The organism is Jingyaoa shaoxingensis, from assembly GCF_014385005.1.
GTDB classification, from domain to species: domain Bacteria; phylum Bacillota; class Clostridia; order Lachnospirales; family Lachnospiraceae; genus Marvinbryantia; species Marvinbryantia shaoxingensis.
The window spans coordinates 115343-173013 of sequence record NZ_JACRSZ010000007.1; the positions used below are offsets into that span (position 1 = coordinate 115343).

Below are 57671 nucleotides of genomic sequence, written 5' to 3' on the forward strand. Positions count from 1 at the left end.
CTCTGGGATGCTCACCAAAGAACGATATTCCGAAGATGGTTCGCAAATACTCTGCAATGGGCAGAATCGGGTTTATGCATATCCGTAATGTAAAGATCCTTCCGGACACTTCTTTTGAAGAGTCAGGTCATCTGACACAGGACGGATCCCTGGATATGAATGCAATCGTAAAAGCACTAGTAGATACCGGATTTACCGGATATTTCAGACCGGATCACGGAAGAATGATCTGGGATGAAGTGGGATCTGATGCCAAGCCTGGATACGGATTATATGACCGTGCTCTTGGAACAGCTTACATTAACGGACTGATTGAAGCGAACGGCGGCAATCTGGATTAAGAGAAAGAAGGATACGAAGATGATGGATTTACCTTTAAATGTAGATTTTACAGGAAAAGTAGTCGTAATTACCGGAGCAGGCGGAGTCATCTGCAGCACAATGGCACGTGCATTTGCACAGGCCGGAGCAAAAGTTGCAGCCATTAACCGTACCGGAATCAAAGTAGAAAAACTGGCAGAGGAACTGAGAGCAGAAGGATTTATCTGCAACGGATACGAAGGAAATGTGCTGGATGAAGAAGGAATGAAAAAGATCCACGAACAGATTTTGGCAGACTTTGGACCATGCGATATTCTGATCAACGGAGCGGGCGGGAATAATCCTCGTGCAACTACAGATAATGAATACCAGCACGAAGCAAAACCGGGTCAGAAGACATTCTTTGATCTTGACATGGAAGGGGTCAATGACCTGTTCAGCCTGAATTTCCAGGGAACACTGCTTCCGACACAGATTTTTGCAAAAGATATGGTAGAGAGAAAATCCGGTTGCATCCTGAATATCTCTTCTATGAATGCCTATATTCCACTGACCAAGATTCCTGCATACTCAGGAGCAAAAGCTGCTGTCAGCAACCTGACACAGTGGCTGGCTACCCATTTCGCAGGAACCGGAATCCGTTGCAATGCGATCGCACCGGGATTCCTGGTAACCAACCAGAACCGTGCCCTGTTATTTAATGAAGACGGAACACCGACAGCACGTTCCGCAAAGATCTTAAATGGAACACCGACACATCGTTTTGTAGACAGCGAAGAACTGATCGGAGGAACTTTCTTCCTCTGCGATGACAAGGCAGCAAGCGCCGTAACAGGAGTAGTACTTCCAATTGATGCTGGATTTGCAGCATATTCTGGAGTATAAATATTGAAAAATGCAGAATCTGTATAATATTACATCCAGACACGCTCTCGCTCTTATCGCAGCGTAGTGGATGCATAAGAGACCAGAATACGGTCTCTAAGCACCGACGCTGCTTTACGGTCTGGAGTGTAATATATGACAGATTCTGCTTTTGCAATATAAGTATGTGAATACGAGGAGAAAAATCGATGAATAAATTAAGAGAAATGGCAAATAAAGGCGAAAACGCTCTTGGAACATTTGTGGAACTGGGCGGAGCGAACGTAGTGGAAGCTCTTGGACAGACCGGACTGGATTTTATCATTGTGGATAACGAACATGGTCCATTTGATGTGGAATCTTCTCTGGAATGCATCCGTGCAGCAGAGAGTTCAGGCCTGGTACCTCTGTGCCGTGTGCGTGAAATCGCAAGACCGGCCATCTTAAAGCTTCTGGATCAGGGAGCAGCAGGACTGATTGTACCTTATATCGAGACAGTAGAACAGGTTCAGAAACTGATCGAATTTGGAAAATACGCACCTGTAGGAAAACGTGGTTACAGCGGAAGCCGTAAAGACCGCTGGTGCTTCGGCAAACCGGGAGAATTGCCACTGGATCAGCAGATGAAATACTGGAACGAAGAGACTCTTCTGATTCCACAGTGTGAAACAGTAGGCTGTCTGGAGCATATCGAAGAGATCACTGCACTGGAAGGTGTGGATGGCATCTTTGTAGGCCCGTTTGATTTATCTATCTCTATGGGTATGCCTGGAGATTTTCAGAATCCAAAGATGATAGCTGCATTTGAACGTATCATTAAAGCCTGCAAGGCAGCAGGAAAGCTGTCTATCATCTTCACAGCAAGAGAGGACTGGATTCAGGACTATTACAAGATGGGATTTGATATGGTTACCTTTGGCATGGATGCCAGTGTTATGGTAAACGGATTTAAGAAACTGGTTGCAGACAATAAATAATATCAGATGTGAGATGACTCCCACCTCTTTAGGTGGCGAGGAGCAAATTAGTATCAGTGGTGGGAGTCAATCCCCCATCTGATATAGCCTCCGGCAGGATTGCAGAGATGCGCAAAAGAAATATGTCATGCTTTGCATGACGCGCATCTCGCAGCAAGAATGCCGAGGCATTCTTGAATGATGTCGAACGGTAAAAAGTAAAAGAAAAGGCGGGGACTATGCAGAACATATTGATTCTGTATGATTCCCGCCTTTTATAGCTGTAATGAAATATCATTTTTGTCTGTTTAGCCTGCCTTCGGATAAAATACATATTTATCTGTTTCGCTTAAGGTTGACTGGGAAACTGTAATTTCCGTCCTTCCCGAAAGATCTGCACTGGCAACTACCAGGGTATTCGGATCCAGATACAGGGTATCATAAGAAGAACCGTTAATATGAATCTGACTGTAACGGGTAAAATTTTCGCCACGGACAATCAGAACATGATCTTTTGTATAAGACACATTGCTGATTGTGACTGGGAAGAAGCCCATCTGCATATCAGTTGGCGTATATGGGGTTTCGCCGCCATAAGTAATTTTATCACCATAGAGTATGTCATATTCCAGTTCTTTTAAACCACTTAAATACTCTTCTTCTGTAATCTCTCCATCTTTCAACTGACGTCCGGAATTCTGATGGTAAGCATTGATGGCACCATCAGGGATCTCAAGGGCACTTAAGAGAGTAGAACCCATCTCATAGGCCTGCATATCCTGCCAGTTGAATTTCAGACCGGCATTGTTCCAGATAAAGTATTCTGTGTCATAGATCGTGCCGCTGCTAAGCATATCATCTGTCAGATCCAGGCTTGGACAGTGATCACCATACATCACCAGAATGGTCGGCTCGTGGCGGTTGCGCAGCATATCCACCAGATCACCGATGAACTGATCCATCTCGTAGAGCTGATTTACATAATAACTCAACTGGTTCAGATACTCTTCATCAGTAATGGTATCACTGGATATGGTAACGTGATGGGTATATTTTACACTGGAGTCTGTCGGATAACTGCCATGTCCCTGTACAGAGACCGTAAATACAAAGTCCTGGCTGTTGGTGCTGTCAAGAGCGGTTGCAATCTCATCTGTCAGAACGGAATCCTTTACCCAGTCCATAGGGGTGTAGTTGTCAGGCCACATATATTCTACGGAAGTAAAGGTATCAAATCCCAGATTCGGATAAACCAGATTCCGGTCATAAAAATCACCGGTGTTATTGTGGATGGCAAAAGCCTGATAACCATAGGGTTTTAGGTCATAAGCCAGAGACTCACAAGCAGTCTCCTTCACAATGGTCTTATATGGATATTCGCCGATTCCAAAATCATCGATATTCATGCCGGTGAGCACTTCAAATTCAGAATTTACCGTACCGGCACCCACAACAGGCATACTGAATGCACCGGAAGGATATTCTTCCATCATCCTGGTCAGATTAGGCAGGGGATTGCTGGAAAATTTGATATCCTTTAAACGGTTCACATTGAAGAATGTTTCCAGTTGGACAATCACTACGTTTGGTTTATGGGAATAATAGGTAACTCCTTCTTCACTTTCTTCCTGTGTTTCATAATTTTCTGTCAGCTGTTCCATCATTTCTTCCGAGTAGTCACTTGGCTTGCTGATACCGGTATTCAGCAGGCTGGCTCCAAAACAGTAGATAAATCCGTTTTTCAGGTAAGACTGGGAAAGTTCACGGAAGGCAGTCTCCAGAAGTCCTGTGGACTGACCAAGGAGAATTCCACCCCAGGTCAGTAAAAGAGAACCCAGAATGATCGGAATAGAATGAATATATTTCGGTTTATGCTCTGCCTTTGAAGTTTTCACGAAGAAGAAAACAAAAAGAATCAGAATTGCGATTACCAAAATAGCAATGCCGATATACTGTGCCGTATTCAGATATTTGGCTGCAACGTCAACCCCGTCTTTGATAAGAAGCAGATCACTGTTGGTAAAGGGCGTTACACGGTAAAACAGCAGAACAAAGTTCACGATGCCGCCTGCCAGCCAGAACAAGCTGATCAGAATGATAACGCCGATTCGCTTACGGAAGATCAGAGCAAAAGTGAAAGAGGCTGCCACAATCATCACATTGACCAGATAGGAATATGGATGAAAAATAATAAACTGAAATCCGCCAATCAGGGAATGATAAGCCATACATTCAATCAGAAATACCAATACTAACGGCAGCACAAGATAGCAGAGAAGATAGCCGTCGGATGCAGATTCATTCTGGTATTTGTAAAAAAGCGCAGTCAGTTTACCGGCGTGGGATGTATGAGTTCTCTTATGTAAAAATCCTGATTTCTGTTTTTTAAAATGTTGTTTTTTGTCTGTTTTTTTCATAGTAATGTTAATTTAAAAAGTCCTTTGTAAAATGCAGGTACCGGTCCGGAATCACATGTATAAAAATGGACGGATACAAGTTATATGTATTTTTTACGATAGAAATGCAGGTTTGTCAACACATGAAGTGATTTTTCTGATATACTGTTCTTTAAGAAAAGTATACGGAAAGTCAGAAAGAGGAAAAATAAAAATGACACAGTCAGCATGTGATACCTGTGCCTATTACAGCTATGATGAAAACTATGAGTGTTATATCTGTGATATGGATCTGGATGAGGATGAACTGGTTCGCTTCCTGTCAGATACTCATTACCAGTGTCCATATTATCGTAACGGTGATGAGTATGCAGTTGTGCGTAAACAGATATAGGGTTCCATTTTTAATAGGAAGTAATAGTGCATAATTTACAAAAGTCCCCAAAAAATTTGTGACTTATTCATAAAATGTTTGAAATTTAACAAAGCATGTGATAGACTCAGTTTATGCGAAGAAGGTGGTGAGAACATGGTAGCGGAGACAATCAAAAAAGTGCAGGAAGCAGAAGGCAAAGCAGACACAATCGCAAAAGAATGCCGACAGCAGTGCACAGACATGGTAGACCAGGCTAAGAAAGACGCAGCAGCCCTGAAGGAAGCCAGACTTCAGGAAGCGAAAGACAAGGCCGGAGCAGCCATGGAAGCTTCTAAGAAAGAAGCGGAAAAATTTATGGAATCTGTGGAAGCAGATATCCAGAAAGAAATTGCTGCATTAAAGACCCTTGCAGCAGGCAAAGAAGCACAGGCGACAGAGGCGGTTATTCAGGCTCTGTTTTAGAGTGCTCATTTTTTTATTTGTTATGAAAATTTAAAGAAAAGGAGGGATGCGGATATGGCAGTTATGCAGATGCAGAGATTTAGTATCTGCGCACTGAAAAAAGATCGGAAAGCCATTCTGGAAGAACTTCAGTTACTGGGCGTTGTGGAAATTGACAACTCAGTGATTGAAGATACCGAGATGGAAAAGATGAATACGGCAGAACGTCGTCAGATCTATGAAAAGCATGCTTCACTTGCAGAACATGCACTTTCAGTACTGCAAAAGTATGTTCCGGAAAAGACTTCCATGTTCAGTTCTCTGGAAGGAAAACCGCTTATGAACAAGACGGATTTTGAAAAGATCCGTGCAGACCGCAAGAGACTGTTGACAACAGCAGATGATCTGATGGATCTGAGCAAGCGGATCTCAGAGAACGCTGCCAATGTGGCAAAACTGGAAAATCAGATCGAATCACTGGTTCCATGGATGAATCTGGATATTCCGATGAATTACCGTGGAACAGCAGAGACAGCAATGATTCTGGGAACTATGCCAAAGCCAATGACGGTAGAGGAAATCCGTACAGAAGTGGCGAAGAGCCAGCCGGATCTGGAAGCATACGATCTGGAAGTTCTGTCAGCAGATAAGGATCTAACTTATCTCACTGCGGTATGTCTGAAATCAGATGCTGCAAAGTTGGAGGATGCGCTCCGGGCAGCCGGGTTTGCAAGACCGTCGCAGATATCCGGCAAGATTCCGTCCCAGTGGAAAACAGAACTGGAGGCGGAGATTGAAAAACTGAAGGCGGACAGTGTGGAAGCCGAGAACAGAATCAAGTCTTATGAAGGAAGCAGGGAGGAACTGAAAGCAGTTTCCGATTATTACCGGCTTCGTGCAGACAAGTATCAGGTACTGGGACAGATACCGCAGACAAAACAGACTTTTGTCATCAGCGGATATATCCCGGAAGTTTCTTCCTCTATACTGGAGGAGAAGATCGCCAGAATATATGACTGTTCTGTAGAATTTGAGGAGATCGGTGAAGAAGAAGAACCACCGGTACTGCTGAAAAACAACAAGATTTCCAGATCCGTGGAAGGAGTACTGGAATCTTATGGTCTGCCGCATAAGGGTGAAGTAGACCCGACAACGGTAATGTCCGTATTTTATATTGTATTATTTGGAATGATGTTGTCAGATGCAGCTTATGGATTATTGATTTCTGTAGCATGCTTCATCGCATTGAAGAAGTTTCCGCGCATGTCAGACAGCATGAATAAGTCATTGCACCTGTTTGGTTACTGTGGTATTTCCACATTTGTATGGGGTGTTCTCTTTGGAGGATACTTTGGTGACGTCATCGATGTAGTTGCAAGAACTTTCTTTGGAAGAACCGCAACCACATCTGTGATCCCGGCACTGTGGTTCGTACCGCTGAATAATCCGATGAAGCTTCTGGTATTTTCACTGGGAGTTGGTGTGGTTCATCTGTTCTTTGGTCTGGGACTGAAAGGATACAGTTACCTGAAGAGCAAAGATGTGGCAGGATTTATCTGCGATGTTGTGTTCTGGTACATGCTTCTGATCGGACTGATCCTGATGCTGATTCCGTCCAGTCTGTTTGCATCCATCGCACAGACACAGGTGACATTCTCTCCGTTTATGAACACGCTGGCAAAAGCACTGGCGATCATCGGAGCACTTGGACTTCTGTTCTTTGCAGCAAGAGACAAGAAGAATATCGGTCTTCGTCTGGCACTTGGTGCATACGAACTGTATAACATCACCGGATGGCTCAGTGATGTACTTTCTTACTCCAGACTTCTGGCACTGGGACTGGCAACCGGTGTTATCGCATCTGTAGTCAATCAGATGGGAAGTATGTTCGGCGGCGGTGTACTGGGAGCAATCCTGTTCATTCTGGTATTCATCGTTGGACATACACTGAATCTGGGTATCAACCTTTTAGGTGCCTATGTGCACACAAATCGTCTTCAGTTTGTAGAATTCTTCGGAAAATTCTATGAAGGCGGCGGAAAACCTTTTGAACCATTTAAAGAAAATACAAAATATGTAGAAATCAAGGAGGATTAATCTAATGAGTTTAGGAGTTGTTTTTGCATTATTAGGAGCAGCATTAGCTGTTATTCTTGCAGGTATGGGTTCTGCTTATGGTGTAGGTGTTGCAGGTCAGGCAGCATCCGGAGTAGTTGCTGAAGATCCTTCACAGTTTGCAAAAGTTCTGATTTTGCAGCTTCTTCCTGGTACACAGGGTATTTACGGTCTGTTGGTAGCATTCATCACTTTATCTCAGATCGGTCTGCTTGGCGGATCTATCCCGGCTATTGATATCCCTACAGGTCTTATGATTCTGGCAGCCTGCTTACCAATCGGTATCGTAGGTCTGGTATCCGGAAGACATCAGGGAAAAACAGCAGTAGCAGCGATCGGTATTGTAGCAAAGAAACCGGATCAGTTCGGTAAAGCAATGCTGTTCCCTGCAATGGTAGAAACATACGCCATCCTGGCACTGCTGATCTCTATTCTGGCAGTAACAAACATCCCAGTATAATGAGCGCACGTTCGGAGCGAACGTAAACGTCCGAGAGCTGCTTGCAGACAGGACATAGAGTGTGCGTTCGGAACGCACAAAATCAGAAAATAGAGAGAAGGAGAGCACAAGGAATGACTGGATTAGAAAAAATGATGAACCAGATTCTGGAAGAAGCAAATGCCTCCGCTAATAGTAAGAGAGCCGAAGCCGCAGCAGAAGCTGACCGCATTAAGGCGGCAGCCGAAGCAGAAGCAGAAGAAAAAGCTGCAGAGATTGCGCAGAAATCAGCCACAGATCTTGCAGGATATCAGGAAAGAGTAAAATCCTCCGCGGATCTGAAACGCAGAACAGCACTTCTGGCTGCGAAACAGGAACTGATTACTGAGACCATTCAGAAAGCATACGAAGCATTCTGTGCCAAGGATGACGCAGAGTATTTCGAGACACTGAAAAAGATGGTGGAAAAATTTGCCGCTCCTCAAAAAGGAGAGATTGCACTGAATGCACAGGATCTTGCGAAATTACCTGCAGGATTTGAGAAAGAAGTAAATGCGCTGGCTCAGAAAAAGGGCGGCGAACTGGTTCTTTCCAAGGCTCCTGCATCAGTAGAAAAAGGCTTCATCCTATCCTATGGCGGAATTGAAGAAAACTGCTCATTCAAAGCTATGTTTGATGCAAAGAAAGATGAATGCCAGGATCTTGTACAGAAAATATTATTTTCATAATCGTAACCAGTAAAGGAGGACTTACATGTCAGATATAGATTTTACCTTTGCGGTTGCGAGAATACGATCACTGGAAAATTCACTGCTGAATGCCACAGCCATTGAACAGCTGATTGCCTGCCCGACAGAAGAAAACTGTCTGCAGCTTCTGGCTGAAAAAGGCTGGGGAGACAGTGATACCCCTCTGGAAGCAGATGCGATGCTGAACCGTGAGACAGAGAAGACATGGAACACCATGCGGGAGATGGGCATTGATATGTCAGTATTTGATGTACTGTCCTATCCGAATGAATTCCATAATCTGAAGGCCGCCATCCGCGAGACCTGCCGGAAGGGAAAACATCCCGGTATTTATTATGAAGACTGTGAGCCATCAGGTGAGGAGATTGAAAAAATCATAGCAGAAAAAGATTTTTCCAAACTTCCTGAGTACATGGCAGCAGCGGCACAGGAAGCTTATGAGACTCTGATGCATACCAGGGACGGACAGCTGTGTGATGTCATTATCGACAAAGCCACACTGGAAGCCATCTATGCAGCAGGAAAGAAAGCAAAAGCAGGTATCCTGAAAAGCTATGCAGAAGATACCGTTGCAGTTGCTGATATCAAGATTGCTGTGCGTTCACAGAAGACCGCAAAGTCATTAGAATTTATGAAAAAGGCTATGGTGGAATGCGACAGCCTGAACATTGATTTGCTGGCAAGAGCTGCGCTGAACAGCGTGGACGCCATCTGCGAATATCTGTCAGGTACCGCATATGCAGGCGGCGCAGAAGCTCTGGCGGAATCACCATCCGCATTTGAGCGCTGGTGCGACAATAAGATCATCCAGACCATCAAGCCACAGAAATATAACCCATTTTCCGTAGAACCGCTGGTTGCCTATGTGCTGGCAAGGGAAAATGAGATCAAAACGGTAAGAATCATATTATCCGCAAAGGCCAACAACCTGCCGGAAGATTCCATCCGGGAAAGGGTAAGGGAAATGTATGTATAAAATTGCAGTTATGGGTGATTACGACAGCATCTACGGTTTTGCGGCTGTAGGGCTGGACACATATCCGTTATCCGATGAAAAAGAAGCAGAAAAGCAGCTGCATCAGCTTGTGCTGGCGCAATACGCAGTGATCTATATTACCGAAGAGTGGGCGGCAAAGATCCCTCACGCTATTGATAAATATAAAGATCAGATCCTGCCGGCCATTATCCAGATTCCGGGCGTATCAGGCAATACTGGCAAGGGCGTGGAAAATGTCAAGAAGTTTGTAGAGACAGCTGTAGGATCCGATATTCTGTTTTCAAACAATAAGTAATCTTCAGAAAGGTGATTTGTCCAATGAGTAAAGGAACGATTAAAAAAGTGGCAGGCCCACTGGTTATCGCTGAAGGCATGAGAGATGCGAACATGTTCGACGTGGTACGTGTCAGCAACCAGCGACTGATCGGTGAAATCATCGAAATGCACGGTGACGAGGCTTCCATTCAGGTATACGAAGAAACATCAGGACTGAAGCCGGGAGAACCGGTAGAATCTACAGAAGAACCACTTTCCGTAGAACTGGGACCTGGTCTGATTGCCAGCATCTATGATGGTATTCAGAGACCTCTGGATGACATCATGAAAGTAACAGGCGGCAACAACCTGATCCGTGGTGTAGAAGTACCTGCATTAAAGCGTGACAAGAAATGGAATTTTGTTCCGACAGCCAAAGTCGGAGATGAAGTATCCGGTGGTGATGTACTGGGTACCGTAAAGGAGACCATCATCGTAGAACAGAAGATCATGGTTCCTCCTACTATGAAAGGTAAAGTAAAAGAAATCAAAGCAGGCGAATTTACAGTAGATGAAGTTATCTGCGTATTAGAGACTGCAGACGGCGACAAAGAACTGACCATGATGCAGAAATGGCCGGTACGTAAGGGTCGTCCTTATAAGAAAAAACTGCATCCGAAGATGCCTCTGGTAACAGGACAGCGTGTCGTTGACTGTATGTTCCCGATTGCCAAAGGTGGTGTGGCAGCAGTACCTGGACCATTCGGAAGTGGTAAAACAGTTATCCAGCATCAGCTGGCAAAATGGGCAGAAGCAGATATCGTAGTTTACATCGGATGTGGCGAACGTGGAAATGAGATGACCGACGTTCTGAATGAGTTCCCGGAACTGAAAGACCCGAAGACTGGGGAATCTCTGATGGAAAGAACTGTGCTGATCGCCAACACCTCCGATATGCCGGTTGCTGCACGAGAAGCATCTATTTATACAGGTATTACCATTGCAGAATACTTCCGTGATATGGGTTACTCCGTAGCACTGATGGCAGACTCCACATCCCGTTGGGCTGAGGCTCTTCGAGAAATGTCAGGACGTCTGGAAGAAATGCCTGGTGAAGAAGGTTACCCGGCTTACCTGGGAAGCCGTCTGGCTCAGTTCTATGAAAGAGCCGGCCATGTCATTACCCTTGGAAGCGAAGGCAGAGAAGGTGCATTAAGTGCCATCGGTGCCGTGTCTCCTCCTGGTGGAGATATTTCCGAACCGGTATCTCAGGCAACCCTGCGTATCGTAAAGGTATTCTGGGGACTGGATTCCGCACTGGCTTACAAACGTCATTTCCCGGCTATCAACTGGCTGACCAGCTACTCTCTGTATCTGGATGACATGGGACCATGGTTCAACGAGCATGTTGCTCCGGATTGGATGAGTCTTCGTCAGGATATGATGAGCCTTCTGCAGGATGAAGCAGAATTAGATGAAATCGTAAAAATGGTAGGTATGGATGCGCTGTCACCGACAGATCGTCTGAAGATGGAGGCAGCAAGATCTATCCGTGAGGACTTCCTGCATCAGAACTCCTTCCATGAAGTAGATACCTATACATCTCTGAACAAACAGCATAATATGATGAAACTGGTTATGGCTTTCTACAATGAGAGTCTGGAGGCACTGAATGGCGGTGCATCCATCAATGATATCCTGAAAATGGATGTTCGTGAAAGAATCGGTCGTTACAAATATACGCTGGAAGCAGATGTAGATACAGAATACGACAAGATCTACAAGGAACTGGCAGTAGAGATTGCGAACATTCTTGGAAAGGAGGACCAGTAAAATGCCAAAAGAGTATAGAACCATACAGGAAGTAGCAGGTCCTTTGATGCTGGTACAGGGTGTAGAAGATGTAGCATACGATGAACTGGGTGAGATCGAGCTTGCCAATGGAGAAACCAGACGTTGTAAAGTTCTGGAGATCAACGGCAGTGATGCACTGGTTCAGTTATACGAAAGTTCAACAGGTATTAACTTATCAAACAGTAAAGTACGTTTCCTGGGACGAAGCATGGAACTGGGTGTATCCGGTGATATGCTGGGACGTGTATTTGACGGTGTAGGTCGCCCGATCGATGACGGTCCGGAGATCCTTCCGGAAGAACGCCGTGATATCAATGGTCTGGCTATGAACCCGGCAGCCAGAAGCTATCCTCAGGAATTTATCCAGACCGGTATTTCAGCTATCGATGGTCTGAACACACTGGTTCGTGGACAGAAGCTGCCAATCTTCTCTGCATCCGGTCTTCCGCATGCACAGCTGGCAGCACAGATTGCAAGACAGGCAAAGGTTCGTGGAAAAGATGAACAGTTCGCCGTTGTATTTGCAGCTATGGGTATTACCTTCGAAGAGTCCAACTTCTTCGTAGAGAGCTTTAAAGAAACAGGCGCCATCGACCGTACCGTTATGTTTGTCAACCTGGCAAACGACCCGGCGGTAGAACGTATCGCAACACCGCGTATGGCACTGACAGCAGCAGAATTCCTTGCTTTCGAAAAAGGCATGCACGTACTGGTTATCCTGACGGATATTACCAATTACGCAGATGCACTTCGTGAAGTATCTGCCGCACGTAAGGAAGTTCCTGGACGTCGTGGATATCCTGGATATATGTACACTGACCTCGCAACACTGTATGAAAGAGCAGGACGTCAGGTAGGTAAGGACGGAAGTATCACCATGATCCCGATCCTGACCATGCCGGAAGATGATAAGACTCATCCGATCCCTGACCTTACCGGATACATCACAGAAGGACAGGTTATCTTAAGCCGTGATCTTTACAGAAGAGGTGTTACACCTCCAATCGATGTACTGCCGTCTCTGTCCCGTCTGAAAGATAAAGGTATTGGAGAAGGAAAGACACGTGCTGACCATGCCAATACCATGAACCAGCTGTTTGCAGCTTACTCCCGTGGTAAAGATGCAAAAGAACTGATGGTTATCCTTGGTGAAGCTGCCCTTTCAGACATCGACCTGATTTATGCAAAATTTGCAGATGCATTTGAAAAAGAATATGTATCTCAGGGTTACGATACCAACCGTGATATCGAAGAGACTCTGGAGATTGGATGGAAGCTGCTCTCCATTCTTCCAAGAAGCGAACTGAAACGTATCGATGACAAGTTCCTCGATATGTACTATGGAAAACAGTAAATCGCAGTAAAAAACTTGGAAGGAAGGTGAATGCAAAGTGGCATCTACACAGGTGAATCCTACCCGTATGGAGCTGACCCGCCAGAAGAATAAGCTGAAAACAGCGGTTCGCGGCCACAAGCTCCTAAAGGATAAGCGAGACGAGCTGATGAGACAGTTCCTGGATCTCGTTCGCGAGAACATGGAACTGCGTCTGAAGGTAGAAGCTGGTATCCGTTCTGCAAACACCAACTTTGTCATTGCAAAAGCAGGAATGTCCGAACCGACATTAAAGACTGCTCTGATGACACCGAAACAGGAAGTTTATCTGGAAGTTGACAAGAAAAATGTTATGAGCGTGGATATTCCGGTTCTGGAATACAAAACCAGAACTGCGGATGCCAACGACATCTATTCTTATGGTTTTGCCTTTACTTCCAGTGACCTGGATGGTGCAGTAAAATCTCTGGCAGATGTACTGCCGGATATGCTGAAGCTTGCAGAGAGCGAGAAAGCATGCCAGCTGATGTCAGCGGAGATCGAAAAGACCAGGAGACGTGTAAACGCGCTGGAGCATGTTATTATCCCGGAAGCGCAGGAAAATATCAAGTATATTTCCATGAAGCTGGGTGAAAATGAACGTTCTTCTCAGATCCGACTGATGAAAGTAAAAGATATGATGCTGGAAGAAACCCATCATTACAAAGAAAAAGCTCACGAAAGAGCAATGGAGAATTCCTAAAAAAGAGAACGAAAAGAGACAGTTCCTGTGCAAAGTGCAGAAACTGTCTTTTTTTGGTATTTTGGATACTTGTATTTGTGAAGATTTCAAGCTATAATACATCAGAAAAGCAGGAAAAAGCGAGAAAAATAGAGAGATACGAGGGATGAGAATGATGAAGAAAAAAGGACATCTGGCACTGAAGATCCTGCTCGTTCTGGTGTTGATCTGTGCGGTGGCAGCAGGAGCCGGTTACTGGTTATTTAAGACACAGTTTTACGATCAGACGAACTATGTGGAAAAAGGTACCTATGGAACCAGTGGTTTTTATGCAGAAGATATGATTTCGGCAGGACAGCTGGCAGGTCAGACAGCAAGAAAGGTCAAGGATGGGGAGGCAGTCGAAGAGGTTTCAGAGACTACATCAGAAGCTGTACTTTCTTCCGAAGATGAGGAAAAACTGATTGCAGAGCAGCAGGAAGCACTTTTGAATACTGCAGATCAGATGTTCAGTACCAAGAATACCTATAACATTCTTCTGCTTGGTGTAGACAGAAGAGATGAATCCTGGAACGGTAATTCTGATGTGGTGATGCTGGTGACAGTGAATATGGACAAACAGAAGATCTATATGACATCATTTCTGAGGGACTTATATGTGAATATTCCTGAGATTGGTGTGCGAAAGTTAAATGCGGCCTGCGCCAACGGCGGACCGGAACTGGCAGAGGAGACTTTGAAGGAAAATTATCAGGTTCAGATCGATAATTATGCTATGGTAGATTTTAATGCCATGATTGATGTGATTGATGCACTGGGCGGCATAGAGCTGGAGATTGATGAAGATGAGCGTGTGACAGCCAATGACTACATTACCTGTATGTGCCAGGATAATGAAGTGGACCCGGAACCATACTATATTAAAGAAGCCGGACTGGTACATCTGAGTGGTTATCAGGCAGTGGGATATGCAAGAAATCGTTATACCGGAAAAGGCAGTGATTTTGGAAGAACCCAGAGACAGCGAAATGTCATGACTGCGATCCTGAAAAAGGTACAGAGCGGAAGTTATGATTCTCTGACGGATGTAGTGAAGAGTATTATGCCGTATATCACTCACGATATTACAGAGATGGAGATGATCGGAATTCTTCTGAAGCTGAATACCTGGATTGGATATGATACCGTGGAACAGCACATTCCTTATAATGACGAATACTACACAGACAATGAGATTCTGATTCCGAATGACATGTCGGATACGATTACGAAGCTGAATGGTCTACTTTATGGAGATCTGGAGATCAGTGAGACTGAAGGACAGAGTGAAACAGAGACAGGCAGCGAAGCAGAAGCGTAAGGCAATGATTCCGGTACAATACAGAGTGTTCCGGAATCATTTTTAGAAAGAATATGGTTTGTGAGGTCTGAAATGAAAAAAAAGAACGGAAAAGGGAACAAGAGAAAAATTGCAGGTATCATATGTCTGGTACTGGTTGTACTGTTTGCCGGAACACTGGTTTCTGCGTACAGTATATTCAAAGTAAGATTCTATGATAGATCTAATTATGTAAAACGTGGTACCTATATGGCATCCAGGCTTACAGAACGAAAAGGTGTCGAGGGCGAGAAGAACCGCAGTGAAGCAGCAACGCAGGCAGTATCAGCTAAAACAGATGTATCTGAAGCCACAGCCACAGACAAGAATAGCATATCAGTAAATTCAGCCACAAAAAATGCGGATGTAGATTCGGCAGAAAAAACAGATATTTTTGATACAGCAACGCTGACAATACATCAGCGCCATCAGGTAGAGACAGGAATACCCGAGACAGAATCCGAAAGGAAAACACTGGCGGCAAGATCCGGCAGTACGGTGCAGAAAACGACAGAGAGCGAAAAAAGCAACATGCTGGTGAAGATGGCTCAGCAGTTTTTTTCTAAGAAGGATACCTACAATATTCTGCTTCTTGGTGTAGACAGAAGAGACGAGTCCTGGGAAGGCAATTCTGATGTGATTCTTCTGGTGACAGTGAACAAAGAAAAGAAGACCGTATATCTTACATCTTTTCTGCGTGATCTCTACGCGGATATTCCGGGGGTGGGAGTGCGCAAGCTGAATGCAGCCTGTGCCAATGGCGGACCGGAACTGACGGTACAGACTCTGGAAGATAATTATCAGGTTGAGATTGATAACTACGCTATGGTAGACTTTAATGCCATGATTGATGTGGTGGATGCCCTGGGCGGTGTGGATCTGGAGATCGACGAAGATGAGCGGGTAACAGCCAATGATTACATTACCTGTATGTGTGAAGACAATGGAGATGACCCGGAGGATTATTATATTGAAAAGGCCGGACTGGTACATCTGAATGGTTATCAGGCTGTTGGTTATGCACGTAACCGTTATACCGGAAAGGGCAGTGATTTCGGACGTACCCAGCGCCAGAGGAATGTACTGACAGCCATAGCAGAAAAAGCACAGGATGGGGATTATGCATCGTTGTCAGATACCATGGAAGATGTAATGCCTTATATAACCCATGATATTACAGAAATGCAGATGATTGGTCTGATGATGCAGCTTGGAAGCTGGCTGGATTATGATATTCAGCAGCAGCACATTCCGTATGACGGAGAATATACTTCACAGGATGAGATACTGGTACCGACTGATATGAATGCAACTGTGGAAAAACTCACATCCATTCTCTATGGAGACGGAGAGATTGAGACCGAAACCGAGTCAGAATCCGAGACAGAGACCGAAGCAGTACAGTAAAAAACAGACAAAAACAAACCAATCAAAGCTTCTTTTAGAAAGGCAAGACGCCGGACTGAAGGAAGCTTTTTTGAACTTTTTTGTGTCTTAAAAATCATTCTTATTGACGTAAAAATAGAACTTTATGTAATATATACTTGACAAAATGCTATTGCAAGAATAGAATGAGAATATCAAAGGAAAGAATAGGAGGAATTTGATGATGAACGAACATTCGATTGGGTTTGCAGCAGGTTTTATATTGGCAGTAATCGCAGTGATAGCGATCAAACGTATCATGTACGGTAAGTCAGACAGAAAGCCAGAGTATGACGAAATGCAGAGAGCAGCGCAGGGAATGGCTTATAAATATGGATTTTTTACAGCAATTATAACAGGAGTAGTATGTGCCATATTGGATATACTGGATATTCATCTATTTGCAGACGGAGCCACACCAATGTTTCTGATATTATTCTTAAGTGCAGGAGCATTCGCAGGATACAGCATCTGGAAGGAAGCATATTTTGGATTACATGCCAATACAGGGCGGTATATCCGGTTCTTATTTGTGGTGACGGTCATCAACCTGATTTCGGCAGTTCAGAGCTTCAGAAACGGAACGATGCTTACGAATGGGAAGCTGAATTATACCTGCGTGAATCTGTGGTGTGCCATACTGCTGGCTGTTATGTTGGTGATTATGCTGATTAAGAAAAATCAGAAGCAGGAAGAAGAATAGGACGGTGCATAGATGAAGAACCTGAGAATGAAAGCTGCCAGGGCAGCAAAAGACATGTCCCAGCAGGAACTGGCAGATGCGGTCAATGTTTCCAGACAGACCATCAATGCCATAGAAAAGGGAGATTACAATCCCACCATCAAGCTATGCCGTGCCATATGCCGGACACTGGATAAGACACTGGATGACCTGTTCTGGGAAGAGGAGTAGAGGGCAGGACTGTTAAAAAATGATAAGGCAGTGATTTCCTGAAATCATGGAAATCACTGCCGTTTTTCTATTTGTTTCTTTTATTTTCTTTGATATTACTTATGTGGACAAGGATTATCTGTATGGGAACTCATTTTAACAAGATTCTTTTTGTACTGACATTTGGTACAGACTTGTGCACGCCAGGTAGTGACAATACATCCCTTTCCTTGTTTTTGATGTCTTTTAAAAGTACTCATTTTAAACGTGTGCTGGCAAGTTTTATAAGGAGTGGCAGAAGAATCGTTTGTGACAGGAAGGATTGTGCCGTCTTCCAGAATAAAATATTCATCGCAGTTTAGAAAAGCATGTTCATCTTCTGGAAGATCATCCCATGGAGAACAAGAATTATCATAATATATGGCAAACCAGTCCGTGTCTTGCAGGGAATCCGGTGTTTCATCTGAACCACGCCAATCTATGGTGGAAGGGGAATATGCGCAGACCGGTACCGAGGCTGTGAAACATATACAGGTAAGCAAAAACAAAACAAAAGATTTTTTTCTCTGAACAGGAGATATGATCTTCCGAATGCGTTTTTTTAAAGCAGATTTGCCGGTTTTAGAAAAATATATGACAGGTGCGATATCAGAGCCAGATCGTGAGGCTATATCAATAAGAATGTTACCATATGCTTTTTTCTCGGCAGGTGTAAAATTGACAGTCAGTTTTTCGTCACAGTTCATTTCCTGGACCTCCTTTAATTCTTTGAAAAACAAATAAATAATTGGGTTGAAACAGTGGAGCAGAACAGCCAGCAGAGCAATGACCCGATATAGAAAATCGTGATTCTTGATATGCTGTAACTCATGGTGCAGAATCATATCTGCGGAGGCATCATCTACAAGTGATGTGAGAATAATCAGGGGATGAAACAGACCGCAGGTAAAGGGTGACAGATTGGTATCGCTCCGTAATATTCTTACATCAGAAGAGATATGCATTGTATTTTTTAAAGAATACAAAGAATCAAGATAACATTCATCTGGTGTCATATTGTTGGATATATTCTTTCGAAAAATCAGAAAACTGATGATCTGTGAGAGGATAATGACAGTCAGGATTGCAATCCATCCGATTAAAAGAATGCGATAGAATAAACTGATATACGGCAGAAGCAAACCAGAGTCTGTCAGATTCACAGAATGGGCAACATCCAAAAAAACAACCGATTCTGAATAACTGGAATATGGCTGTGCAAAATACGATACCGCTACGTATTTCAGAAGAGGAAACGGTATCAGAAAAAAAGCCAGACAGATTTTTAGAATCAGGTACCGAAGATGTGCGCTGATCTGTTCATGTGTCAGAAAAACAGCAAGCAGATAGACCAGAAATGCCAGTGTACCGGATGCACTCATGGTGAGAAGGAGTGTCAGTATCATCTTCATAGAGATAACCTCTTTTCATAAAATTGGGGATTCAGGAATGTTCATCAGAAGGATCGGACAGACTGTCATCCAGTATCTGTTTCAGTTCTGCAACATCATCTTTCGTCAGCTTTGTTCCACCGGTAAGGGATGCAAGCAGATTCTTGATAGAGCCGCCGAAGGATTCATCAACTACCTGTTTCGCATATTTTTGGGACAGATCCTGTTCGGAGAGTCTGGCTTTATAGGACTTGCGGTAACGTTTGCCATCAGTTTCCAGAACACCTTTCATAATCAGACGGCCAAGATAAGTCTGTGCAGTAGTAGCCGCCCAGTTCAGATGAAGTTCATCATTACAATAGCTGAGAATTTCATGAAACTGAAGAGCGGTATTCTTTTCCCAGAAAAGCTTCATAAGCTGATATTCCGCCTCAGATAAACCATAGTATGGATACATAGTAAAACCTCATTTCGTAAATATAATATAGTCTGTTAAATTGATCATACATGAAAAGAACGGGATAGTCAATAAAAAACTAAGAATTCTAATAATTTGTAGAATATGTATTGACAGAAGATAAAAACAGTGATATTTTCAAATTACGACATGCATGTAGAAAAAGGCGGAAAAGAAAAATGAAAAGAATGGTAACAATTGTATTAAGTGTATTGACAATTATGACAAGTGCGACTCCTGTGGGGGCAGCAGAATTTGCAACAAAGACAACGGAAAGAATATCAACAGAGATCACCCAAAATCTGGAAATTGGACAAGATTGTAACATCAATGGTGAAAAAGCAGGAAAGATTACAAAAATTTATCAAGATGGAACATTTGAGGTAAAGGAGATAAAAGAGACATACGCTGCAAAAAAACACACACATCGTGTTAAAGGAACACATACAGAGTCAACTATAAAAAAAGTAAATACTAAAGATGTGTGTTGTAAGTTATCTGTAACAATTTATGGAACTTGTACAATATGCGGTGATAAAGTGATTGTATCGGTAAAAGATACGCCACAACCGCATAAATATAATTCATTAGGCAAATGTATGAATTGTGGGAGAAGAAAATAGATAATAAGATAATAAGAGGATCAGAAAATGTGTTCAATGAAAATAAAGACTTTAGTATTTGCATCTGCTTTTTTGTTTATGACAACATCTCAAAATGGAGTTTATGCAGAGAACAGATCAGATGATAATGCAGGTATTTACAAGGAAGCAGAGGTGCTTAGGAACAAAGAAGGTGATATCATAGGTATTGATGTAACAGATGAACCGGATATGACAGATTATGATACCGTTGATTTTGACATGTTGATAGAACATCCTTTATGGAAAGAATATGAGAAGTTTGATCTTACATATAATAAAGAAAAAAAACAAATCTTTTTCGCAGGGATGTTAGTGGATTCAATAGCGGATCAGTATTCTGACGAAACCATATTATATTATGACAGAGACGAATTCTTTCGTAATATGCTGAGTGATAAGAACAGTGAAGATCTGGAATCATTAGAAGAATCTGATGAGAGTGAAACTGTAACAGAGGACAATGAGGGAGTGCAGGAAGTTTCACTGGTTGCTCAACGAGATCAGGAATATAAGTTGCAGTATTTTACATTTATCAGAAATAATTAAAAAAGGCAGATGCTTGAAAATCCGGAGGAAAACATATGGAAAAGAGATCATCAGGGAATAAGATAAGAATAATACTACTGATGATTTTATGTGCAACAGTTGTATCTGTTCTGATCATAAGATGGGGAGAGATGCCGCGATATAAAGGAGATCTCACCGTTGAACAGGCAACGGCGAATTTTAATGATTATAACCGGTACTATAAAAAATATCCGAACATAGAACTTTTGTCAGATGGCACATTTCAGAAAAAAAACGGTTATAAGAAGAAGGCGGGTACTGAAGACGATTATGTATTTCAGGATGACAGTAGCTGGCCTGAGATTCATTGGATAACAGAAGGAAACATGGTAACCGGCGCTGAGGTGCATATACAGAACGAAGCAGAGCCGGGGGCAGAGTGTCCTGCGTATTCCGATGTACTATATCTGGTGACAAAAGCACTGGCTGAAAAAGACGCAGGCTGGATACGGGAAAAGGAATATCAGGCACTGTTAAAGGAATTCAAAACAAAAAACTCAGGATATGAGTACCGTTCCTTTAAACATGAATGGAGTTCAGGAGAAGCAGAATGCATCCGTAAGGTAGAAAATGGATCTTACAATACCTGGCACGATGCAGTAATCGGAAGTGCAGAGACAGGAAAGATGACTCTGGATGTGACATATTCCATTCATCTGAAATAATGGACTTGAGCTGTTTGGCAGAGGTTGCAAAAAGTCTGAAATAATGTTACAACTATATACATGTGATATTTTACAGAGGACAGGAGGAACACCGATTATGCCAATACGTATCCCGGATGCACTTCCGGCTCATGATATATTAGAGTCAGAAAATATATTTGTTATGACAGAGTACCGTGCCATGCATCAGAATATCAGACCGTTGAATCTGCTGATTCTGAATCTGATGCCGACCAAGATTGTGACAGAGACACAGCTTCTTCGTATGCTGTCTAATACTCCGCTGCAGATTCAGGTAGAATTCCTGCAGACAGCAAGTTATAGATCCACCCACACAGATGCCAATCATCTGAAGCAGTTTTACCATACCTTTGACCAGATCAAGGATCGCCGTTATGATGGTATGATCATTACAGGAGCACCGCTGGACTATGTGCCGTGTGAAGAGACTCTTTACTGGGATGAGGTCTGCAAGATCATGGAATGGACCAAGACTCATGTACATTGCACCTTCCATCTTTGCTGGGGAGCTTATGCAGGTCTTTACTATCATTATGGAATCGAGAAGCTGGATATGCCAAAGAAACTGTTTGGTATCTATTCTCATGAGATTCGCAAAGAGACATCCCCGTTGTTCCGTGGATTCAATGACCATTTCCTGGCACCACATTCCAGAGCGACAGATGTACGTCTTTCTGATGTAGAAGCCATTCCGAATCTGGAAGTGATGGCAGTGACAGAGACAGGCAGCCTTGCCATTGCCAAAACCACAGACAGCCGTCAGTTCTTCGTAACCTGCCATGCAGAGTACGACAGAGAAACGTTGGCACTGGAATATGAGCGTGACATGAAGAAGGGACTGACCAGTGTGGATCTGCCGGTCAACTATTATCCGGATGATGATCCGACCAAGATCCCATCCATGACATGGAGAGCAACCGGTCAGCTTCTGTATTCCAACTGGCTGAACTTCTATGTATACCAGAGCACACCATATGATCTGAAAGAAATTAAATAAAATACAGATGTACGAAAGAAAAAGCTGGATTTCACAGATGTGGAGTCTGGCTTTTTGCGCATAAATATCTCCTTATGTACATATAATAATAATAAAAACGTACGTTATGTACAATGTTGACATAGTGTGCAGAATGTGATATTCTGGAGGTGGAAAAGGAGATGATAGATATGCTGGCAACAAGTGCAACTGAAGTACGAAAAGAGTGGAGCAGTGTTCTTGACAGTGTAGTGCGTGACAAACCCCAGTTTATTAAAAGAACACGAGATAAAATGTGGCTGTCCAATTTGGATATTATGAATGATATATTGGAAGCTTACAAGTTTACGGCAGATAAATATATAGAAGATGATGGAACTGTGACATTGTCTCTGAATGAGATAGATTTGATTGAAAATGCAGATACAGAAGCAAATGCAAGAATGGCACTTGCTAATGCAATTATGGAATACGCAGAAGAATATTATAATAATTTTTCTTATTACAATACTGCGCCGAACAGGAAAAAGCATGTTCCGTATATCTTTAAGGCTTTAATCATGGATGATATTGCAAAGATTGGAGAGAGTATTGAATGCCGCGATGGAAAGAACTAAAGCGATTTTGTGAAAAAGATGGCTGGGAATTATACAAAGATACGGATCATTATTTCTATCGAAAAAGGATGGATGATGGACAAGTAAAAATGACAAAAGTATCAAAGGGATCAGGCAAAATACATACAAGAATGTGGCAACAGATATTAAAAAAACAGTTACAGGTTACACAGGAATATTTTAACAAGTTCATATAGAGAAAAACTCCCAAAATCCATTGCGATGCGGGAGTTTTTTGTATATACTGAATCACAGAAAATGAAGGAAGAGAGGCAGGAAGCCGATTATGAATGAAGAAACAAGAATCCGCCATGCCAGACCGGAGGAACTGGCAGAGATCATGGAGATCTATGGTGCTGCCAGGGCTTTCATGGCGGCAAATGGCAATGCAGAGCAATGGAGTGACGGATACCCTCAGAAGGAAGTGCTTCAGGAGGATCTGAAGAAAGAACGTCTGTATGTATACGAAGAAGATGGGGAGATCGGGGCAGCATTTGTATTTTTTATTGGAGAAGAACCGGATTATGAAACATCTGTCAGTGGAGCATGGACAAGTCCAAAGCCATATGGAGTCCTGCACCGGATCGCAGTTGTAAAATATGGAAAAGGAATTGCTTCCAAGTGTTTACAGTGGTGCTATGAACAATGTCATTGTATGCGTGGAGACACCGGACAGAAAAACAGAAGCATGCAGCGTCTGTTTGAGAAAAATGGATTTACCCAGTGTGCCATGATTCATCCATGGTATGGAGAAATGCTGGGATATGAGAAATATGAAAAGAAGGAGAGTACAACATGTTAACCTGTGATTACATTGTGGAAATGATTGACGGAGATTATGCTCATTTGAGAAGAGTAGACGAAGAAAACGGAGAATTAAAACTGGTTGCAAGAGCACTGCTTCCGGCTGAGATTATGGAAGGCAGCAGACTGCATTATGAAATGCTGGAGTATACTCTTGTGTAAAAAAATATGTGGGCATGTGGATGATGTGGGTGATGCAAAGTAATGGCACCAGCCGGATTGTTTCGTGCGTTGCACTCTCACAATCCGGACGGATATTCGGATATCGTGGGAATACTTCCCACTTTTATCCTCATATCCTTGCGAGTCATGAATCCAAGCTGTTACATGCATGCAAGCATGCGTAACAGTTTGGATTATGACTCTGGTGCCATAAAAAGGTGGCGGTCAGTTATCTGACCGCCGGAGAGAGAAATTATGAATGTATGTAAACTTCCAGGTTTATGATAAAGTTAAAAACAAAGGGATCATAAAACCTCAGGTATTTGTCCTGCTATGGAAGATCATTTTTAGTCGGAGCCGTCACAACACATGCTAGCTTTGTACCGCAACGGCTTCATTTGATGTTTTCAGTATAAAAAAAAGTTGTGTCTAAAGTTTGTTTGAATTCGAAAATAAATCTTAACAAAAAAGAAAAGAATTGGAAAAAGCTGTATCGAAAAAGATACATATTTTCCTGATCGTCAAATAGACAAAACACGAAAAATGTGCTAATATAAACCCATATGAGGAATTTTAGGAATTGCTCTCCAAAGATAGGACCTGAAGTTCCGCACATATGATACTCATATGGTAAAATGATCCCAACCGGATCAATAAAATAAGGAGGAACAAACCAATGGCAAGAAAAATGAAAACCATGGATGGTAACCATGCAGCAGCTCATGCTTCTTATGCATACAGCGATGTAGCGGCTATCTTCCCTATCACACCTTCATCCGTTATGGCAGAAGCCACAGATGAATGGGCAACCCAAGGTAGAAAGAACATTTTCGGACAGGAAGTTCAGGTTACAGAAATGCAGTCTGAAGCAGGTGCAGCAGGTGCTGTACACGGATCTCTGTCAGCAGGTGCCCTGACAACTACTTATACAGCTTCACAGGGTCTGCTTCTTATGATCCCTAACCTTTACAAGATCGCTGGTGAACAGCTTCCGGGTGTATTCAACGTATCCGCTCGTGCACTTGCAAGCCACGCACTTTCTATCTTCGGAGATCACTCCGACGTATATGCCTGTCGTCAGACTGGTGCAGCTATGCTGTGCGAATCTTCCGTACAGGAAGTTATGGACTTAACACCGGTTGCACACTGTGCAGCAATCAAAGGACGTATTCCATTCATCAACTTCTTCGATGGATTCCGTACATCTCACGAGATCCAGAAGATCGAGACATGGGATTACGAAGATCTGAAAGATATGGTAGATATGGATGCAGTTGAAGCATTCAGAAACCATGCTCTGAATCCAAATCATCCATGCCAGAGAGGTTCAGCTCAGAACCCGGATATCTTCTTCCAGGCAAGAGAAGCATGTAACCCATACTACGATGCAATGCCTGCAATCGTACAGGAATACATGGACAAAGTAAACGCTAAGATCGGAACAAACTACAAGCTGTTCAACTACTACGGAGCTGAAGATGCTGAGAACGTCATCATCGCTATGGGTTCTGTATGTGATACTATCGAAGAGACAATTGACTACTTAATGACTAAGGGAGAAAAAGTCGGTGTTGTTAAAGTTCGTCTTTACAGACCATTCTCTGCAGAAGCACTGGTAGCAGCTATCCCTGAGACAGTAAAACGTATCTCTGTTCTTGACAGAACAAAAGAGCCAGGTGCTATGGGCGAACCTCTGTACCTTGATGTTGTTGCAGCTCTGAAAGGAACAAAATTCGAATCTACTCCAGTATTTACAGGACGTTACGGACTTGGTTCCAAAGATACAACACCGGCTCAGATCGTAGCTGTATACGAAAACACAACAAAAGAAAAATTCACAATCGGTATCAACGATGATGTTACAAATCTGTCTCTGGAACTGGGTGCTCCACTGGTTACTACACCAGAAGGAACTATCAACTGCAAGTTCTGGGGTCTGGGAGCTGACGGTACTGTAGGTGCTAACAAGAACTCCATCAAGATCATCGGTGATAACACAGATATGTACGCTCAGGCTTACTTTGATTATGATTCAAAGAAATCCGGTGGTGTTACAATGTCTCACCTGCGTTTCGGTAAGACACCAATCAAATCCACATACCTGATTCACCGTGCAAACTTTGTGGCTTGCCACAATCCATCTTATGTACGTAAGTACAACATGGTACAGGAGCTGGTTGACGGTGGTACATTCCTTCTGAACTGCCCATGGGATATGGAAGGTATCGAACATCATCTGCCAGGACAGGTTAAGAGCTACATCGCTAACCACAACATTAAGTTCTACGTAATCGATGGTATCAAGATCGGTAAAGAAATCGGACTTGGACAGCGTATCAACACTGTACTTCAGTCTGCATTCTTCAAACTGGCTAACATCATTCCGGAAGAACAGGCAATTGACCTTATGAAAGCTGCTGCAAAAGCAACATACGGACGTAAGGGTGACGCTATCGTTCAGATGAACTACGATGCAATCGATGCCGGTGCAAAACAGGTTGTTGAAATCCAGGTTCCAGAAAGCTGGAAAGACGCAGCAGAAGAAGACATCATTGCAAAAGCAGCTACAGAAGGAAAGAAAGAAGTTCTTGACTTCGTTAACAATATCCAGCATGCAGTAAGTGCTCAGGAAGGTAACAGCCTGCCAGTATCTGCATTCAAGGATTATGTAGATGGTTCTACACCATCCGGTACAGCCGCATACGAAAAACGTGGTATCGCAGTAGATATCCCAGTATGGAATCAGGAAAATTGTATCCAGTGTAACAGATGTGCATATGTCTGCCCACACGCAGTTATCCGTCCGGTAGCTATGACAGAAGCAGAAGTTGCTGCAGCTCCAGAAGGAATGAAGACACTTCCAATGACTGGTATGGCTGATTACAAGTTCGCTATCGTTACATCCGCACTTGACTGTACAGGATGTGGCTCCTGTGTAAATGTCTGCCCAGGTAAGAAAGGCAACAAAGCCCTTACAATGGCTAACATGGAAGCAAACGAAGGAGAACAGAAATACTTCGATTACGCTGTAACTCTTCCAGTCAAAGAAGATGTTGTTGCTAAATTCAAAGAAAATACAGTAAAAGGTTCTCAGTTCAAACAGCCACTGCTTGAGTTCTCAGGTGCTTGTGCTGGTTGTGGTGAAACACCTTATGCAAAACTGATCACACAGCTGTTCGGTGACAGAATGTATGTTGCTAACGCAACAGGATGCTCCTCTATCTGGGGTAACTCTTCACCATCTACACCTTACACTGTAAACGCTAAGGGACAGGGTCCTGCATGGTCCAACTCTCTGTTCGAAGACAATGCTGAGTTCGGTTACGGTATGTTACTTGCTCAGAAAGCACTTCGTGACGGTCTGAAGACTAAAGTAGAAGCTCTGATCGCTGATACAGACAAAGAAGACATTAAGGCTGCCGGTCAGGAATGGCTGGATACATTCGCAGTTGGTGCTACCAACGGTGCTGCTACAGATAAGCTGATTGCTGCTCTGGAAGCTTGCGGATGTGAAAAAGCTCAGGATATCCTGAAGAGCAAAGACTTCCTTGCTAAGAAATCCCAGTGGATCTTCGGTGGTGACGGATGGGCATACGATATCGGATTCGGTGGAGTTGACCACGTACTGGCAAGCGGACAGGATATCAACGTAATGGTATTCGATACAGAAGTTTACTCTAATACAGGTGGACAGGCTTCCAAGTCTACACAGCCAGGTGCTATCGCACAGTTCGCTGCTGCAGGTAAAGAAGTAAAGAAGAAAGATATGGCTTCCATCGCTATGTCTTACGGATATGTATATGTAGCTCAGATCGCTATGGGTGCTGATTACAACCAGTGCGTAAAAGCAATTGCAGAAGCTGAAGCTTATCCGGGACCATCACTGATTATTGCATACGCTCCATGTATCAACCATGGTATCAAGAAAGGTATGAGCAAAGCTCAGACAGAAGAAGAACTTGCAGTTAAGACAGGTTACTGGCATCTGTTCCGCTTCAACCCAGAAGCAGAGAACAAGTTCAGCCTGGATTCCAAGGCTCCTGATTACACAGGATATGATGAATTCCTGAACGGAGAAGTTCGTTACAATTCTCTGAAACGTGCTAATCCAGACAGAGCTGCAAAACTCTTCGCTAAGAACCAGAAGTGCAACGAAGAAAGATATGAATATCTGAACAAACTGATTGCACTTCACGGAGCAAAAGCAGAGTAATTAAGCATAAAAGCTATATAAGACGGGCATCACCATTATGGTGGTGCCTGTTTTGTCGTCTGTGGCGTTGACACTGCTTCAGGAAATATTTATAATAGACTGCAAGGGCTTTTAGCCTACAGTTTAAGATCGGAGGCACAGGCATGTTTCGTAGTTTGCCACAATATGATGTAATCAAAACAGAAGAGATCCCGGATATCAAATCCACCGGAACCCTGCTGGTTCATAAAAAGAGCGGGGCGCGGGTAATGATTCTGGAAAATGAAGATGAAAATAAAGTATTTAATATTGCATTCCGCACACCACCTGCAGACAGTACCGGTGTAGCCCATATTCTGGAGCACAGTGTATTATGCGGAAGCAAGAAGTTCCCGTCCAAGGATCCGTTTGTGGAACTGGCAAAAGGTTCCCTGAATACCTTTTTAAACGCCATGACTTATCCAGATAAGACCATGTATCCAATTGCCAGCTGCAATATGCAGGATTTCTGTAATCTTATGGAAGTCTATGTGGATGCCGTTTTCTATCCGAATATTTATCAAAAAGAAGAGATCTTCCGACAGGAAGGATGGAGCTACGTTCTGGAAAAACCGGAAGATGAGATCGTCTATAACGGTGTTGTATATAATGAGATGAAGGGTGCATTTTCTTCACCGGATGATGTGCTGGATCGCGAGATCCTGAACTCGCTTTACCCGGATACTCCATATGGTATTGAGTCTGGCGGTGATCCGAAGAACATCCCGGATCTGACTTATGAGGAATTTCTGGCATTTCATAAGAAATACTACCATCCATCTAACAGCTATGTTTACCTGTATGGTGATATGGATATGGAAGAACGACTGGCCTGGCTGGACAGCGAATATTTAAGTAAATTCGATGCGGACCATGTGGATTCTGAGATCCGTCAGCAGCCGGCATTCGCAGAAGTAAAAGAACTGGAAAAGACCTATTCCATTTCCAATATGGAGGAGGAAGCAGATAATACATTTCTGGCATATAACTGGTCTGTGGGAGATGTGTTGGACGCAGACCTTTCAGCAGCCATGTCTATTGTAGAATATGTATTGCTGGAAGCACCGGGAGCACCACTGAAGCAGGCACTTCTGGATGCAGAGATTGGCAAAGACGTAGAAGGCAGCTATGACAGCGGTGTACGCCAGCCATATTTTTCTGTGATTGCCAAGAACAGCAATCCGGACCAGAAAGAACAGTTTGTCCACATTATACGCACGGTATTACAGGAGCAGGTGGAAAAAGGTCTGGAAGAGCGATCCCTTCTGGCTGGTATTAACAATCTGGAATTCAAGCTACGTGAGGCAGACTTTGGACATTTCCCAAAGGGGCTGATGTACGGCATCGATGCTTTTGACAGCTGGCTGTATGATGAGAATGAGCCATTCCTCTATCTGAAGCAGATCCAGAGCTGTGATTTCTTAAAGAGCAAACTGGGTACAGGCTATTATGAAGAACTGATTCGGAAGTATCTTCTGGACAACAGTCACGCATCCTTAATTGTCATGAAGCCGGAAAAAGGGCTGACAGTCAAAGAAGAAGAACGTGTCAGAGAAAAACTGGCGGCTTATAAGGCATCTCTGTCAGAAGAAGAGATTCAGAAGATGATCGAGAAGACCGGAAAGCTGCGCATTTTCCAGGAGACTCCGTCAACCAAAGAAGAACTGGAGAAGATACCGCTTCTGCAGCTTTCTGATATACGCAAAGAGATCGCACCACTGTATAATCAGCCGATTGATGTGGATGGCACATTGCTTTTGTATCACGAACTGGATACCAACGGCATTGCTTACCTGAATGTGATGTTTGATGCGAAGGGCTTAACACCGCAGCAGTTATCTTATCTTGGAATTTTAAAATGCGTTTTGGGTATGGTGGACACAGAACATTATGACTTCCATGAATTGAGCAATGAGATCAATATTCAGTCCGGTGGAATTTATCCGGTATCCGATGTATTTGCAGACTTTGCAAAGCCGGGAGAATATGCGGCGGCTTTTGAAATGAAGGCAAAAGTATTATATGACAAGATTGATTTTGCCTTTGATATGATCGAAGAGATTCTCTTTACCTCCAGTATGGAGAAAGAAAAACGGCTCTACGAGATCCTGGCACGGTTAAAATCCCGTCTTCAGGTAAGACTCACAAGCGCAGGACACTCCACGGCAGCCACCAGAGCCATGGCACATTTTTCACCGGTTTCTGCATTCAATGAACGTACCGGTGGAGTGGCACTGTACGGACTGGTAGAATCCATCGAGACACATTTTGAGGATAAAAAAGGCGAACTTGTGGACAATCTGAAAAATCTGCTTTCCACCCTGATGGTACAGGAAGGACTGATGGTCAGTCTGACCTCTGAAAAAGAAATAGTGGAAAAAGTAAAGAGCCGGATGCGAAGCTTAAAAGCCAGACTGCCACATCGTGCCGAAAAAGAACAGACACAGGAAAGTATTCTGATCCCACAGTCTAACGAAGGTCTGATGACTGCATCTCAGGTGCAGTATGTAGCACTGGCTGGTAACTTCCGTCAATATGGCTGCGAATACAATGGAGCACTGCGCATTCTGCGCACCATTATGGGATATGAATACCTGTGGACCAATATCCGTGTACAGGGCGGTGCCTACGGATGTATGAGTGGATTTGGCAAGACTGGAGATACCTATCTGGTATCTTACCGGGATCCGAATCTGGGACGTACTCTGGATATATACAAAGGAATCAGAGAATATCTGAAGAACTTTACTGTAGATGACAGAGATATGTGCAAATATATCATCGGAACCATCAGCGAATGTGATACGCCGATGAATCCGGCGGCAAAGGGCAGCCGGTCCTTAAATGCATGGATGAGCCATGTGACAGAAGAAGAATTGCAAAAAGAGCGTGACCAGATCCTTTCTGCAGACCAGAACAGTATCCGTGCGCTGGAGCCACTGCTTCAGGCAGTGCTGGATCACGGTAACATCTGTGTCATTGGAGGAGAAGAAAAGATACAGTCTGAAAAGGAACTTTTTGAACAGGTAAGACCTTTGATTCGTGGATAAAAGGAGCATACATGAATATAAATTTAGATGAATTAAGAAACACACCTCAGAAAAAATCAGGTTTTGTGACACTGATTGGCCGTCCGAATGTGGGAAAATCCACACTGATGAATCATCTGATCGGACAGAAGATCGCGATCACATCCAACAAGCCACAGACCACACGTAACAGGATACAGACCGTATACACGGATGAACGCGGGCAGATTGTATTTCTGGATACACCGGGTATCCACAAGGCGAAAAATAAGCTGGGTGAATACATGGTGAATGTGGCAGAGCGTACCCTGAATGAGGTAGATGTAATTCTCTGGCTGGTAGAACCAAGTACCTTTATCGGGGCAGGGGAGCGTCATATTGTAGAGCAGTTAAAGAAAACGAAGACACCGGTGATCCTGATTATCAATAAGGTGGATACGGTAGATAAAAAAGAAATCATCAAATACATGGATACTTACCGGAAGGTTTATAATTTTGCAGAGATTATTCCGGTATCTGCGCTGCGGGCACAGAATCTGGATTCTGTTCTGGATATGATTTTCAAATATCTGCCATACGGACCGATGTTCTATGATGAAGATACCATTACCGATCAGCCACAGAGACAGATTGTGGCTGAGATGATCCGCGAAAAGGCATTGCGCTGCCTGGATGAGGAGATCCCCCATGGAATTGCAGTGGCCATTGATCAGATGAAGGAACGAAAAGACAGCGGAATGTTTGATATTGACGCCACCATCATCTGTGAGCGGGATTCGCACAAAGGCATTATCATTGGCAAGGGCGGTTCTATGTTAAAGAGAATCGGTTCTGAAGCAAGAAGAGATATTGAAAACATGCTGGAAGCCAAGGTTAATCTGCAGATCTGGGTAAAGGTGAAGAAAGACTGGCGTGACAGCGATTTCCTGATGAAGAACTTTGGTTATGACAAGAAGGACATTCAGTAAGCATGAGTGACAGAATCACACTGACCGGAATGGTATTATCCGCATTACCGATAGGGGAATATGACAAACGAATTGTTTTGCTGACGAAGGAACGAGGCAAGATCAGTGGTTTTGCCAAAGGCGCACGCAGACAGAACAGTCCCATGATGGCGGCTGCCAATCCATTTTGTTATGGGACTTTTGAATGCTTTGAAGGAAGAACATCTTACAATATCTATCAGGCGCAGATCGACCAGTATTTTGAGAAGCTTTCACTGGATTTTGAAAGTGCCTATTATGGCATGTATTTTCTGGAATTCGCAGATTATTATGCGAGAGAAAATAACGATGAAAAAGAGCTACTAAAGCTGCTGTATGTGACCCTGCGTGCACTGGAGCATGGACGGGTGGACCGGAAGCTAATCCGTTACATTTACGAGCTGCGTGCCATGGTGATCAACGGAGAATACCCGGAGAGCTTTTTCTGCGTCAGTTGTGGATCAGGGGAGCACCTGTGCGGATACTCAGATGAGAAAAACGGGGTAATCTGTCAGAACTGTCTGCCACACACGAGGGGAAAAAGACTGCTGGAGTCAACCATATACGCGATGCAGTATGTGACGGCAGCACCACTGGAGAAACTGTATACATTCACACTATCCCCGGAGGTAGAGCGTGAATTTACATCCATGCAGGAAAGATTTCGCCGGAAGATGATTGACAGAGACTTTAAAACACTGGAAATTTTAAACACTTTACGGATTTAGCAGTTGAAAACAGGGCATGTTCTTAGTATAATTGAAATTGTATGATTTTGACTCGTAACTGTGAGGGTACTGAACAGTTATGATTTTGATTTGTAATGCAGGAAGGGGAAGTCCTGCATTTTGGAGGGCAGTCAATGAAAAGGGGTTACTTATTAGCCACGTTACTGGGATTTTGCTGTTTCCTGACAGGGTGCAGCATACTGGAAGGTTTTTCGCCGGAAGTGACAGGAGTATCCGTCAGCAGGAACGGCACGGTTACAGAAGTTGTAAGGGAAAGTTTTGACGCTTCTTATTACAGTGAAGAAGAACTGAAAAGTGCTGTTGAAAATGAGATCACAGATTATAACAGCAGCCATGGCGACAAGGCTGTGAAAAAGAAGAGTCTGGAAGTCAAAGACGGAGAGGCACAGATGCGTCTGGTGTATGATTCTTATCAGGATTATGCCGGCTTCAATCATGTGGACTTCTATGTAGGAGACATTAACGGGGCCATTCAGGCAGGATATGCCTTTGAGGGAAGCTTTCTTCCGGTCAGTGACGGGAAGGCAGCAGAAGGCAGCAATGTGTGGGGATCCAGTCTGATGAGCGGTACGAATTATAAGACCGTAGTAGTAAGTGAAGCATTGCTGGTGGATGTACCGGGCAAGATCTGCTATGTTAGTGACGGAGTGAAGGTGACTGGCAAGTCAGAGGCGGTAACAGAAGACAGCAATGTTGCTTATATTCTTTATGAATAATAAAAAAGTGAGGAGAAATGATATGGAAAAGACAATGGACAAAATTGTTGCGCTGGCAAAATCAAGAGGATTCGTGTATCCGGGATCTGAAATCTACGGAGGACTGGCAAATACATGGGATTATGGCAATCTTGGTGTGGAATTAAAAAATAACGTGAAACGTGCATGGTGGCAGAAGTTTGTTCAGGAGAACCCATATAATGTCGGTGTAGACTGTGCAATCCTGATGAACCCACAGACATGGGTAGCATCTGGACATCTTGGTGGATTTGCAGATCCTCTGATGGATTGTAAAGAGTGTCACGAACGTTTCCGTGCAGACAAGCTGATCGAAGATTATAGTGAAGAACATGATATTACACTGGAAAAGCCAATCGATGCATACTCTCAGGAAGAGATGAAGAATTTTATTGATGAACATAATGTATGCTGTCCAAGCTGTGGCAAGCATAATTTTACTGACATCCGTCAGTTCAATCTGATGTTCAAGACTTTTCAGGGTGTAACAGAAGATGCCAAGAATACCGTATACTTAAGACCTGAGACAGCACAGGGTATTTTCGTAAACTTTAAGAATGTACAGAGAACATCCAGAAAGAAGATTCCATTTGGTATCGGACAGATTGGTAAGTCTTTCCGTAATGAAATCACACCTGGTAACTTTACATTCCGTACACGTGAGTTTGAACAGATGGAACTGGAATTCTTCTGTGAACCGGGTACAGACCTTGACTGGTTCCACTACTGGAGATCTTTCTGTATCAACTGGCTGCAGACTCTTGGTATCAAAGAAGATGAGATGAGAGCAAGAGATCATGCACCGGAAGAACTTTGCTTCTACAGCAAGGGTACTACAGATATTGAATTCCTCTTCCCATTCGGATGGGGCGAACTGTGGGGTATCGCAGACAGAACAGATTATGACCTTACTCAGCATCAGAATGTATCTGGTCAGGATATGACATATTTTGACGATGAAAAGCATGAAAAATATATTCCATACGTTGTTGAACCATCTCTTGGTGCTGACCGTGTGGTTCTGGCATTCCTTTGCAGCGCATACGATGAAGAAAATATTGGTACAGAAGAGAAACCAGACATGAGAACGGTATTACATTTCCATCCGGCACTGGCTCCTGTTAAGATCGGTGTTCTTCCACTGTCCAAGAAGCTGAATGAAGGCGCAGAAAAGGTATTTGCTCAGTTATCCAAGAAATACAACTGCGAATTCGATGACCGTGGAAACATCGGAAAACGTTACCGCCGTCAGGATGAGATCGGTACACCATTCTGTGTAACATACGATTTCGAATCCGAGACAGACGGTGCAGTCACCATCCGTGATCGTGATACCATGGAACAGGTTCGTGTGAAGATCGACGAACTGGATGCATACTTTGCAGACAAATTTACATTTTAATGATACAGACCGGCATTCTCTTCTGGAGTGTCGGTCTTTTTCAGTTCAGGTGAAATAGCCTTTTGAATATTTTTCGATTATTTGTGATACATTTGTCTGATTGTGCAATATATAATACAAAACAGTGTTAAAAATATAACGATATATACAAAAACACGGTAAACAGATCGAAAAACAGGAAAAATAATCAAAAATATGACTAAAAAATAAAAGTAATACTTGACTAATTTGTTTAATATGTTATTCTAATTATGTGCAGCTACAACAGGGTAGTCAATCACACCGGGAAAATGACCGGTGTTTTTTGCGCTTAAAAGTTTCTATTTTTATGAAGACCTGTTATAGCAAGGAAATATGGCTGTGTGGGAGCAGCCCTATTTTAGCAATTCAGATTAGGAGGAATTTGAGTATGACAAAATGGGTTTATTTGTTCAAAGAAGGTAATGCGGATATGAGAAACCTTCTTGGAGGAAAGGGTGCGAATCTGGCCGAGATGACCAACTTGGGACTTCCTGTGCCGCAGGGATTCACGATCACAACTGAGGCATGTACCCAGTATTACGAAGATGGTCAGAAAATTAACGATGAGATTCAGGGTCAGATTATGGAATACATCGAGAAGATGGAAGAGATCACAGGAAAGAAGTTTGGGGATAAGGAGAATCCATTGCTGGTATCTGTCAGATCCGGAGCAAGAGCATCTATGCCGGGTATGATGGATACCATTTTGAATCTTGGACTGAATGAAGAAGTAGTAGAAGTACTGGCTGATAAGTCAGGTAATCCAAGATGGGCCTGGGACTGCTACCGCAGATTTATCCAGATGTTCTCTGACGTTGTTATGGAAGTAGGAAAGAAGTACTTTGAAGAGCTGATTGATAAGATGAAGCTGGCCAAAGGTGTGACACAGGACGTAGAACTGACAGCAGAAGACCTAAAAGAGCTGGCTAATCAGTTCAAGGCAGAGTACAAAGAGAAGATCGGCGCAGACTTCCCGACAGACCCGAAGGTTCAGCTCATGGAAGCCATCAAAGCCGTATTCCGTTCCTGGGACAATCCTCGTGCCAATGTATACCGTCGTGACAACGATATTCCATATTCCTGGGGAACCGCTGTAAATGTACAGATGATGGCATTTGGAAACATGGGTGAGACATCCGGAACAGGTGTAGCATTTACCCGTGACCCTGCTACAGGAGAAAAGCACCTGATGGGTGAATTCCTGATGAACGCTCAGGGTGAAGACGTAGTTGCAGGTGTGAGAACACCTCAGAGAATTGACCAGTTAAAAGAAGTAATGCCGGAAGTATACGATCAGTTTACCAAGATCTGTGCGACACTGGAAGATCATTACCGTGATATGCAGGATATGGAGTTTACTATTGAAGACAGAAAGCTGTACATGCTGCAGACACGTAACGGCAAGAGGACAGCCCAGGCAGCTCTGAAGATTGCCTGCGATCTGGTAGATGAAGGCATGATCACAGAACAGAAGGCAGTAGCCATGATCGATCCAAGAAACCTGGATACACTACTTCATCCACAGTTTGACAAGACAGCCCTGGTTAAGGCTGTTCCGGTTGCAAAAGCACTGGGAGCATCACCGGGAGCAGCATGCGGACAGATTGTATTTACAGCAGATGATGCAAAAGAATGGCATGCAATGGGCAAAAAAGTGGTTCTGGTTCGTCTTGAGACGTCACCGGAAGATATCGAAGGTATGAAGGCTTCCCAGGGTATTCTGACCGTTCGTGGCGGTATGACCAGCCATGCAGCAGTAGTAGCACGTGGCATGGGAACCTGCTGCGTATCCGGATGTGGTGACATCCATATGGACGAAGCTAACAAGAAGTTCACACTGGCAGGAAAAGAATACCATGAAGGAGACTGGATCTCCATCGACGGTTCCACCGGTAATATCTATGATGGTGTCATCAAGACCGTAGACGCTACCATTGCCGGAGAATTCGGACGTATCATGGGATGGGCTGATAAGTATAGAAAACTGAAAGTAAGAACCAATGCAGATACACCTGCAGATGCTAAGAAAGCAAGAGAACTGGGAGCAGAAGGAATCGGACTTTGCCGTACCGAGCATATGTTCTTTGAAGGAGACAGAATCGATGCATTCCGTGAGATGATCTGCTCCGATACCGTAGAAGAAAGAGAAGCAGCACTGGAAAAGATCCTTCCGGTTCAGCAGAGTGACTTTGAGAAGCTTTACGAAGCACTGGAAGGCAACCCGGTAACCATCCGTTTCCTGGATCCGCCTCTGCATGAATTCGTACCACAGACAGACGAAGATATCCAGAAGCTGGCTGAGTCACAGGGCAAGAGCGTGGATCAGATCAAGGGCATCATTGATTCCCTGCATGAATTCAACCCAATGATGGGACATCGTGGAGTTCGTCTGGCAGTTACTTATCCGGAGATCGCCAAGATGCAGACAAGAGCTGTCATCCGTGCAGCTATCAATGTGAAGAAGAAACATCCAGACTGGAAGATCTGTCCGGAAATCATGATTCCACTGATTGGTGATGACAAAGAGCTTCGTTTTGTAAAGAAGACTGTTGTAGATACTGCCAATGAGGAGATCGCAGCAGCAGGCGCAGATCTGAAGTATCAGGTAGGTACCATGATCGAGATTCCTCGTGCAGCTCTGACAGCAGATGAGATCGCAAAAGATGCGGACTTCTTCTGTTTCGGAACCAACGACCTGACACAGATGACCTTTGGATTCTCCCGTGATGATGCAGGTAAGTTCCTGGAAGCATATTACGAGAGAAAGATCTTCGAAAACGACCCATTTGCAAAACTTGACCAGAATGGTGTTGGCAAGCTGATGGAGATGGCGATTCAGCTTGGTAAGGGAGAGAACCCGAACCTGCATATCGGCATCTGCGGCGAACACGGCGGCGATCCGTCATCCGTAGAATTCTGCCACAAGATCGGACTGGATTATGTATCCTGCTCACCGTTCAGAGTGCCAATCGCAAGACTTGCAGCAGCACAGGCTGCTATTGCGGAGATGTAAAAATAAGCCCCGGGAAAATTATCCCGGGGCTAAAATTATGTCTAAATATTTATTTCTGATGTTCCAACGCCAGTGTGATGGTTGTAATATCGCACACTTCTGTTGGTCCGTAGTACTGAATAGCACCTGGATATACGAAGCAGGTATTCTTAGCCCATTCTTCGCGGTGAGCTTCGAAGTACTTGAATGGTGCGCCGTCCAGTTCAACAAGAGCTTTTTTGATAACCGGTTTGTCTTCGCCATGTCTTCTTTCGATGTTCATCATCTTGGTGATTGGCATACCACCTGCAACCCATTCGCTTGCCGGTGCAGACAGGTTCGATACTTTGGAAAGGTATCCGTTGTAACCATACTGAATCAGCATGAATGCATTGTATCCAAGGGAGTAGCAGTAGTCTGCATCGAAGTTAGATGGGAATGCACATCTTCCTTCGTATCCAAGGAAATGATGAAGGGCACTGAACTTGCCGTTGTATGTACCTGCAGCTCTTCTTGCATCCAGTTTATCTTTTACCAGAGCGGAGAACAGCTTTTCTGATTCGATCAGAGATACCTGTACGTTTCCGTGTGGGTCTCTTTCCAGGAACAGCTGCTGCTGAATAGCCTGTGGGAGAATAGCAAATACAGCCATGGATTCCTTTGTCAGACCTTTTTCGATAAATGCATATTTGTCAGCCCATGTAGGCAGTGCATTGAATTCATCAGCCTTGCTTCCTGCAAGCAGTTCGTTGATTTCCTGAATCAGTACGGAGAATTCCGGAACGAATTCTACAACCCCTTCCGGGATGATAGCAACACCGAAGTTCATGCCGTTAGCGGATCTTTCTGCAACAGAATCAGCAATGTAATCAGCGATCTGGGACAGAGACATCTTCTTTTCTGCAACTTCTTCAGAAATCAGGCAGATATTTGGCTGAGTCTTCAGAGCACATTCCAGAGCAACGTGGGAAGCAGAACGTCCCATTACTTTAATGAAGTGCCAGTACTTCTTAGCAGAGTTACAGTCTCTCTCGATATTACCGATCAGTTCGCTGTAAGTTTTGGTAGCGGTATCGAAACCGAAAGAGCATTCGATATCTTCATTCTTTAAGTCACCGTCGATGGTCTTCGGGCATCCGATAACCTGAACACCGGTATTGTGAGCTGCAAAATATTCAGCCAGAACAGCAGCGTTTGTATTGGAATCGTCACCACCGATGATTACGATAGCAGTGATACCATGCTTCTTGCATACTTCAGAAGCAATTGCAAACTGTTCTTCTGTTTCCAGTTTGGTTCTTCCGGAACCGATGATATCAAAACCACCTGTATTACGGAATTCATTAATATATTCGTCATCAAAGATCAGATATTTGTCTTCGATCAGTCCGCTTGGGCCGCCCTTGAAACCGTACAGTACGTTTTCTGGATTGGTAGCCTTTAATGCATCATACAGACCACATACAACGTTGTGTCCGCCTGGTGCCTGTCCACCGGAAAGGATGACACCAACAACCTGCTTTTTAGAAGCAGAAGTGTTCTGGCCTTTTTCAAAAGTGATCTCTGGTTTTCCATAGGTATTTGGGAAAAGAGCCTTGATCTTATCCTGATCAGCTACGCTCTGAGTCGCTTCTCCCTCTTTTACACAGATATCTGCAATGCCGTGTCTCAGCATTCCAGGAAGCTTTGGAGAATACTCATATCTTGCTTTCTGAAGCGGTGAAATATTCATTTTTTCAATCTCCTTTTTATGTATATTTTTACATACATTCAAATTCTAATACATTTCTGTAAAAAAGTAAACTATTTATATCAAACAAAGAATAAGAATATGCAAAATGTGTCACAAATTTTCTTCTGTCTGATAGTCTGGGATCAGAATAGACAAACGAAAAAATCGCATTGACAGAAAAATAGACATATGATATATGAGAATGATTAGCATTCACTAACCAATGAATTTAAAAATGATTGTGGCAGATTGATCTAAGAAACATATTGTTCAAATGAAGGAAAAAAACTATAATAATTATGAAGGTTAATTCAATATCAATGACAGCAATTAGAGGATAGATTATGCAGCGTTTGATTTTTCATGTGGATGTAAACAGTGCTTTCCTTTCCTGGGAAGCAACAAAAAGAGTAAAACAAGGACTGCCGGACCTGCGGGAGATTCCATCCTGCATCGGCGGTGACCCGAAGAAGAGAACAGGGATTGTAGTGGCAAAGTCCATCCCTGCAAAAAAATATGGGGTTCAGACCGGGGAACCGGTGGGGCTTGCTTTGCAGAAGTGCCCGAATCTGGTGTGTGTACCGTCTGATTTTGCACTGTATGATCGTTGTTCTAAGGCTTTTAAAAGTATCTGTGCATGCTATGCACCGGTAATGGAGTCTTTTTCCATTGATGAGGTATTTCTGGATATGACCGGAACCGGGCAGATTTATCCGGATCCAATCGCAACGGCATGTGAGATCAAAGACCGGATTTACCGGGAACTGGGATTTACAGTAAATGTAGGAATATCCACGAACAAGCTTCTGGCAAAGATGGCATCCGATTTTGAAAAGCCCAATAAGGTACATACGCTATATCCAGAAGAAGTGCCACAAAAGATGTGGCCGTTGCCGGTGCGTGACTTGCTGTTTCTGGGAAAGGCATCGGAGAAAAAGTTGATACAGAATGGGATCCATACCATCGGTGATCTGGCACAGGCAAATGAAAAAGAAATTCAGATGCTACTGGGAGAAAAGTCCGGACATCAGTTGTATCTGTCAGCCAATGGTATGGATGATTCCCCGGTAAAAGCACAGCGGGAGGAGGCAAAGGGCATCAGCGTGGAGACTACTTTTGACGAGGATATTGTATCTTATGAACAGATTTTTCCGATTCTGCTCAGTCAGTGTGATATTGTGGCGGCAAGAATGCGAAGAGAAGGCAAGAAGTGTAACTGCGTGGCAGTGTCCTTCCGCACACTGGAATTTAAGAACAAGTCTCATCAGCGTAAGCTGGATAATCCTACTGATGTAACAGATGAGATCTACCAGAATGTAAAACGATTGTTTCAGGAATCCTGGAGTGGTCAGCCGCTGCGCCTTATAGGAGTGGCACTGACCGGACTGACAGAAGACGGTTTCGTACAGATGTCACTGTTTGAAGATCCGAAAAAGCGGGAACAGCAGAAAAAGCTGGATGAAGCCATGGATAATATTCGAAAGAAGTTTGGCAATGATAAGATCAGCCGCGCCAGTACCATGAATGTATCAGAAAGGATTGCAAGAAAGGCAAAGGCACAGATGGAGAACGGCAGAGAGAAAAAGTGATGAAATGCCGTGAAACCGTCGGTTGCAACCATCAGTTGACAGATTTCCAGCCTGAAATGGTGGTCTGCAACCGGGAAAATGGGTAGTATATATGCATAAAAAAGTGCATGGAGGATATGTGTATGATCTTATCAGAGAAGATTACAGAAGAACGAAAAAAGAATGGCTGGTCGCAGGAAGAACTGGCAGAGAAATTATCGGTATCCAGACAGGCGGTATCTAAATGGGAAAGTGCACAGTCGACCCCGGATCTGCAGAAGATCATCCGTCTGGCAGAATTGTTTGAAGTCAGTACAGATTATCTGCTTCGTGACGAAATCATATCGGAGCAGTATATGGTTAAACCGGAATATAAGGAAGAAAAGGCATCGATTCACAGTGTGTCTATGGAAGAAGCCAATGCGTTCCTGAATTGGAAAAGGAAGCGGGCACCGATGATGGCAGGGGCAGTGGCGCTTTGTATCCTGAGTCCTGTGTTGTTGATTTTCCTGGCGGGTCTTTCAGATTCTCATATCTGGGGACTGAGTGAAAATATGGCATGCGGAGTGGGACTTACCGTACTGATGCTGATGGTGGCGGGTGCAGTCTTTATTTTCATCTCAGGAGGTCTTCAGGGAAAAACATATGAATATCTGGAGACGGAGCAGATCGAGACGGCCTATGGAGTGTCCGGGCTGGTGAAGGAAAAGAAAAAAGAATATGAAAGTGTTTATTTAAAAGGAATTGCCATAGGAGTAGTGTTGTGTATACTGGCAGTGATTCCGCTGTTTATGGTAATGGCTATGGAAGCCCCGGATTATATCGTGACAGCCAGTGTGTCAGTTTTACTGATGCTGGTTGCAGCCGGAGTCTATTTGATCATCCATGTCAGCACAGTCAGAGGCGGCTATGATATGCTGCTGCAGGAAGGGGACTATTCTTTGAAAGAAAAGAAATACAAAGAAAAAATCAATATCTTTTCAACCGTATATTGGTGCACGGCAACTGCCATCTATCTTGGATGGAGTTTCTGGACACAGAGATGGGATTTTACCTGGCTGGTATGGCCAGTGGCAGGGGTAATGTTTGGTGCAGTGTCAGCAGTAGCCAAAATACTGGTAAAAGATGAAAGATAGAAGAGGAAAACGAGATGTACAGTGATATTTTCAGCAGGGTATATGACGCCTTCGGATGGAATTACTACCCGGAGAGTTTTGCACAATTATTGTTGCGTTGGATAGAAGAGATGGAGATAAAGGTAAAAAGTATGCTGGATCTTGGCTGTGGCACCGGCGTGCTTTGCGGTATTATGCAGGAGCATAGTATCAGTACCCACGGAATGGATCTTTCTACTGGCATGATTGCCATGGCGAAGGAGAAGTATCCTAATATTCCATTTGATGTAGGGAATATGGTGACCTGGAAGCCGGAAAATACCTATGATCTGGTAACCAGTACCTGCGATGCCCTGAATCACATTTTAGACCAGGAGGATGTGAAGAAGGTGTTCCGGAATGTGTATTCTTATGTGAATGCAGGCGGATCTTTCCTGTTTGACTTGCTTCGGGAAGGAGAAGCAGAAGAGTGCGAGCCGGTAGATCTTGGAGAACTGGATGGAAAACGGCTGCAGTTCCAGATATATCATCCGGGAGAAAATCTGGTGACACTGCAGACAGATCTGTTTGATGGTGAGACCCTGGTGAATACCGAGAAGATTCAGGAACGGCTCTATGATCCAGAGTGGATTATGACGGAACTGAAAAAAGCAGGTTTTTCAGAAGTACAGTGTACCGACCAGTTATTGAAAGAACATGACAGTCATGCGGCTACGTGGTTCATGATTGCGAGAAAATAGAATGGCGCCTGTCCGGGTGAAAAGTCTTTCATCAGGGCAGGCGCGTTTTACATAGGTGAATTAAGGTAACAGGATCTCCACCGCTTCCAGGAGAGTAGTGCGTTCACCTACATTTCCTGGAAAAATGACGTAAGGAATCTGCGGGAACTTGCTGTCATTACCGGTCTGCCATACCGGGATGCCTGGACGGATCTGTCCCAGGACTCTGGCTTTTTTTACACCCAGTGCCTTGGTACCCACATCACTGGAGGTGATGCCGCCTTTGGCAATGACGAAGGAAGGAGTGACGGTCAGACGTCCAACCAGAGACTGTACTGCATCAGAGATATGTACAGACAGACGCAGTTCGTCTTCTTTATTTCCGGTATCTGCGGTGATGAGGGCACGGGAGGTATAGCAGCAGACCGTTTTGCCTTTCTTCAGATATTGTTCTTCCAGAGAAAGGCATCTTTTTACCTCTTTTTCAAATTTTTCAGTATCTCTCACCAGAGCAGCGTTCAATTCCAGAAATATAATATCCGGAAGTTTTTTCAGTTCTTCCAGCTGTTGGGTAGTTTTGTCGGTGTGGGAACCGATGACAATAACGCCTCCGGCAGAGGAATCTTTCGTGACCATTTTTTCGCGGGAAAGCAGAGGCTGATCCGTGATACCACCGAGCACTTTTACAATCGAGGCAGCACTGCGCAGCAGGAATAATTTGCCCTTTCCCATGGCACGGTAAAGTGCAATACAGAAAACTTTCAGGTCTACATAGTCCACTGCATTTACAATGACCTTTTGAAAACGATCCACAGACAGAAGCTGCTTTTCGATGGCATCCAGATTCAGGCTGCGCAGATCATCCAGCGAGATGCAGACAACATCGGATGCGGCAAAGGTCCCTTTTGTTTTTTCTTCAATATAATCTGGTAAAGTGGCAGCAGTGTATCCAAAAGTAGAGTCTTTGGCAAATTCGGTCTCATTAGCAGGAACCAGCTCATTTCCGTATTTGACATAATGGACATTGCCGATGGTAAAACGTCCGCCCTCTTTAAAGAACGGGCAGAGAATTTCGCCGTGTATGGTTTTACCGGTATAATGTTCATAGCTTTCACGCAGCAGTTCCGGTTCCAGAGGATAGTGTCCACGCAGGGTAGAATCACTGCGGCTGATAAAGAGATAATCCTTATGCAGCTCTTTTGCCACAGAATCCACAGTCTCAGCGATCTGTTTGTGGACAAGTGTAGTTTCTTCCTGAGTCAGACCACGGGAGTTGGTCAGAATATAAAACAGTGGTTCTGGTTCCTGAAATCCCTGTAAAATGGAATCTCTGTCCCAGTTGGTAAAAACAGAGATATCATGTACGGTCTGGACACCTGTGGGATCGTCATCCAGTACTACAAACTTCCGGTGATTTTTCGCAATCTCTTTATGAAGCAGAAGGTCGATGGCTGTTTCATCTACAACGGGTAATGTCTGAAAAAAATCGGTTGATAATGTCATGGCGGTATTCCTCCTATTCCTTGTATTTCTCTGGGCTGCATACAGTGACATCTGCCAGATCCTCGAAATACTGGACAATACCACTGTGATCATCACGGATGTGACCGTGTACCTTTAAGTACTGCATAATCTCATATAACTGTGCGGAGTATGGAACCGGAACATCCAATTCATGGGCTGCATTCAGTACATTTTTCATATCTTTTTGGTTAATGACCAGTGTCCCGCCCGGAGTGAAATCACGGCTGAGGATCTTCGGTGCTTTCATATCCAGAACGGTACTTCCTGCCAGACCGCCCCGGATGGCCTGATAGACCTTTTCCGGATCCGCCCCGGCTTTAGCTGCAAGAACAAAGGCTTCTGAGATAGCAGCTATTGTGTTGTTTACGATGATCTGGTTGGCAAGCTTGGTAACGCTGCCGCTTCCCGGACCGCCGATGAGAAGGGCAGAAGATCCCAGTATGGAAAAATAAGGCTGCATTTTTTCAAACACTTCAGGTTCACCGCCGGCCATAATGGCCAGTGTTGCGTTGACTGCACCTGGTTCCCCTCCGGATACCGGTGCATCCAGAAAATCTACGCCGATGGATTTTAACTGTTCATAGCATTCTCTGGATTCGCCTGGTGTAACAGAACTCATATCGCACACAATGGAACCTTTCTGAATGGTGGAAGCAACACCATCCTGACCAAATAAAATAGATTTGGAAATAGCGCCGCTTGGCACCATCAGAATGATACGTTCGCATTGTGCACCGATTTCTGCATAAGTGCCTTCCGTGGCACCGTAGGCTGTGACTTCTGCAACTGCGTCTTTATTCAGGTCTGCAACCATCAGATCCATTCCTGCTTTTAATAAGTTCTTTGCCATTGGGCGTCCCATAATACCCAGTCCGATAAATCCTGTTTTCATTTGAAAAACACCTTCCTTTTTGTGTATGTGCGGTTGATCATGTTTCTTACCTTTATCATACAGTATACCGGTATACCGGTCAAGAGGGAAAATGAATTTTTGACAGAAAAAATAGGATATTGTATGATAGTAATCAGGATGAAGAAAAAGGAGAAGTGCGATGAAACCGTTAAATGAACAGGCGTATGATCACTTACAGAAGCTGATTACCGACGGGCAGCTCTCTTATCATGAGATATATTCTGAAACAAAGCTGGCAAAGGAACTGGGAATCTCCCGGACTCCCTTCCGGGATGCCATTCACCGTCTGGCACAGGAAGGCTATATTGATATTATTCCTAGCAAGGGATTTCGGCTACACCAGATTACAGAGCGGGATGTAATTGAGACGTTTCAGATTCGTACCGCACTGGAGACTTACTGTACCATGCAGATTGCCAGGGATGTGAAAGAAAAAAACAATGCGAATCTGAGACCTTTTTTTAAAGAACTGGACTGGCTGATGGAGAATATGAAGGAAGTCATGGAGAATGACCAGGGAATCGATGAGTTCTGTGAATATGATTTCCGGTTCCACAGAAAGATTATCGACTATCTGGAAAATGAACAGTTTTCCTCTGTATTTGCATCTTTTCTGTACCGGATGAAGCGCCTGGCGAAACTGTCCCTTCAGCATGAGGGGAGAATGGCACAGACGGTGGAAGAACATCAGGCAATTCTGGATGCCATGAAGAACGGAGATACAGAGCATATCTATGAGATCACCATGGTTCACATGGATCGGCCAAGAGGAATTAATCTGGAAGATCTGTGAGTAAGCCAGTGGGGATGGAGTTAATGGCTCATTCTCATTGATTTTTTTACAAAATAGCATACTTATATTTTCGCTTTGCATACACTGTAAAAACAACATCTCTGGAGGCTTATCCGTGAAAGATTATATCGAGGAACGGGCAGTGGAGATCGGAACTTACATTGTAGAGACGAATGCGACAGTACGCCAGACAGCAAAAAAATTCGGAGTCAGTAAGTCAACCGTACATAAAGATATCACAGAACGACTTCCGCAAGTCAATCATGCACTGGCATTGTGTGCGAGGAAGGTGCTGGATGTGAATAAGTCGGAGCGACATATTCGAGGGGGACTGGCTACTCGCGAGAAGTACCTGCACAGGCATATCTGAAATAAGAGGAAGATACTGAACAGATACGAAGGAATGTACAGATCTGGGAAAGTATGATAAAATGACTCCATTCGTGAAGAAACGTGGAGGAAGAAAGATGTACCAGATTGTACTGTTTGATTTAGATGGAACACTGACAGATTCAGGCCTTGGGATTACCAATGCAGTGGCATATGCATTGGAGAAGTTTGGAATTCATGAGGAAGATCATTCCAAACTGAATGTATTTGTGGGTCCGCCGCTGAAGGATTCTTTTGCCAGGTATTACGGATTATCTTCGGAGGAATGTGAACGGGGGATTACCTACTATCGGGAATATTATCAGGACAAGGGACTTCTTGAAAATGAAGTCTATCCGGGAATTCCAGGGCTTTTAAAGTATTTAAAGGAGACAGGCAGAAAGGTGATACTGGCTACATCGAAGCCAGAATTTTTTACCAGCCAGATCATGGAGCATTTTCATCTGGATCAATATTTTGACCTGATTACCGGTGCAAGTATGGATGAGAAGCGGGTGGAGAAAGCAGATGTGATCCGTTATGCACTGGAAAAGGCTGGTATTACAGATGTGACCAATACTGTGATGGTTGGTGACAGGGAATATGACATTCTGGGAGCTAAAGAAAATGGGCTGGATTCCATTGGTGTTCTGTATGGTTATGGCAGCAGGGAAGAACTGGAGGCAGCCGGCGCAGGACAGATTGCAGAGACAGTAGAGGAATTGTGGAAGATATTACGTCAAAATTCCGTCACTAAAGGCAATTTCACTTGAATTTTGGTTTGGTATCGGTGAAGGAATTGAATAGATACGAAATACAAATAATTGCAGGAGATGGAAGATGAAAACAGTTATTATACATGGACAAAATCACAAGGGCTCCACTTATCATATTGCCCGTATGCTGGCAGATAAAGTGGGCGGAGAGGTGACGGAATTCTTTCTGCCAAGAGATTTCTCAGACTTCTGCATAGGATGTGCACAGTGCTTTGAAAAAGCAGCAGAAAAATGTCCTCATTATGAAGTACAGCAGAAAATTCTACATGTGATGGATGAGGCAGACCTGATCATACTTGCAAGTCCGGTCTATGTCTATCATGTGTCTGCACCAATGAAAAATTTTCTGGATCATCAGGGACATAGATGGATGGTGCACAGACCTAAGCCTGAGATGTTCAGAAAGCAGGCGGTATGCGTATCCACAGCAGCCGGTGCAGGAATGAAAAGCACGAACAAGGACATGGCAGACAGCCTGTTTTTCTGGGGTGTGGCAAAGACATATAAGATGGGATATGCAGTCAGAGCTATTGATTGGAAACATGTGCCAGAGAAAACGAAACAGGCAATTGAGAAAGAAACTACAAAAGCAGCAAATCAGATTCGAAAAAAGAATGGAAAAGTAACACCGGGACTGAAGACAAAAGCATTCTTTTACGCAATGCGGTTTGTCCAGAAAAAGATTGGCTGGAACAAGGCGGATGCAGACTATTGGAACGAATGTGGATGGACAGGAAAAAAACGTCCATGGAAATCATAAACAGGAAGAAGGAGCGAAACAGTTCGAAATAGTTCGCTCCTTTTTTTGAACCAGAAGGGAGAGGAAAAAAGCCACTTTTCCACATCCCCATTGGCTTAGTTTTGCATATGAATCTGCTCCCCGTTGATCAGCGGATACCGTGTCAGTGTATCCCCATCCAGGTTTTCCCGATACATGTTTACGCCGGAAAGCTGGTGATTTTCATAAGTGGTATAGTAGTAGATTCCGGTGTCTGCACTGCAGCAGGAGGTGTAGAGTGTGATTTCATATTTGCCGTTAGCTACTTCGCAGCAGCCCCGCTGCTGATCTACAGATCCCAGGATATGGAAGAACTGGCTGACGCTCTCGTTCTCAGAATTTCCGGATCGGGAGTTCAACTTTGTAAATGCCACACGGACGAAGCGGGATGCAGAGGATAGATCGCCCGGAAGTCCCAGAGCGCCCATGCCACGGCTGTAGGACTGCAGATTCAGATCCTGTGAAAATGTATTTTCCGGCTGCTTTGGTGACAAATGCATAAAATCATTTAAGTGGAATAGCTGTTTGTCAAAAGGAGGATTGTTGGTCAATACGCCTACCGGATTGTCATAAATATGCAGACCATCTGCCATACATTCTACGGTGAGAGAGCCGGTTTTGTCGGCAATCAGCCAGTGAAGCTGAGCGGTAGGAAGCTGTGGGCTGAACGGTGTTCCTACCAGATTCATACGGCTCAGAAGTTTTTTCGCTTCTTCAAGTGTAGCACACTGGCACAGAATCCATGGAATGAATTCAAACTGGGCTACGTTGTTACGGGTATCATCCACTTCCTGAAAAACGGCATTCCCCACAAAATTCAGTCCAGCCATCCCCAGTCCTTTTTCATTCATAGCATCATAATAAAGCGGATAATCTCCTGCCACATGTGCCATACCGATCATGGCATAGTGGGAAGAAACAGATCCCATGTGACGGAACTGAAATTCATAATTCCTTGGTGTTACGGTAATCTCATCCCCGTAAGAAAATTCATAATCCAGAGTTCGCCCCATATAGAATCCCTTTGTCTGATAAGTTGCTGCTGTACACATAATCATCATCTCCTGTAAATATTGTCAGATAAAACGATATTCTGAACCAGAAGGGACAGGAAAAAAGCCACTTTTCTCCGTCCCCAATGGCTGTTTTTTATTGTTTCACAATATAGCCATTTTAAACCAGAAAAAGATGATAGTAAAATGAAATATTTATAAAATCAGAAGAGTTTCTTACTTAATAATACGAAAACTTACTTCTATTTCTATCACAGATGGAGAAAATGTGTTATACTTTTATAACGATATGAATGCGAAGCACGGAACAATCCGTAAGGCATTAAAAAAGAGAAGGGGGAGAGAAGGCAGGATGAACAGAAAATGGAGAAAAACAGCATTGGCAGGACTGACAGCAGCCGGTATGATGGCTTCTGCTGTTTCTGCAGAAGATAGTTCTTATAAGATTGGTATTTGTCAGTTGACACAGCATGAGGCACTGGAGCAGGCCACAAAGGGCTTCCAGGATTATGTTTCGGAAAAGTTGGGAGACCGGGTGACCTTTGATGTGCAGAATGCATCTGGGGAAGTATCCAACTGTGTTACAGTGATCAATGCATTTGTTTCAGAAGATGTAGATCTGATACTGGCAAATTCCACTCCGGTACTTCAGGCGGCAGCATCCGCTACTGATACCATTCCGGTTCTGGGAACGTCGGTAACAGATTATCCGGCAGCATTGGATCTGGAGGAATGGAACGGTGTGGCAGGAACGAATGTATCGGGAACATCCGACTGTGCACCACTGCAGCAGCAGGCTGAGATGATCGTGGAACTGATTCCGGATGCAAAGGAGATTGGCATTTTATATTGTTCCGCAGAGCCAAATTCCAGATATCAGACAGATATCATCAAGTCCAGTCTGGAAGAACTTGGATGCAGTGCAGAGGTGAAAGAATACACCTTTACCGGAACGGATGATATTGCAGCAGTTACCACTACAGCTGCGGAAAACTGTGACGTGATCTACATCCCAACGGACAATACGGCGGCAAGTAACGCAGAACTGATCAACAACATCTGTGAGCCGGCAGGTGTACCGGTCATCTGCGGAGAAAAAGGTGTCTGTGAAGGATGTGGAATTGCCACACTGACTATTGACTATTATGAACTTGGTCAGATCACCGGTGAGATGGCTGTGGATGTACTGGAAGAAGGCACCGATATTTCACAGATGGCAGTCCGTCAGGCGGAGCAGGTGAAGAAATGTTATGTGCCGGAACGGTGTGAAAAGCTTGGCATCACCATTCCGGATGACTATGAAAAATTATAAAATGGAGGAAGTGAATGGTTAAATTAATCGAAGGAGTCTACTCCTTTTTATGGGGAGATCTCCTGCGTATTCCAATCGGTGGAAGTACCCTGGGAATTTCACTGCTGGTCATTTTGTTGATTCCGGCGGGTATTTATTTTACGATCCGAACCAGATGTCTGCCGATCCGGTTATTCCCGGATATGATCCAGGCATTGGGGGAGAAGAATAAGACAAAAGGGAGTCTGTCATCCTGGCAGACTCTGATTGTGTCAACGGCGACCAGAGTTGGCATGGGAAATCTGGTAGGTGTGGTTGCTGCCATATCCGCAGGAGGCGCAGGTGCAGTATTTTGGATGTGGGTAACAGCTATTTTAGGATCATCCACCGCATTTATCGAAGCTACGCTGGCACAGATGTATAAAGAAAAGGATCCACTATATGGTGGATACCGCGGCGGACCGGCTTATTATATCCATAGTTTGTCAGAACGCATTCATAAGAAAAAAATGCGTCATTCCGTAATAGCGGTTTTATTTGCGCTGTCTGGGCTGATTTGCTGGTTTGGTATCAGCCAGGTAGTCAGTAATTCAGTCAGCTCTGCATTTTATAACGCATTTCAGATACCGACCATTGTCACAACTGTTGTTCTGGTTGTGCTGGCAGCGCTGATCGTACTAAGAAAAAATGCAACGGTGAAAGTGCTGGATATCATGGTTCCGATCATGGCGGTTTGTTATTTTGTGCTGACTATTGTGATTATCTGCCTGAATATCACAGAATTGCCAACGGTGTTCAAACACATTTTCCAGGAAGCCTTTGGTGTACGACAGGCCGTAGCAGGTGGATTTGGAACGGTATTGATGAACGGAGTCAAGAGAGGACTGTTTTCCAATGAAGCTGGTTCTGGTTCCGCACCATGTGCCGCTGCAGCAGCGGAATCTTCCGATCCTGTCAAGGTAGGTCTGGTGCAGGCTCTTGGAGTGTTTATTGATACCATTGTGATCTGCAGCTGTACGGCCATGCTGATGCTGCTTGTCCCGGAAGACATTTCTGCGGGACTACAGGGAATGGATCTGCTGCAATGTGCTATGAATTATCATTTGGGAAGCTTTGGCGTGATTTTCATTGCTATCACCCTGGCCTTATTCAGCTTTTCCACATTTATAGGCATTTTATTTTATGCCAGATCCAATGTCTCTTATTTATTCGGAGATAAGTGGTGTTGGCAGACGGGCTATAAAGTGCTGGCATTGGTGATGTTATTCATCGGTGGAATCCAGGCTTATACAATAGTATGGGATCTGGGAGACGTGGGCATCGGTCTGATGACCATATTTAATCTGATGGCGTTGTACCCATTATCCAGGGAAGCCCTTCAGGGATTAAAGGAATATGAAAAGAAAAAGAGAGGAAAGAGATGAAACGAGAGGGATTTAAGTCAAGACTTGGATTTATTCTGGTCAGCGCAGGATGTGCGATTGGAATCGGAAATATATGGCGTTTCCCGTATGTAGTTGGACAAAATGGAGGAGGATTATTCGTACTGTTGTACCTGATCTTCCTGTTTATCATGGGAGTGCCGGTACTGACTATGGAATTGGCTGTTGGACGAGGCAGCCGTAAGAGTGCCGTACTGGCCTATAAGAAACTGGAAAAACCGGGCAGTAAGTGGCATATTCACGGATGGTTCTGTATGTTGGGCTGTTATATGCTGATGATGTATTACACCACCGTATCTGGATGGATGCTCAGTTATTTCTTTAAATTTGCAGCAGGTGTCTTCCCGGCGGGCATGAGTGCAGATGCGGTAGGCGGAGTATTTAGTAATCTGCTGGCGTCTCCGCTGGAGATGGCAGGCTGGATGGCTGTAACGGTAGTGCTGGGATTCGTAGTCTGCAGTCAGGGACTTCAGAATGGTATTGAAAAAATCAGTAAAATCATGATGATGGTACTGTTGGTATTGATTCTGGTACTGGCGGTACACAGCGGTATGCTTCCTGGAGCAAAAGAGGGAATCAGCTTTTACCTGGTACCAAGCCTGGATAAAGTCAGAGAAGTAGGATTTGGCAAAGTCATTACAGCGGCGATGAATCAGTCCTTCTTTACCTTAAGCCTTGGTATTGCAGCCATGGAGATCTTCGGAAGTTACATGGGAAAAGAGCGCTCTCTTCCGGGTGAAGCAGTACGGATCAGTTTGCTGGATACTTTTGTAGCGATTATGGCAGGACTGATTATCTTTCCGGCATGCTTCTCCTTTGGGGTACAGCCGGATGCAGGTCCATCCCTGATCTTTGTGACTCTGCCAAATGTATTTGTCAATATGGCAGGCGGAAGAATCTGGGGAACCTTATTCTTCCTGTTTATGACATTTGCAAGTTTTTCAACTGTTATGGCAGTATTTGAAAATATTATTTCCTTCTGGGTAGATATGTTCGGAATGGAGAGAAGGAAAGCAGTGCTGATCAATGGAGTGATTATTCTGATTGCCAGTCTGCCATGTGTATTCGGTTATAATATCTGGAGTGATCTGCATCTGATCGGAGGCAGAGATGTGTTGGATTCCGAAGACTTTATTGTAAGTAATCTGTTGCTGCCGATCGGCTCTCTGATTTATCTGTTATTCTGTGTGACAAAATACGGATGGGGATTTGATAATTACATGAAAGAATGTAACGAAGGCGAAGGACTGAAGTTCGGCAAGTTTTTAAAACCATACTTTCAGTTTGTACTGCCGATACTGATATTGATTCTGGTAATCCAGGGATTGGTGTAAACACAGATAAGAGAATAAATCTGTATGGAACGCGGATGATCGTGGAAAAGGAAAAAGGAAACATGGAGAAAGAACAGTATACACATGTGAGACATGAATTTAATCCGGTATTTGACAGTACATCCCGGATACTCATTCTGGGAACCTTGCCATCTGTGAAATCACGTGAACAGAACTTTTATTATGGACATCCCCAGAACCGGTTCTGGAAGCTGCTTGCACGGATCTGCGAGAGTAAAAAAGTGCCGGAGACCATAGAAGAAAAGAAAGCATTTTTGCTGGCAAATCATATCGCAGTCTGGGATGTAATTGCAGAGTGTGATATCATTGGTTCCAGTGACAGTTCGATCAAAAATGTGGTTCCGGCAGATCTGAACCGAATTCTGGAGCATGCACCGATTCAGCAGATCTATGGAAATGGCGGAAAATCCTATGAGCTATATCAGAAGTACTCTTATCCACAGATACAGCGAAAAATGATTAAGCTGCCATCTACCAGTCCGGCCAATGCGGCCTGGCAAATGGATCGACTGGCATCAGAGTGGGGACAGATAAGGGAGATACTTTATAAAATATAGAAGAGGAATAAGAGAAGTCATGAATATCCATGCGCAGGCACAGGGATGTTCATGGCTTTTTGAATCGGCTCTTGCAATTACAGAAAATATGTGGAAATATGATAGTAAGGAAAGAAATGAGGGGGAAAAGGAGCATGAAAAAAGTAAAAATTCCGGAATCGGAGTTGTTGTTTTCTAATCACCAGTTGAAAAAGCTGATTTTTCCACTGGTAATTGAACAGCTTCTTACGGTTATGGTTGGCATGGCGGATAGTCTGATGGTAGCCAGTGTAGGAGAGGCAGCAGTGTCAGGTGTGTCATTGGTAGATACGGTAATGGTACTGCTGATCAATATTTTTGCAGCACTGGCGACCGGAGGCGCGGTTGCAGCAGGACATTATATCGGTCAGAAAAATGAAGAAAAAGCAAGTAAGGCAGCTGATCAGCTGGTTTTGTTCATACTGGTGTCATCCCTTGTCATTATGGGATGCGTCTACCTGTGCCAGAATCTGATCCTTGGCAGGGTATTTGGAAAAATTGAGCCAGATGTCATGGAAAATGCCAGAACCTATCTGTTGATTGTGTCCGCATCAATTCCATTTATCGCATTGTATAATGGAGGAGCAGCCATTTTCCGTGCAACGGGCAATTCAAAGATTGCCATGATCACTTCGCTCATTATGAATGCAATTAATATTACAGGTAATGGAATCCTGATTTATGGATTGAAAATGGGAGTAGCAGGTGCTGCCATTCCAACTCTGGTTTCCCGAATGATTGCTGCATTGATTATGATTGGTTTACTTCGCAGGCAGAATCAGCCGGTACATATGTCCAGGAAGATACAGTGGCATTTTGACAGACCGCTGATTCGTAAGATTCTTCACGTGGGCGTTCCAAACGGACTTGAAAACGGCATGTTTCAGCTGGGGAAAATTCTGGTGCTCAGTCTGGTATCTACTTTTGGCACGGCATCCATTGCAGCCAATGCAGTATCCAATACTATTGCGATGTTCCAGATTCTTCCCGGAATGGCAATTAACTTTGCAATTCTGACGGTGGCGGCTCAGTGTGTGGGGGCAAATAGATATGATCAGGTACGCTACTATACAGTGAAGCTTTTAAAACTGGTATATACCTGCATGATAGGAGTAAGTATTGCATTGTATTGCTTGCTGCCACTGATATTAAAAGCTTACAATCTGTCCGATATAACATCGGAGATGACCAGGCAGATTGTGATTTATCACGATCTCTGTGCGATTCTGATCTGGCCGCTGTCCTTCTCCATACCGAACACTTTGCGTGCAGCAAATGACGTGAAAGCGACTATGTGGATTGCTATTGCCTCTATGTGGATTTTCCGCATTGCATTCAGTTATGTGCTGGGAAGCTGGCTGCATATGGGAGTATTCGGTATCTGGGTAGCCATGACCATTGACTGGGCGTTCCGGGCGGTATGCTATGTGGTTCGGTACCGAAGGGGAAAATGGGAACAGATGGAAGTGTGAGAAATCGCAAAAAATAGGCATTGTAAAAAACAGTATGCTATCTTATAATAATAAAAGATTTGAGAGAACAGGAGGGAATATCTTGCAGAGAGAAAATGTCATTGTATTAGACTTTGGCGGACAGTATAATCAGCTGGTTGCCAGACGAGTACGTGAATGTAACGTGTATTGTGAGATCTATTCTTACAAGACAGATATTGAAAAAATCAAAGCCATGAATCCGAAGGGAATTATCCTGACCGGTGGCCCGAACAGCTGCTATGAACCGGATTCACCAACTTATACAAAGGAATTGTTTGAACTGGGTATCCCGGTATTGGGACTGTGCTATGGTGCACAGCTGATGCAGCATATCCTTGGCGGAAAGGTAGAACGTGCCGAGGTACGTGAATATGGAAAGACAGAAGTCTTTGTTGATACCACATCCCGCCTGTTTGGAGACGTATCGCCATCTACCATCTGCTGGATGAGTCATTTTGACTATATTTCCAAAATTGCACCAGGGTTTAAGATCACAGCTCACACAGCAGACTGTCCGGTAGCGGCAGTAGAAAATGAAGAGAAACACCTCTATGCAATCCAGTTCCATCCGGAGGTACTTCATACACAGGAAGGAACCAAGATGCTGTACAATTTCGTACGTGGTGTCTGTGGATGTGCCGGAGACTGGAGAATGGATTCTTTTGTAGAGAGTTCTGTAAAAGCTATCCGTGAAAAGGTTGGAGATGGAAAAGTGCTTCTGGCATTATCAGGTGGTGTGGATTCCTCCGTGGCAGCAGGTCTCCTGTCCAGAGCTATTGGAAAACAGCTTACCTGCGTATTCGTAGATCATGGCCTTTTAAGAAAGAACGAAGGCGATGAAGTAGAAGCTGTCTTTGGACCGCAGGGACAGTTCGATCTGAACTTTATCCGTGTCAATGCACAGGAAAGATATTATAACAAGCTGGCAGGTGTAACCGAACCAGAACAGAAACGTAAGATCATCGGTGAGGAATTCATCCGTGTCTTCGAAGAAGAAGCGAAAAAAATCGGTGCAGTGGACTTCCTGGCACAGGGAACCATCTATCCAGATGTGGTAGAAAGTGGTCTGGGCGGAGAATCTGCAGTGATCAAGTCACACCATAACGTAGGAGGATTACCAGACTTCGTAGATTTCAAGGAAATCATCGAACCCCTTCGTGATCTGTTCAAAGACGAAGTTCGTAAGGCTGGTCTGGAACTTGGCATTCCTCGTGAACTGGTATTCCGTCAGCCGTTCCCGGGACCGGGACTGGGAATCCGTATCATCGGCGAAGTTACTGCTGAGAAGGTTCGCATTGTGCAGGATGCAGACTACATCTATCGTGAAGAGATCGCAAAGGCAGGACTGGATCAGGATATCAATCAGTACTTTGCAGCCCTGACCAATATGCGTTCCGTAGGTGTTATGGGTGATGAAAGAACTTACGACTATGCAGTTGCACTTCGTGCAGTAAAGACCATCGATTTTATGACAGCAGAAGCAGCTGAGATTCCGTGGGAAGTACTGCAGACCGTAATGAGCAGAATTATTAATGAGGTCAAAGGCGTAAACAGAGTATTCTATGATCTGACCAGTAAGCCACCAGGAACGATTGAGTTTGAATAATCCACACAATCACAAGAACCCCGTATTTATGGGGGCTACAAGCAAATTTGCTTAGTGATTGGCAACAAAATGGCAACATTTTGTGATTATTCAAGAGATAAAAATTTTATTTCATAACGTATATAAAGAAACCTTACTGATTTTCAGAAGTAAAAAACTGAATATCGGTAAGGTTTTTCTATTCTCTTCTTTTATTTTTCTTTTTTAGTCAATTCTTTTACGAGGTAATCACTCAGTTCCTGAGATGGTACCTTGGCACGTTTCTGGTAAGTATCCAGTTCAGGGCACTTATATCTCCATGCAGTCCATACCGACAGGGAGCATATGCATGGACATCTGATCTGGAACAGTGTCAGCATGACAACCGGCAAGAAATACAATTCACCTAAAAGCAACTGGAAGAATCATCTTCAGCCTATCACAAATAAATATTGTGATGAACTGGGACTTTCCATAATGCCGGCAGAGTACAGCAGAAATCCGAAAAATATCAGCAGGGACAAGTGGGAAAAGGAAATGTCCATGAAAGAAATAATTCTTCGTGATGCAAAGATGTGTGCATATGCAGCAGGGAATATGGAGCATTTTAAATATCTGATGAAACGGCTGG

Annotated in this window: 52 protein-coding genes (2 of these 52 running past the window's edge); 45 read left to right on the forward strand and 7 right to left on the reverse strand. The window is 43.9% G+C overall.

Annotated elements, in window-relative coordinates; translation table 11 throughout:
* From uxuA to H8716_RS08440, 3 genes are all read left to right on the forward strand, one after another.
* Nucleotides 1–341, forward strand: partial view of a mannonate dehydratase gene (gene uxuA / locus H8716_RS08430; protein WP_249308130.1) — the 3' end only. It extends 715 nt beyond the left edge of the window; the window shows 341 of its 1056 coding nt (coding positions 716–1056); its start codon lies beyond the left edge, outside the window; its stop codon occupies nt 339–341.
* 22 nt (nt 342–363) lie between these two features.
* Nucleotides 364–1206: an SDR family oxidoreductase gene (locus tag H8716_RS08435; RefSeq protein WP_283243050.1), complete on the forward strand. Its 843-nt coding sequence runs from the start codon at nt 364–366 to the stop codon at nt 1204–1206.
* 188 nt (nt 1207–1394) lie between these two features.
* Nucleotides 1395–2162, forward strand: a complete 768-nt coding sequence (locus H8716_RS08440; RefSeq protein ID WP_249308132.1) for an HpcH/HpaI aldolase family protein — start codon at nt 1395–1397, stop codon at nt 2160–2162.
* Between the two features lie 287 nt (nt 2163–2449).
* Here the strand turns inward: H8716_RS08440 and H8716_RS08445 are convergent, their stop codons facing one another.
* Nucleotides 2450–4558 carry an LTA synthase family protein gene (locus H8716_RS08445; RefSeq protein ID WP_249308133.1) on the reverse strand — a complete coding sequence of 703 codons (2109 nt, stop codon included), beginning with the start codon at nt 4556–4558 and terminating at the stop codon, nt 2450–2452.
* Nucleotides 4559–4751: 193 nt separating this feature from the next.
* Here H8716_RS08445 and H8716_RS08450 point away from each other — a divergent pair, with 193 nt between their 5' ends.
* The 14 genes from H8716_RS08450 to H8716_RS08515 all read left to right on the forward strand — a co-directional run bounded on the left by H8716_RS08450 (nt 4752) and on the right by H8716_RS08515 (nt 17533).
* The gene (locus H8716_RS08450; RefSeq protein ID WP_249308134.1) at nt 4752–4931 is read left to right on the forward strand and encodes a DUF6472 family protein; all 180 of its coding nucleotides are present in this window, start codon (nt 4752–4754) and stop codon (nt 4929–4931) included.
* Between the two features lie 135 nt (nt 4932–5066).
* On the forward strand, nt 5067–5375 hold the full coding sequence (locus H8716_RS08455; protein ID WP_249308135.1) for an ATP synthase subunit B family protein: 309 nt from the start codon (nt 5067–5069) through the stop codon (nt 5373–5375).
* Between the two features lie 54 nt (nt 5376–5429).
* On the forward strand, nt 5430–7451 hold the full coding sequence (locus H8716_RS08460; RefSeq protein ID WP_249308136.1) for a V-type ATP synthase subunit I: 2022 nt from the start codon (nt 5430–5432) through the stop codon (nt 7449–7451).
* Between the two features lie 4 nt (nt 7452–7455).
* A complete protein-coding gene (locus H8716_RS08465; protein WP_249308137.1) occupies nt 7456–7929 on the forward strand; it encodes a V-type ATP synthase subunit K in 474 nt (157 codons plus the stop codon).
* A gap of 113 nt (nt 7930–8042) precedes the next feature.
* Complete coding sequence (locus tag H8716_RS08470; RefSeq protein ID WP_249308138.1) at nt 8043–8636, forward strand: V-type ATP synthase subunit E; 594 nt, start codon at nt 8043–8045, stop codon at nt 8634–8636.
* Between the two features lie 25 nt (nt 8637–8661).
* Nucleotides 8662–9633 (forward strand): V0D/AC39 family V-type ATPase subunit, encoded by a 972-nt coding sequence (locus H8716_RS08475; RefSeq protein ID WP_249308139.1) that lies wholly within the window; start codon nt 8662–8664, stop codon nt 9631–9633.
* The gene (locus H8716_RS08480; protein ID WP_249308140.1) at nt 9626–9949 is read left to right on the forward strand and encodes a V-type ATP synthase subunit F; all 324 of its coding nucleotides are present in this window, start codon (nt 9626–9628) and stop codon (nt 9947–9949) included. Before H8716_RS08475 ends, H8716_RS08480 begins: the two co-directional genes overlap by 8 nt.
* Before the next feature lie 23 nt (nt 9950–9972).
* Nucleotides 9973–11742, forward strand: coding sequence for a V-type ATP synthase subunit A (locus tag H8716_RS08485; RefSeq protein ID WP_249308141.1), 1770 nt, complete (start codon nt 9973–9975; stop codon nt 11740–11742).
* A gap of 1 nt (nt 11743) precedes the next feature.
* Nucleotides 11744–13117 (forward strand): V-type ATP synthase subunit B, encoded by a 1374-nt coding sequence (locus H8716_RS08490; RefSeq protein ID WP_249308142.1) that lies wholly within the window; start codon nt 11744–11746, stop codon nt 13115–13117.
* A 37-nt stretch (nt 13118–13154) separates the two neighbouring features.
* Nucleotides 13155–13838 carry a V-type ATP synthase subunit D gene (locus H8716_RS08495; protein WP_117447913.1) on the forward strand — a complete coding sequence of 228 codons (684 nt, stop codon included), beginning with the start codon at nt 13155–13157 and terminating at the stop codon, nt 13836–13838.
* A gap of 151 nt (nt 13839–13989) precedes the next feature.
* Entirely contained in the window at nt 13990–15177 is a 1188-nt protein-coding gene (locus H8716_RS08500; RefSeq protein WP_249308143.1) for an LCP family protein, read from the forward strand.
* Nucleotides 15178–15249: 72 nt separating this feature from the next.
* Complete coding sequence (locus tag H8716_RS08505) at nt 15250–16602, forward strand: LCP family protein (RefSeq protein ID WP_249308144.1); 1353 nt, start codon at nt 15250–15252, stop codon at nt 16600–16602.
* A gap of 199 nt (nt 16603–16801) precedes the next feature.
* Nucleotides 16802–17323, forward strand: coding sequence for a hypothetical protein (locus H8716_RS08510; RefSeq protein WP_249308145.1), 522 nt, complete (start codon nt 16802–16804; stop codon nt 17321–17323).
* Between the two features lie 12 nt (nt 17324–17335).
* A complete protein-coding gene (locus H8716_RS08515; RefSeq protein WP_249308146.1) occupies nt 17336–17533 on the forward strand; it encodes a helix-turn-helix transcriptional regulator in 198 nt (65 codons plus the stop codon).
* Between the two features lie 95 nt (nt 17534–17628).
* On the opposite strand, the gene H8716_RS08520 is transcribed toward H8716_RS08515, so the two are convergent.
* Together H8716_RS08520 and H8716_RS08525 are read right to left on the reverse strand one after the other, a co-directional pair.
* Complete coding sequence (locus tag H8716_RS08520) at nt 17629–18963, reverse strand: M56 family metallopeptidase (RefSeq protein WP_330606529.1); 1335 nt, start codon at nt 18961–18963, stop codon at nt 17629–17631.
* Nucleotides 18964–18994: 31 nt separating this feature from the next.
* Nucleotides 18995–19399, reverse strand: a complete 405-nt coding sequence (locus H8716_RS08525; protein ID WP_249308147.1) for a BlaI/MecI/CopY family transcriptional regulator — start codon at nt 19397–19399, stop codon at nt 18995–18997.
* Between the two features lie 179 nt (nt 19400–19578).
* On the opposite strand from H8716_RS08525, the gene H8716_RS08530 reads away from it, so the two are divergent.
* The 14 genes from H8716_RS08530 to ppdK all read left to right on the forward strand — a co-directional run bounded on the left by H8716_RS08530 (nt 19579) and on the right by ppdK (nt 38020).
* Nucleotides 19579–20022 carry a hypothetical protein gene (locus tag H8716_RS08530; RefSeq protein WP_249308148.1) on the forward strand — a complete coding sequence of 148 codons (444 nt, stop codon included), beginning with the start codon at nt 19579–19581 and terminating at the stop codon, nt 20020–20022.
* A 27-nt stretch (nt 20023–20049) separates the two neighbouring features.
* The gene (locus H8716_RS08535) at nt 20050–20589 is read left to right on the forward strand and encodes a hypothetical protein (RefSeq protein WP_249308149.1); all 540 of its coding nucleotides are present in this window, start codon (nt 20050–20052) and stop codon (nt 20587–20589) included.
* A 35-nt stretch (nt 20590–20624) separates the two neighbouring features.
* The gene (locus H8716_RS08540; RefSeq protein WP_249308150.1) at nt 20625–21275 is read left to right on the forward strand and encodes a hypothetical protein; all 651 of its coding nucleotides are present in this window, start codon (nt 20625–20627) and stop codon (nt 21273–21275) included.
* A 97-nt stretch (nt 21276–21372) separates the two neighbouring features.
* Nucleotides 21373–22293: a homoserine O-succinyltransferase gene (locus H8716_RS08545; RefSeq protein ID WP_249308151.1), complete on the forward strand. Its 921-nt coding sequence runs from the start codon at nt 21373–21375 to the stop codon at nt 22291–22293.
* Nucleotides 22294–22463: 170 nt separating this feature from the next.
* Nucleotides 22464–22889, forward strand: coding sequence for a hypothetical protein (locus tag H8716_RS08550; RefSeq protein ID WP_249308152.1), 426 nt, complete (start codon nt 22464–22466; stop codon nt 22887–22889).
* Between the two features lie 286 nt (nt 22890–23175).
* Nucleotides 23176–23691, forward strand: coding sequence for a GNAT family N-acetyltransferase (locus H8716_RS08555; protein ID WP_249308153.1), 516 nt, complete (start codon nt 23176–23178; stop codon nt 23689–23691).
* Complete coding sequence (locus H8716_RS08560) at nt 23685–23855, forward strand: chorismate--pyruvate lyase (RefSeq protein ID WP_117447908.1); 171 nt, start codon at nt 23685–23687, stop codon at nt 23853–23855. The genes H8716_RS08555 and H8716_RS08560 overlap by 7 nt, the downstream gene beginning before the upstream one ends.
* Nucleotides 23856–24531: 676 nt before the next feature.
* Nucleotides 24532–28068 carry a pyruvate:ferredoxin (flavodoxin) oxidoreductase gene (gene nifJ, locus H8716_RS08565; RefSeq protein WP_249308154.1) on the forward strand — a complete coding sequence of 1179 codons (3537 nt, stop codon included), beginning with the start codon at nt 24532–24534 and terminating at the stop codon, nt 28066–28068.
* A gap of 143 nt (nt 28069–28211) precedes the next feature.
* Nucleotides 28212–31136, forward strand: a complete 2925-nt coding sequence (locus tag H8716_RS08570; RefSeq protein ID WP_249308155.1) for an insulinase family protein — start codon at nt 28212–28214, stop codon at nt 31134–31136.
* Between the two features lie 11 nt (nt 31137–31147).
* On the forward strand, nt 31148–32083 hold the full coding sequence (gene era, locus H8716_RS08575; RefSeq protein ID WP_249308156.1) for a GTPase Era: 936 nt from the start codon (nt 31148–31150) through the stop codon (nt 32081–32083).
* 2 nt (nt 32084–32085) lie between these two features.
* On the forward strand, nt 32086–32829 hold the full coding sequence (gene recO, locus H8716_RS08580; RefSeq protein WP_249308157.1) for a DNA repair protein RecO: 744 nt from the start codon (nt 32086–32088) through the stop codon (nt 32827–32829).
* 134 nt (nt 32830–32963) lie between these two features.
* Entirely contained in the window at nt 32964–33566 is a 603-nt protein-coding gene (locus H8716_RS08585) for a hypothetical protein (protein WP_249308158.1), read from the forward strand.
* 22 nt (nt 33567–33588) lie between these two features.
* Nucleotides 33589–34986 carry a glycine--tRNA ligase gene (locus H8716_RS08590; RefSeq protein WP_249308159.1) on the forward strand — a complete coding sequence of 466 codons (1398 nt, stop codon included), beginning with the start codon at nt 33589–33591 and terminating at the stop codon, nt 34984–34986.
* Between the two features lie 409 nt (nt 34987–35395).
* On the forward strand, nt 35396–38020 hold the full coding sequence (gene ppdK / locus H8716_RS08595; protein ID WP_249308160.1) for a pyruvate, phosphate dikinase: 2625 nt from the start codon (nt 35396–35398) through the stop codon (nt 38018–38020).
* Between the two features lie 49 nt (nt 38021–38069).
* Here ppdK and H8716_RS08600 read toward each other — a convergent pair whose 3' ends face one another.
* On the reverse strand, nt 38070–39731 hold the full coding sequence (locus tag H8716_RS08600; protein WP_249308161.1) for a diphosphate--fructose-6-phosphate 1-phosphotransferase: 1662 nt from the start codon (nt 39729–39731) through the stop codon (nt 38070–38072).
* 344 nt (nt 39732–40075) lie between these two features.
* Between H8716_RS08600 and H8716_RS08605 the strand changes: the two genes are divergently transcribed.
* The 3 genes from H8716_RS08605 (at nt 40076) to H8716_RS08615 (ending at nt 43154) form a co-directional block, all read left to right on the forward strand.
* A complete protein-coding gene (locus H8716_RS08605) occupies nt 40076–41320 on the forward strand; it encodes a DNA polymerase Y family protein (RefSeq protein ID WP_249308162.1) in 1245 nt (414 codons plus the stop codon).
* A gap of 122 nt (nt 41321–41442) precedes the next feature.
* Complete coding sequence (locus H8716_RS08610; RefSeq protein ID WP_249308163.1) at nt 41443–42435, forward strand: helix-turn-helix domain-containing protein; 993 nt, start codon at nt 41443–41445, stop codon at nt 42433–42435.
* Nucleotides 42436–42449: 14 nt separating this feature from the next.
* Nucleotides 42450–43154, forward strand: coding sequence for a class I SAM-dependent DNA methyltransferase (locus H8716_RS08615; protein WP_249308164.1), 705 nt, complete (start codon nt 42450–42452; stop codon nt 43152–43154).
* 60 nt (nt 43155–43214) lie between these two features.
* On the opposite strand, the gene H8716_RS08620 is transcribed toward H8716_RS08615, so the two are convergent.
* The gene (locus H8716_RS08620; protein WP_249308165.1) at nt 43215–44636 is read right to left on the reverse strand and encodes a four-carbon acid sugar kinase family protein; all 1422 of its coding nucleotides are present in this window, start codon (nt 44634–44636) and stop codon (nt 43215–43217) included.
* Between the two features lie 13 nt (nt 44637–44649).
* On the reverse strand, nt 44650–45549 hold the full coding sequence (locus H8716_RS08625) for an NAD(P)-binding domain-containing protein (RefSeq protein ID WP_249308166.1): 900 nt from the start codon (nt 45547–45549) through the stop codon (nt 44650–44652).
* 160 nt (nt 45550–45709) lie between these two features.
* Between H8716_RS08625 and H8716_RS08630 the strand changes: the two genes are divergently transcribed.
* The 4 genes from H8716_RS08630 to H8716_RS08645 all read left to right on the forward strand — a co-directional run bounded on the left by H8716_RS08630 (nt 45710) and on the right by H8716_RS08645 (nt 48268).
* Entirely contained in the window at nt 45710–46363 is a 654-nt protein-coding gene (locus H8716_RS08630; protein WP_249308167.1) for a GntR family transcriptional regulator, read from the forward strand.
* 115 nt (nt 46364–46478) lie between these two features.
* The gene (gene spoIIID / locus H8716_RS08635) at nt 46479–46733 is read left to right on the forward strand and encodes a sporulation transcriptional regulator SpoIIID (RefSeq protein ID WP_249308168.1); all 255 of its coding nucleotides are present in this window, start codon (nt 46479–46481) and stop codon (nt 46731–46733) included.
* 97 nt (nt 46734–46830) lie between these two features.
* Nucleotides 46831–47505: an HAD family hydrolase gene (locus H8716_RS08640; RefSeq protein WP_249308169.1), complete on the forward strand. Its 675-nt coding sequence runs from the start codon at nt 46831–46833 to the stop codon at nt 47503–47505.
* Between the two features lie 67 nt (nt 47506–47572).
* Nucleotides 47573–48268 (forward strand): flavodoxin family protein, encoded by a 696-nt coding sequence (locus H8716_RS08645; protein WP_249308170.1) that lies wholly within the window; start codon nt 47573–47575, stop codon nt 48266–48268.
* 95 nt (nt 48269–48363) lie between these two features.
* Here the strand turns inward: H8716_RS08645 and bsh are convergent, their stop codons facing one another.
* The gene (gene bsh, locus H8716_RS08650; RefSeq protein ID WP_249308171.1) at nt 48364–49338 is read right to left on the reverse strand and encodes a choloylglycine hydrolase; all 975 of its coding nucleotides are present in this window, start codon (nt 49336–49338) and stop codon (nt 48364–48366) included.
* A gap of 313 nt (nt 49339–49651) precedes the next feature.
* Between bsh and H8716_RS08655 the strand changes: the two genes are divergently transcribed.
* From H8716_RS08655 to H8716_RS08685, 7 genes are all read left to right on the forward strand, one after another.
* Nucleotides 49652–50611: an ABC transporter substrate-binding protein gene (locus tag H8716_RS08655; RefSeq protein ID WP_249308172.1), complete on the forward strand. Its 960-nt coding sequence runs from the start codon at nt 49652–49654 to the stop codon at nt 50609–50611.
* A gap of 14 nt (nt 50612–50625) precedes the next feature.
* A complete protein-coding gene (locus H8716_RS08660) occupies nt 50626–52014 on the forward strand; it encodes an alanine/glycine:cation symporter family protein (RefSeq protein WP_249308173.1) in 1389 nt (462 codons plus the stop codon).
* Nucleotides 52011–53366 carry a sodium-dependent transporter gene (locus H8716_RS08665; RefSeq protein ID WP_249308174.1) on the forward strand — a complete coding sequence of 452 codons (1356 nt, stop codon included), beginning with the start codon at nt 52011–52013 and terminating at the stop codon, nt 53364–53366. Before H8716_RS08660 ends, H8716_RS08665 begins: the two co-directional genes overlap by 4 nt.
* Before the next feature lie 62 nt (nt 53367–53428).
* Nucleotides 53429–53944, forward strand: a complete 516-nt coding sequence (locus tag H8716_RS08670; RefSeq protein ID WP_249308175.1) for a DNA-deoxyinosine glycosylase — start codon at nt 53429–53431, stop codon at nt 53942–53944.
* A gap of 134 nt (nt 53945–54078) precedes the next feature.
* Nucleotides 54079–55434 carry an MATE family efflux transporter gene (locus tag H8716_RS08675; protein WP_249308176.1) on the forward strand — a complete coding sequence of 452 codons (1356 nt, stop codon included), beginning with the start codon at nt 54079–54081 and terminating at the stop codon, nt 55432–55434.
* Between the two features lie 82 nt (nt 55435–55516).
* The gene (gene guaA, locus H8716_RS08680) at nt 55517–57061 is read left to right on the forward strand and encodes a glutamine-hydrolyzing GMP synthase (RefSeq protein ID WP_249308177.1); all 1545 of its coding nucleotides are present in this window, start codon (nt 55517–55519) and stop codon (nt 57059–57061) included.
* 324 nt (nt 57062–57385) lie between these two features.
* Nucleotides 57386–57671, forward strand: partial view of a relaxase/mobilization nuclease domain-containing protein gene (locus tag H8716_RS08685; protein ID WP_249308178.1) — the 5' portion only. Its footprint extends 269 nt past the window's final position; the window shows 286 of its 555 coding nt (coding positions 1–286); its start codon is at nt 57386–57388; its stop codon lies off the right edge, out of view.

Excerpts from the sequence above, each read along its gene's own strand:
- H8716_RS08435 (WP_283243050.1), top strand. The coding sequence starts at position 364 with ATGGATTTACCTTTAAATGTAGATTTTACAGGAAAAGTAGTCGTAATT.
- H8716_RS08440 (WP_249308132.1), top strand. The coding sequence starts at position 1,395 with ATGAATAAATTAAGAGAAATGGCAAATAAAGGCGAAAACGCTCTTGGA.
- H8716_RS08445 (WP_249308133.1), bottom strand. The coding sequence starts at position 4,558 with ATGAAAAAAACAGACAAAAAACAACATTTTAAAAAACAGAAATCAGGA.
- H8716_RS08450 (WP_249308134.1), top strand. The coding sequence starts at position 4,752 with ATGACACAGTCAGCATGTGATACCTGTGCCTATTACAGCTATGATGAA.
- H8716_RS08455 (WP_249308135.1), top strand. The coding sequence starts at position 5,067 with ATGGTAGCGGAGACAATCAAAAAAGTGCAGGAAGCAGAAGGCAAAGCA.
- H8716_RS08460 (WP_249308136.1), top strand. The coding sequence starts at position 5,430 with ATGGCAGTTATGCAGATGCAGAGATTTAGTATCTGCGCACTGAAAAAA.
- H8716_RS08465 (WP_249308137.1), top strand. The coding sequence starts at position 7,456 with ATGAGTTTAGGAGTTGTTTTTGCATTATTAGGAGCAGCATTAGCTGTT.
- H8716_RS08470 (WP_249308138.1), top strand. The coding sequence starts at position 8,043 with ATGACTGGATTAGAAAAAATGATGAACCAGATTCTGGAAGAAGCAAAT.
- H8716_RS08475 (WP_249308139.1), top strand. The coding sequence starts at position 8,662 with ATGTCAGATATAGATTTTACCTTTGCGGTTGCGAGAATACGATCACTG.
- H8716_RS08480 (WP_249308140.1), top strand. The coding sequence starts at position 9,626 with ATGTATAAAATTGCAGTTATGGGTGATTACGACAGCATCTACGGTTTT.
- H8716_RS08485 (WP_249308141.1), top strand. The coding sequence starts at position 9,973 with ATGAGTAAAGGAACGATTAAAAAAGTGGCAGGCCCACTGGTTATCGCT.
- H8716_RS08490 (WP_249308142.1), top strand. The coding sequence starts at position 11,744 with ATGCCAAAAGAGTATAGAACCATACAGGAAGTAGCAGGTCCTTTGATG.
- H8716_RS08500 (WP_249308143.1), top strand. The coding sequence starts at position 13,990 with ATGATGAAGAAAAAAGGACATCTGGCACTGAAGATCCTGCTCGTTCTG.
- H8716_RS08505 (WP_249308144.1), top strand. The coding sequence starts at position 15,250 with ATGAAAAAAAAGAACGGAAAAGGGAACAAGAGAAAAATTGCAGGTATC.
- H8716_RS08510 (WP_249308145.1), top strand. The coding sequence starts at position 16,802 with ATGATGAACGAACATTCGATTGGGTTTGCAGCAGGTTTTATATTGGCA.
- H8716_RS08515 (WP_249308146.1), top strand. The coding sequence starts at position 17,336 with ATGAAGAACCTGAGAATGAAAGCTGCCAGGGCAGCAAAAGACATGTCC.
- H8716_RS08520 (WP_330606529.1), bottom strand. The coding sequence starts at position 18,963 with ATGAAGATGATACTGACACTCCTTCTCACCATGAGTGCATCCGGTACA.
- H8716_RS08525 (WP_249308147.1), bottom strand. The coding sequence starts at position 19,399 with ATGTATCCATACTATGGTTTATCTGAGGCGGAATATCAGCTTATGAAG.
- H8716_RS08530 (WP_249308148.1), top strand. The coding sequence starts at position 19,579 with ATGAAAAGAATGGTAACAATTGTATTAAGTGTATTGACAATTATGACA.
- H8716_RS08535 (WP_249308149.1), top strand. The coding sequence starts at position 20,050 with ATGTGTTCAATGAAAATAAAGACTTTAGTATTTGCATCTGCTTTTTTG.
- H8716_RS08540 (WP_249308150.1), top strand. The coding sequence starts at position 20,625 with ATGGAAAAGAGATCATCAGGGAATAAGATAAGAATAATACTACTGATG.
- H8716_RS08545 (WP_249308151.1), top strand. The coding sequence starts at position 21,373 with ATGCCAATACGTATCCCGGATGCACTTCCGGCTCATGATATATTAGAG.
- H8716_RS08550 (WP_249308152.1), top strand. The coding sequence starts at position 22,464 with ATGCTGGCAACAAGTGCAACTGAAGTACGAAAAGAGTGGAGCAGTGTT.
- H8716_RS08555 (WP_249308153.1), top strand. The coding sequence starts at position 23,176 with ATGAATGAAGAAACAAGAATCCGCCATGCCAGACCGGAGGAACTGGCA.
- H8716_RS08560 (WP_117447908.1), top strand. The coding sequence starts at position 23,685 with ATGTTAACCTGTGATTACATTGTGGAAATGATTGACGGAGATTATGCT.
- nifJ (WP_249308154.1), top strand. The coding sequence starts at position 24,532 with ATGGCAAGAAAAATGAAAACCATGGATGGTAACCATGCAGCAGCTCAT.
- H8716_RS08570 (WP_249308155.1), top strand. The coding sequence starts at position 28,212 with ATGTTTCGTAGTTTGCCACAATATGATGTAATCAAAACAGAAGAGATC.
- era (WP_249308156.1), top strand. The coding sequence starts at position 31,148 with ATGAATATAAATTTAGATGAATTAAGAAACACACCTCAGAAAAAATCA.
- recO (WP_249308157.1), top strand. The coding sequence starts at position 32,086 with ATGAGTGACAGAATCACACTGACCGGAATGGTATTATCCGCATTACCG.
- H8716_RS08585 (WP_249308158.1), top strand. The coding sequence starts at position 32,964 with ATGAAAAGGGGTTACTTATTAGCCACGTTACTGGGATTTTGCTGTTTC.
- H8716_RS08590 (WP_249308159.1), top strand. The coding sequence starts at position 33,589 with ATGGAAAAGACAATGGACAAAATTGTTGCGCTGGCAAAATCAAGAGGA.
- ppdK (WP_249308160.1), top strand. The coding sequence starts at position 35,396 with ATGACAAAATGGGTTTATTTGTTCAAAGAAGGTAATGCGGATATGAGA.
- H8716_RS08600 (WP_249308161.1), bottom strand. The coding sequence starts at position 39,731 with ATGAATATTTCACCGCTTCAGAAAGCAAGATATGAGTATTCTCCAAAG.
- H8716_RS08605 (WP_249308162.1), top strand. The coding sequence starts at position 40,076 with ATGCAGCGTTTGATTTTTCATGTGGATGTAAACAGTGCTTTCCTTTCC.
- H8716_RS08610 (WP_249308163.1), top strand. The coding sequence starts at position 41,443 with ATGATCTTATCAGAGAAGATTACAGAAGAACGAAAAAAGAATGGCTGG.
- H8716_RS08615 (WP_249308164.1), top strand. The coding sequence starts at position 42,450 with ATGTACAGTGATATTTTCAGCAGGGTATATGACGCCTTCGGATGGAAT.
- H8716_RS08620 (WP_249308165.1), bottom strand. The coding sequence starts at position 44,636 with ATGACATTATCAACCGATTTTTTTCAGACATTACCCGTTGTAGATGAA.
- H8716_RS08625 (WP_249308166.1), bottom strand. The coding sequence starts at position 45,549 with ATGAAAACAGGATTTATCGGACTGGGTATTATGGGACGCCCAATGGCA.
- H8716_RS08630 (WP_249308167.1), top strand. The coding sequence starts at position 45,710 with ATGAAACCGTTAAATGAACAGGCGTATGATCACTTACAGAAGCTGATT.
- H8716_RS08640 (WP_249308169.1), top strand. The coding sequence starts at position 46,831 with ATGTACCAGATTGTACTGTTTGATTTAGATGGAACACTGACAGATTCA.
- H8716_RS08645 (WP_249308170.1), top strand. The coding sequence starts at position 47,573 with ATGAAAACAGTTATTATACATGGACAAAATCACAAGGGCTCCACTTAT.
- bsh (WP_249308171.1), bottom strand. The coding sequence starts at position 49,338 with ATGTGTACAGCAGCAACTTATCAGACAAAGGGATTCTATATGGGGCGA.
- H8716_RS08655 (WP_249308172.1), top strand. The coding sequence starts at position 49,652 with ATGAACAGAAAATGGAGAAAAACAGCATTGGCAGGACTGACAGCAGCC.
- H8716_RS08660 (WP_249308173.1), top strand. The coding sequence starts at position 50,626 with ATGGTTAAATTAATCGAAGGAGTCTACTCCTTTTTATGGGGAGATCTC.
- H8716_RS08665 (WP_249308174.1), top strand. The coding sequence starts at position 52,011 with ATGAAACGAGAGGGATTTAAGTCAAGACTTGGATTTATTCTGGTCAGC.
- H8716_RS08670 (WP_249308175.1), top strand. The coding sequence starts at position 53,429 with ATGGAGAAAGAACAGTATACACATGTGAGACATGAATTTAATCCGGTA.
- H8716_RS08675 (WP_249308176.1), top strand. The coding sequence starts at position 54,079 with ATGAAAAAAGTAAAAATTCCGGAATCGGAGTTGTTGTTTTCTAATCAC.